This window comes from Enterobacter sp. FB (assembly GCF_000805795.1).
Lineage (GTDB): Bacteria > Pseudomonadota > Gammaproteobacteria > Enterobacterales > Enterobacteriaceae > Enterobacter > Enterobacter roggenkampii.
The window spans coordinates 458629-516299 of sequence record NZ_JSZC01000013.1 but is presented as its reverse complement, the minus strand read 5'-3'; the positions used below and the strand labels follow the sequence as shown (position 1 = coordinate 516299).

Sequence of the window (57671 nt, the reverse complement as noted above, 5' to 3'; positions counted from 1 at the left end):
TGTAAGACAGGTTCTGAGTAATGCCGGTATTGCCCTGATGCAGGAAGTGGGTCTGTTTTTTATGCGTCAGCGCTTCAGAAATGCGCGCTTCAAGCGCCTCCTGCTGGGCATCGTCTGCCAGCAGATCGCGCAGGTCCACGCCGCCGTCCCCGAACAGGCACAGGTGCAGCTTGCCGACGGAAGAGACGCGCAGGCGGTTGCAGCTGGCGCAGAAGTCTTTCTCGTAAGGCATGATAAGCCCAATTTCGCCTTCGTAATCAGGATGGCAGAAGACCTGCGCCGGGCCGTCGCTGCGCTGACGGATCTGGTGGATCCAGCCGCGTTTCAGCAGCGCGTCGCGCAGGACCATGCCGGAGATGTGATGACGGCGGAACAGCTCGCTGCCCTCGCCGGTTTCCATCAGCTCAATAAAGCGCAGCTGAATGGGGCGGGATTTGATCCAGGCGAGGAAGGTGTCCAGCTGATGGTGGTTGACGTCGCGCATCAGCACCGTATTGACTTTGACCTTCTCGAACCCGGCGCTGAACGCCGCGTCGATGCCGTCCATCACCTGGCGGAATTTATCCTGGCCGGTAATGGCGTGAAACTGGCGGGCGTCGAGACTGTCCACGCTGACGTTAATGGCGGTTAAGCCCGCATCGCGCCAGGTGGCCACGTCGCGCGCCATGCGGTAACCGTTGGTGGTCACGGCAATCTGGCGAATGCGGTCGTTTTCACGCACGGCGGCAATGATGTCCGGGAAATCACGGCGCAGAGAGGGTTCACCGCCGGTCAGACGCACTTTTTCAGTGCCGAGCTCAGAGAAGGCGCGCGTGACGCGGCGCACTTCATCCACGGAGAGAAAGCCGTTATTGGTGACGCTGCCCGGTTTGTAGCCGTCGGGCAGGCAGTAGGTGCAACGGAAGTTACACACATCGGTAATCGACAGACGTAAGTAATAAAACTTACGCGCGAAAGCATCAGTAAGTTGTGAAGCCATGTACACCTTTCCAGATACGGGAGGCACAGTCATTTCTTTCTGTACCCTGGTGGCAAATTCGCCACGGCCAGAGCGCCATATCTTCCGACACAGGCACAAGGGCTAGAGTGTATGTTTTCAGTGTTGAAAACGTGGTTAAGGCGATAGTAGCGCGGAAAGTCTGACAGCGCCATTATCGCTTTTCGCTATATAATTACGTATATAGCGAATCAATCCTGCATTTTCGCTACAGAATACCTAAAAACTGCACTTTCACATTGATATACGTCATTTTGCTTCGGGTGAGGCATCGTCTTTTAGGGGTAGTTAGGTTACTGTTACGCGATCGAACGTGATAAGGAATACGTATGCGCAATCGCACTTTTGCGGATCTTGACCGAGTGGTCGCTCTTGGCGGAGGCCACGGCCTGGGCCGCGTCATGTCCTCTTTGTCGTCACTCGGCTCAAGGCTGACAGGGATAGTGACCACCACCGATAACGGCGGCTCAACCGGGCGGATCAGACGTGCCGAAGGCGGCATTGCCTGGGGAGATATGCGCAACTGCCTGAACCAGTTAATTACCGAGCCGAGCGTCGCGTCGGCGATGTTTGAGTACCGTTTTGGCGGCAATGGCGAACTTTCCGGGCATAACCTCGGAAATCTGATGTTAAAGGCGCTGGATCACCTGAGCGTAAGGCCTCTCGAAGCCATCAATCTGATCCGTAACCTGCTCAAAGTGGACGCATTCCTGATCCCGATGTCTGAACAACCGGTCGATTTGATGGCCATCGACGCCGAAGGGCATGAAGTGTACGGCGAGGTGAACATTGACCAGCTTCTGCTGCCGCCCAAAGAGCTGATGACTTACCCGAGCGTGCCGGCGACGCGTGAAGCCGTAGAAGCAATTGGCGATGCGGATTTAATTCTGATCGGCCCGGGCAGCTTTTACACCAGCCTGATGCCGATCCTGCTGGTGAAAGAGCTGGCGCAGGCGCTGCGCCGCACCCCGGCGCCGATGGTCTACATCGGCAATTTAGGGCGTGAGCTGAGCCCGGCAGCGGCGAGCCTGTCGCTGGCGGATAAACTCAGTTTGATGGAGCACTACGTCGGTAAGAAGATCATTGACGGCGTGGTGGTGGGGCCAAAGGTGGATGTATCCGGTATCGGCGATCGTCTGGTGGTGCAGGAGCCGCTGGAAGCCAGCGATATTAAATATCGTCACGACCGCCACCTGCTGCGCGAGGCGCTGGAGAAAGCGATTCAGGTGTTGGGTTAACAAAAACCCCGGTGGCGCTGCGCTTACCGGGGTGACAAAAGACGCTAAACCTGTAAGCCCGGTAAGCGCAGCGCCACCGGGCAAAAAACTCACGATGCCGCGATAAACAGATCCCGCAGCTGATGAAGCTGGTCGCGGATCTGTGCCGCCTCTTCGAACTCCAGGTTCTGCGCGTGCTGCATCATCTGCCCTTCCAGCTCGTGGATCTTCTGCTGCAGCGCCTTCGGCGTCAGCACGACGGTATCTTCTTCCACCACTGAACGCGCCTTGCCGCGGCCTTTCGCTTTGGTTTTGGCAATGTTCTGGCCCAGCGCCAGAATATCCACCACCTTCTTGTTCAGCCCCTGCGGGGTAATGCCGTGTTCTTCGTTGTAGCGCTGCTGCTTCTCGCGGCGGCGCTCCGTCTCACCGATCGCTTTCGCCATCGACGGGGTAATTTTGTCACCGTACAGAATCGCTTTACCGTTGACGTTACGCGCGGCGCGGCCAATGGTCTGAATCAGCGAACGCTCGGAACGCAGGAAGCCCTCTTTATCCGCGTCCAGAATCGCCACCAGGGAGACTTCCGGCATATCCAGACCTTCCCGCAGCAGGTTAATCCCTACCAGCACGTCAAACTCGCCCAGGCGCAGGTCGCGGATAATCTCCATGCGCTCCACGGTATCGATATCCGAGTGCAGATAACGCACCTTCTCGCCGTGCTCTTCGAGATACTCGGTCAGGTCTTCCGCCATACGCTTGGTGAGCGTGGTCACCAGCACGCGCTCGTTAATGGCGGAACGGGTGCGGATCTCAGAGAGCAGGTCGTCTACCTGCGTCGCCACCGGACGCACCTCGATAATCGGGTCCAGCAGCCCGGTCGGACGTACTACCTGGTCAACCACCTCATCGCCCGATTTTTCCAGCTCGTAGTTGCCCGGCGTGGCAGAGACGTAGATGGTTTGCGGCGCCAGCGCCTCAAACTCTTCGAACTTCATCGGGCGGTTATCCAGCGCTGACGGCAGGCGGAATCCGTACTCCACCAGCGTCTCTTTACGCGCCCGGTCGCCGCGGTACATTCCGCCGATCTGCGGGATCGTGACGTGGGATTCGTCGATCACCAGCAAACCGTCGGCCGGAAGGTAATCAAACAACGTCGGCGGCGGCTCGCCCGGCCCGCGCCCGGAGAGGAAGCGGGAGTAGTTTTCGATGCCGGAGCAGTAGCCCAGCTCGTTCATCATCTCCAGGTCGAACTGGGTACGCTGGCTGAGGCGCTGCTCTTCCAGCAGCTTATTGTTCGCCAGCAGCACCTTACGGCGCTCGGCCAGCTCCACTTTGATCTCTTCCATCGCCTGCACGATACGCTCGCGCGGCGTCACGTAGTGCGTTTTCGGGTAGATGGTGAAGCGCTGGATCACTGACTCAACGTGTCCGGTCAGCGGGTCGAAGAGCGACAGGCGTTCGACCTCCTCGTCAAACAGCTCAACGCGCAGCGCCATATCGTCCGATTCCGCCGGGAAGATGTCGATCACTTCGCCGCGCACGCGGAACGTACCACGCTGGAAGGCCTGGTCGTTGCGGGTGTACTGCAGCTCCGCCAGACGACGCAAAATCGCGCGCTGGTCGATAATCATCCCCTGCGTCAGGTGCAGCATCATCTTGAGATAGAGATCCGGATCGCCCAGGCCGTAAATCGCCGAAACAGAGGCCACCACAACCACATCGCGACGCTCCAGCAGCGCCTTAGTGGCCGACAGTCGCATCTGCTCAATGTGTTCGTTCACCGACGCATCTTTCTCGATGAAGGTATCTGAGCTCGGCACATAGGCTTCAGGCTGGTAGTAATCGTAGTAGGAGACGAAATACTCAACGGCGTTTTCCGGGAAGAACTCTTTCATCTCGCCGTAAAGCTGCGCCGCCAGGGTTTTGTTGGGCGCCAGCACCATCGTAGGGCGCTGGAGATCCGCAATCACGTTGGCAATGGTAAAGGTTTTACCCGAGCCGGTAACCCCGAGCAGCGTCTGGTGCGCCAGCCCATCTTCCAGCCCCTCTTCCAGACGACGGATCGCTTCAGGCTGATCGCCAGACGGACGGAAAGCAGAATTCAATTTGAACGGTTTACTCATGGGCGACAACCTGATGACGTTATAAGCGGCAGGTGAATAATTTTACTCCTTGTTGCCAGGAATGCCAGTAAAAAACACTGGATGAAAAACCAGTAGCATGTCAGGATATTTAGCATAGCGCCTGAATGATTAGCGCGATAGCGGCCAAAATTTGGACAGTGGCAACATAAAACACCAGTCAGGTCAGGTTATCCCCAGAACTTTTTCTTTTTTAACATTTGTCAAGCCAGGTAATGATAGTTTTATGGCAACGGGTGACACTTTCATGACGGGAATTGATTTTATCTAACCAATTAAAAAATAAACGATATTTTCTAAAGCCGCGTTTCGCGTCAATTTGGGCGTAAGCCGCGTCTTCTCTCGCTTATCGCGTGTTTTCTAACTCTAATGCACATGGTTATCCACAGGAATAGTGGATAACTGCTTCCAGCCCATACAAACTGGCGCTCTGCAAATTCCCGGATTTTCCCACGAGGCGGCAGCAAAAAATTTTTATAGCTCTTTTTTGCTGATTAACAGTCGCGTCATTCATAACCAACTGACGAGATCTTGCTCACATTTCCATCATTTCTGGCTCTGCACCACAACTCAACACCGTCGGCACCGTCGATGTGCAATCCCCCTTTTTATCCCCCGCGCTTCTGTGACTTATTCCTAAAAAAGACGCTTTTTTAATCACTTTCCGCTTTATGGCAGGGGTTTTGCAGTTTAACAACGAGCCACACCTACACACATTTTTAAGGAGAGAAAGATGTTGAGCCTGCGTGCAGTGAATCAGTTTTACGGAAGTCAACATACGCTATGGAATGTGGATTTAGATTTTCCGCAAGGGATGTGTACAGGCGTCGTTGGCCTGCCGGGGATGGGGAAAACCACCCTCATGAATTGCATCGCCGGGAAAGTTCCCGTCGAAAGCGGCAGCATCATCTGGTATGAGGCGGGCGCGCCGCCGCGCGATTTGCTCAACCCGCCGCCAGAACAGCGTTCCGGGCCGGGGATAGGCTATGTCTCGCAGGACAGGCGGATCTTCTCCCAGCTCACGATTGAGGAGAACCTGCATATCGCCATGCGGGCGACGGGAAAACCGAACCCGGAGGCGAAAAATGACGTTTACGACCTGTTCCCGGCGCTCTATGCCTTGCGACGAACCCGCGCCAACACGCTCTCTCCGGACGACCAGTATCAGCTGGCGCTGGCTAATGCGCTGGTGAACCGCCCTCACCTGCTGATCCTGGATGAACCGCTGCACGGCGCGGGGCACAGCGTTGCCCAGAAGCTGGTACAGCTGCTGGGGCGCTTAAACCGGGAGTTAGGGATGACGGTGCTGTTAGCGGAGCAGCAGCTGTCGTTTATCCGCCGGGTGGCGGACCGTTTCTGTCTGCTCTATCGCGGGCGTAACGTGGCGCAGGGCCACGTTAACGAACTGGATGACGAGCTTATCGCTCACTGGATGTCGCGGGAAGCAAAACGCTGAGATCGAGATAACGTCCGATTTCGGCATTTTCCGCGCCGTCAGCCAGCCAGGGAATTTCCCCGAGGCACGGCGCGGGAAGAACGCGCCTGAGCGTCGCCAGATACGCCTGATGGCGTTTACCCGGCGCAACCACGTCGTTGGCTATCCAGCCCGCAAGACGCAGCCCTGCCTGCTGTACGGCCTGCGCGGTCAACATGGCGTGATTGATGCAGCCCAGCTTGACGCCGACGACAAGAATGACCGGAAGCTGCTCGGCCTGCACCCAGTCAGCAAACGTCTGCGTGTCTGAAAGCGGCGTAAACCAGCCGCCAGCCCCTTCCACCAGCACCCAGTCGGCCTGGCTTTCCAGCGTCCGCAGTCCGGCGGACAGCACGGCGAAATCAATCGGACGGCCTTCATCGGCGCTGATAATGTGTGGCGAGGTCGGTTCGGCAAAGGTGTACGGATTCACTGCAGAATAGGCGAGTTCACGCGTGCTGTTACGCTGGAGCGCCAGCGCGTCGGTGTTGCGTAACCCTTCCGCCGTCATCTCGCTGCCGGACGCCACGGGCTTATACCCGGCGGTGTTTTTCCCGAGCAGCCGTGCCGCCTGCAGCAATGCCGTGCTGGCAACCGTTTTGCCCACTTCTGTGTCCGTGCCGGTGACAAAATAACGTTCAGTCACGTTCGATAACCCCATGAAAAAGTTGATAGGAGAGCGGGAAATGCCCCCGCTGCTGCGGCCAGGCCAGCTCAAGGCGCTGCAGCTGACCCCGGGTAAGCGGTTTTTTCTCGCGTCCGGTATGCAGGTGCGTGGCGCCAATACCCTTCAGCGAACGCATGGCGCTGAACGCATCGCTAAAATTGAGCGTGATGGTCTGCACCGTGCTGCGATAGCGCCAGCCTGCCAGCGCCTGCGTCACCTGCTCATGCGATAAAAACCGGTTAGCGTGCGGCTGTTCATCCACCGCTTTCCAGGCCTGATTCAGCTCCGGCAGCGAACTTTCCAGCAGGGTGGTAAAGGCCACCTTCCCGCCCGGCCGCGCCACGCGATAAAGCTCGCGCAGGGCCTGCGGCAGGCTACTGCACCACTGAACCGCCAGATGGCTCCAGACCAGATCGAACTGCGCGTCCGCCAGCGGGATCGCCTCGATATCGGCCAGCAGATAACGATCTGCCGCCTGCCGCTGGCGTGCCTCTTCCAGCATCCGGGCTGAGAGATCGATAGCCGTCACCTGGCTTCCCGCCCCGCGCCAGTAGCGGCTGTTGCTGCCGGGACCACACCCGGCGTCCAGCACTTGCGCAAACGAGGTCTCGCCAAGCGCGGCCAGAAGCCCCTGCGCGCTCAGACGCTGCAGCTCATCATGCTGCGAATAGCTCTGCGCGGCGCGGCCAAATGCGGCCGCGATGGCCTGCTTATTCACCGGCATCATGGAGCGCCTCCAGCAACGTCTCAATATCCTGTGCTTCATGCGCCGCCGTCAGGGTTAAGCGCAGCCGCGCCGTGCCCGGTGGAACGGTTGGCGGGCGGATGGCGGTGACCCACATGCCGCGCTGGCGCAGCGCCTGTGCCAGTGCCAGCGCGCGGGCATTTTCACCGACAATCACCGGCTGGATAGCGCTCTGCGAGTCGGGACTGTGGAAAGGCAGCGCCGCGAGTCCCTGACGGAAGCGCGCAATATGCTCTGCCAGCCGCTGGCGACGCTCCTCCCCTTCTGCGCTGCGTATCACCGCCAGCGACGCCGACAGCGCTACGGCCTGCGCCGGGGGCATGCTGGTGCTGTAAATCAGGTGGCGGGCAAACTGCAGCAGATAGTCGGCGACGGATTCGCTGCACAGCACGGCGGCCCCGCTGACGCCAAAGCCTTTGCCGAAGGTGACAATCAACAGCTCCGGCTTCACGTTTTGCTGGTATGCGCTCCCGCGCCCTTCGTCGCCCATCACGCCAGTGCCGTGGGCATCGTCCACCAGCAGCCAGGCATGCTGCCGCTTTGCGGCCTCGTGCAGCGCGGCAAGCGGCGCGCTGTCGCCGTCCATGCTGAACACCCCTTCCGTGACCGCCAGCTGTTGTCCGTCGCAGGGTTTATCCAGCAGCGCAGCAAGCTGCCCCGCATCGTTATGGGCAAAACGCCGCAGCTGCGCCGGGCTTAAATTTGCCGCCTCCAGCAGGGAGGCGTGGCTCAGGCGGTCGGCGACAATGCGATCGTCCTTGCCCATCAGGGCCGTGATGACCGCCTGGTTGGCGGCAAACCCGGAGATAAACAGCAGCGCGCGCGGGTAGCCCAGCCAGTCGGCAAGCGCCTCTTCCAGCGCCTGATGCGCCGTGGTGTATCCGCTGACGTGTCCCGATCCGCCGCTGCCCACGCCAAACCGCTCCGCGCCCTGCTGCCAGGCGCGGATAATGGCCGGATGCTGGCTCAGCCCGAGATAGTCGTTGCTGGAGAAATTGCAGAACCGCTGGCCTTCACGGGTAAGAAAACGGCCCGCGCCGTTTTCCACCACCCTGCGAACGCGAAATGCCTCTGCCGCCCGACGCTCGTCGAGCGCAGAGTTGATCCGTGCCTGCCAGGTCATACGGCTGCCGCGTTGTAGAACTGGTCGGTGTCGGCGTTGAAAATCTGCTGCTCCAGCTGCTGCTGTTGCTCGTTATCGCCCGTCAGCACCTCGGTCTGGTGCGGGTTCAGCCCCAGCTTGCGGAACAGCTGAACGTCTTTGTCCTCTTCCGGGTTCGGCGTGGTCAGCAGCTTGCAGCCGTAGAAGATGGAGTTGGCTCCGGCCATAAAGCACATCGCCTGGGTCTGCTCGTTCATCTGCTCGCGGCCCGCTGAGAGGCGAACGTAAGACGTCGGCATCATGATGCGCGCCACCGCGATGGTGCGGATAAAATCAAACGCATCCACGTCCTCGTTATCCGCCAGCGGCGTGCCCTTGACCTTCACCAGCATGTTGATCGGCACGCTTTCCGGCGGGGTCGGCAGGTTCGCCAGCTGCAGCAACAGGCCCGCGCGGTCTTTCACCGTTTCGCCTAAGCCCACGATGCCGCCGGAGCAGACCTTGATCCCCGCGTCACGCACTTTATCCAGCGTATCCAGACGCTCCTGGTAGGTACGCGTGGTGATGATGTTGCCGTAAAATTCCGGCGAGGTGTCGAGGTTGTGGTTGTAGTAATCCAGCCCCGCCGCCGAGAGGCGCTGCGCCTGCTCTTCGTTGAGCGTGCCGAGGGTCATGCAGGCTTCGAGGCCCATCTCCTTCACGCCCTTCACCATCTGCTCCAGATACGGCATGTCGCGATCGTGCGGGTTCTTCCACGCCGCGCCCATGCAGAAGCGGGTTGATCCAGCGTTTTTCGCCTTGCGCGCGGAGTCGAGGACCTGCTCGACCTCCATCAGGCGCTCTGACTCCAGACCGGTTTTGTAGCGCGCGCTCTGCGGGCAGTATTTGCAGTCTTCGGGGCAGGCGCCGGTCTTGATCGACAGCAGCGTGCTGACCTGAACATGGCGGGGATCGAAGTGCTGGCGATGCACCTGTTGGGCTTCGAACATCAGCTCAAGGAAAGGTTTGTTGAATAATTCAGTAACTTGCGACATCGTCCAGCGTGCGTGGTGAGCCATCGGGCTTCTCCAAAGGGTTTTGTTAATTTTCGGTTCGGTTTATACTCGTAAACCTAAAACTTTTCAAAATGGTTTACAAGTCGATTATGACCCAGGACGATCTCGCCTTCGACAAGCAGCATATCTGGCACCCTTACACCTCCACCACCCGCCCCCTTCCCGTCTATCCGGTGGCCTCCGCCCACGGCTGCGAGCTGCACCTCGCCAGCGGCGAGCGGCTCGTTGACGGGATGTCCTCCTGGTGGGCGGCCATTCACGGGTACAACCACCCGCGCCTGAACGCGGCGATGAAGACGCAGATTGACCAGATGTCGCACGTGATGTTTGGCGGGATCACCCATCAGCCCGCGGTGGATTTATGCCGCCGTCTGGTGGCGATGACGCCTGACTCGCTGGAGTGCGTATTCCTGGCGGATTCCGGCTCCGTGGCGGTGGAAGTGGCGATGAAAATGGCGCTGCAGTACTGGCACGCCAAAGGCGAAGCGCGCCAGCGTTTCCTCACCTTCCGCAACGGCTATCACGGGGATACCTTCGGGGCGATGTCGGTCTGCGATCCGGACAACTCCATGCACAGCCTGTGGAAGGGGTATCTGCCGGAAAACCTGTTTGCCCCTGCCCCACAGAGCCGCTTCGACGGCGAGTGGAACGAGATGGACATGGTCGGCTTCGCGCGGCTGATGGCGGCGCATCGCCATGAGATCGCCGCCGTCATTCTTGAGCCGATCGTGCAGGGCGCGGGCGGAATGCGGATGTACCATCCGGAATGGCTGAGGCGTATTCGCAAGATGTGCGACCGCGAGGGCATTCTGCTGATTGCCGATGAGATCGCCACCGGCTTTGGCCGCACCGGCAAGCTGTTTGCCTGCGAACATGCGGGCATTGCGCCGGATATTCTGTGCCTCGGTAAAGCGTTGACCGGCGGCACCATGACGCTCTCCGCCACGCTCACGACCCGCCAGGTGGCCGACACCATCAGCGACGGTGAAGCCGGCTGCTTTATGCACGGCCCGACGTTTATGGGTAACCCGCTGGCCTGCGCCGTGGCGAGTGAAAGCCTTGCGATTCTGGAGAGCGGCGAGTGGCAGACGCAGGTTGCGGCGATAGAAGCGCAGCTGAAAGCGGAATTGAGCGCCGCCTCGGGCGCGAATTTCGTGGCGGACGTGCGCGTGCTGGGCGCCATCGGGGTGATTGAAACCACCCATCCGGTGAATATGGCGGCGCTGCAGCGCTTCTTCGTGGACCAGGGCGTGTGGGTCCGGCCTTTCGGCAAGCTTATCTATCTGATGCCGCCGTACAGCATCACGCCAGAGCAGCTTCGAAAATTAACCGACGCGGTTGTAACAGCCGTTAACATTCCCGCGCATTTCACGATTTAACCCAATGCATTACACTTGCTGAACGAGCGATCAACGAGGGTAAACCGTATGAAAATCATCAGTAAAGATCTGCGCGACGGCGAAAAGCTGCCGGAACGGCACGTTTTCAACGGCATGGGGTATCAGGGCGATAACATCTCCCCGCACCTGGCGTGGGACGAGGTTCCGGCAGGCACCAAAAGCTTTGTCGTGACATGCTATGACCCGGATGCGCCAACCGGTTCCGGATGGTGGCACTGGATCGTGGCGAACCTGCCTGCCGACACGCGCGTGCTGCCGCAGGGTTCCGGTTCAGACCTGGTTGCCCTGCCTGAAGGTGCCATTCAGACGCGTACTGACTTCGGTAAAGCGGGCTACGGCGGCGCGGCGCCACCAAAAGGGGAAACTCACCGCTATATCTTCACGGTGCACGCGCTGGACGTGGAGAGAATTGAGGTCGATGAAGGCGCGAGCGGCGCGATGGTCGGGTTTAACGTGCATTTCCATTCCCTGGGGAGCGCGTCGATTACGGCGATGTATTCGTAAAAAAAGCCGGGTGGCGGCTACGCCTTACCCGGCCTGGATTTCGTACTCGTAGGCCCGGTAAGCGCAGCGCCACCGGGCAAAAAAATCACAGCACCGAAGGTAGCAGCCCCACCAGCCGCCCCTCTTCCAGAAGCTGCATCGCCTTATCAATATCCGGGGCAAAGAAGCGGTCATCATCGTAATGCGTGACGTGCTCGCGCAGCGCATGACGCGCCTGCTCAAGCAGCGGGCTGGATTTGAGCCCTTCACGCAGATCGACACCCTGACTTGCCGCCAGCCATTCCACCGCCAGCACGCCGCGGGTGTTGGAGGCCATTTCCCAGAGACGACGCCCGGCAGCCGGTGCCATCGAAACGTGATCTTCCTGGTTTGCAGACGTTGGCAGGCTGTCCACGCTGTGCGGGTGCGACAGGGCTTTGTTCTCGCTTGCCAGCGCTGCGGCCGTCACCTGAGCGATCATAAAGCCCGAGTTGACCCCGCCGTTACGCACCAGGAACGGTGGCAGCTGGGACATGTGTTTATCCATCATCAGCGCGATGCGGCGCTCAGACAACGCGCCGACTTCGGCAATCGCCAGCGCGATATTATCCGCCGCCATTGCCACCGGCTCGGCGTGGAAGTTACCGCCGGAGACCACCTCGTTTTCCTGGGCGAACACCAGCGGGTTATCGGACACCGCGTTGGCCTCCACCAGCAGCACCTCCGCCGCCTGGCGCAGCTGCGTCAGGCATGCCCCCATCACCTGCGGCTGGCAGCGCAGGGAATACGGATCCTGCACCTTCTCACAGTTGTGGTGTGACTCCGCGATCTCGCTGGTGTCGGTAAGCACGTGACGGTACATCGCGGCGGCATCAATCTGTCCCCGCTGACCGCGCACCTCGTGGATGCGGGCATCAAACGGGCGACGCGAGCCCAGCACCGCTTCGGTGGTCAGCGCGCCGCACACCACCGCCGAGGCAAACAGATCTTCCGCTTCAAACAGGCCGCGCAGCGCGAAGGCGGTCGATGCCTGAGTGCCGTTCAGCAACGCCAGCCCCTCTTTCGCCGCCAGCGTGATCGGCGTTAAGCCGGCTTTTTTCAGCGCCTCTTTCGCAGGCAGCCACTCGCCCTGCCAGCGCGCTTTGCCTTCGCCCAGCAGCAGCAGCGACATGTGCGCCAGCGGTGCGAGATCGCCGGAGGCCCCGACGGAACCCTTCGCCGGGATCCACGGATAGACCTCCGCATTAACCAACGCCATCAGCGCCTGGATCACGCTCAGGCGGATGCCGGAGAAACCGCGCGCCAGGCTGTTGATTTTGAGCACCATCATCAGACGGACAATCTCATCGTCAAGCGGCTGGCCGACGCCCGCCGCGTGCGACAGCACCAGAGAACGCTGCAGGTTTTCCAGATCGTGCGTCGCGATGCGGGTCTGCGCCAGCAGCCCAAAGCCGGTATTAATCCCGTAAGCCGTGCGCCCTTCGGCAACGATGGCTTCAACGCAGGCCACGCTGTCGTTAATGGCGGCGTGGGCGCTTTCATCCAGCGAAAGGGTGACCGGCTGACGCCAGACGTTACGCAGCTGCTTGAGCGTCAGTGAGCCGGGAGTGAGGGTTAATGCGTTCATTCATGCTTTCCTTGTGTGGCAGGGATCATCGGCAGGTTAAGGCCCTGCTCTTTGGCACAGTCAATGGCAATCTCGTAACCCGCATCCGCGTGACGCATCACGCCGGTGGCCGGGTCGTTGTGGAGCACGCGAGCGATACGCGCGGCGGCTTCATCCGTTCCGTCACAGACAATAACCATCCCGGAATGCTGGGAGAAGCCCATCCCCACGCCGCCGCCGTGGTGCAGCGACACCCAGGTCGCGCCGCTGGCGGTATTCAGCAGGGCATTCAGCAACGGCCAGTCGGAGACCGCGTCCGAGCCGTCGCGCATGGCTTCGGTTTCGCGGTTCGGGCTGGCGACGGAGCCGGAGTCCAGGTGGTCTCGGCCGATGACGATCGGCGCGGAAACTTCACCGCTGCGCACCATTTCGTTAAAGGCGAGGCCCAGTTTTTGACGCCACTCCAGCCCTACCCAGCAGATACGCGCTGGCAGGCCCTGGAAGTTAATGCGCTCGCGGGCCATGTCCAGCCAGTGGTGCAGGTGTTCGTCATCGGCGACGATCTCCTTCACTTTGGCGTCGGTTTTGTAGATATCTTCCGGGTCACCGGACAGGGCAACCCAGCGGAACGGACCGATGCCGCGGCAGAACAGCGGACGGATATAGGCCGGAACGAAGCCGGGGAAATCGAAGGCGTTATTCACGCCCATCTCTTTCGCCATCTGGCGAATGTTGTTGCCGTAGTCAAAGGTCGGAATACCCATCTGGCTGAAGGTCAGCATGGCGGAGACGTGCTCGGCCATGGAGCGTTTCGCGGCAAGCACCGTGCCTTCCGGGTCGGTCTCCGCTTTTTGCTGATAGTCTTCCCACGACCAGCCTTTTGGCAGGTAACCGTGCAGCGGGTCATGGGCGCTGGTCTGGTCGGTGACCAGATCCGGACGCACGCCGCGGGCGACGAGTTCAGGAAGAATGTCCGCCGCGTTGCCGCACAGGGCAATCGACATCGCTTTGCCTTCGGACGTGTATTTTTTGATGCGCGCCAGCGCATCGTCCAGGCTGGTCGCCTGTTCATCGACGTAGCGGGTACGCAGACGGAAATCAATGCGGCTCTGCTGGCACTCAATGTTCAGCGAGCACGCGCCGGCCAGCGTGGCGGCCAGCGGCTGCGCGCCGCCCATCCCGCCAAGACCGGCGGTCAATACCCAGCGGCCTTTCAGCGAGCCGTTGTAGTGCTGGCGACCGGCCTCCACGAAGGTTTCGTAGGTGCCCTGCACGATCCCCTGGCTGCCGATGTAGATCCAGCTCCCGGCGGTCATCTGGCCATACATCGCCAGCCCTTTCGCGTCGAGTTCGTTGAAGTGTTCCCAGGTGGCCCAGTGCGGCACGAGGTTAGAGTTGGCGATCAGCACGCGCGGGGCATTTTTGTGGGTTTTAAACACGCCAACCGGCTTGCCGGACTGCACCAGCAGGGTTTCGTCGTTTTCGAGTTCGGTCAGTGCCTTAACAATGGCGTCATAGCATTCCCAGTTGCGCGCGGCGCGGCCAATGCCGCCGTAGACCACCAGCTCGTGGGGGTTTTCCGCCACCTCAGGATCAAGGTTGTTCATCAACATGCGCAGCGGGGCTTCGGTGAGCCAGCTTTTGGCGGTAAGGGTGGTGCCGCGCGCGGCGCGGACGTCCTGCTGGCGGTATTTACCTGACGACATTGTGTGCTCCAATACGGGACAGATGATGCATTTAGATATACTTGTATAGACAAGCACACACAAGGTCGGATTTAACAAAAAAGATACAATTTTGTTATATTGCGTTAGCGATCACGCTTATAAAACTTATGACATAAAGTGGCCCTGCAGCCGGTAACGGTTCCCCGGGAAAAGCAGCCGGGCATGTGACACGATGTGCGACGAGGACCAGGTTCGACGGCGGATCAGCAGGCACGGGTCGTGCTCTTTAATGCGCAGCCGTTCGCACTCCTGCGGCGTGGCGCGCACGGCTTCCACAATGTGCTCCCCTTCCGTCAGCGGTGCGACGAGCGAGAGATAGGCATGCGGCGTGGTCTGGGTGTAATCCTGGTTCAGATAGTCCGGTATCCGTTCAGCGTTCACGCAGCGATCCTCAATCTGCACCGGAACGTCGTTTTCGAAATGCACCATCACAGAGTGGAAGATCCGGCTGCCTTCTTTAACATTCAGCTCTACCGCCTGCTCGGCGCTGGCCTGGGTCTCTTCGAGCACCAGCACCTCACAGCGGTGCTGATGATTACGCGCGGCAATCTCGTCCGCAATGCTGCGGATTTCAAACAGGGCGGACTGCCCTTTCGGCTCCGCCACAAACGTCCCGACGCCCTGCAGGCGTACCAGAAGCCCTTCGTCGGTCAGCTCGCGCAGCGCCCGGTTGATGGTCATCCGGCTAAAACCAAACTGCGCCACCAGATCGGCCTCCGAGGGAATACGGTCGTGCGGCCGCCAGACGCCGGTGGCGATTTTTTCGCTGATCGCCTGCTTCACCTTTTCGTAGAAAGGCGCGGGAGGGCTCGACGGCGGCAGGGGTGAGCGTGAAAACATCGTGACTCCTTGAATAGTGTTATGCCCACCAGTGAGCAATTTGCCAGGCCAGACGGGCGGCAAGCTTTGCGCCCTGCCCGTCCCGATCGAACTGCGGGTTAAACTCTACCAGATCGGCGGCCTGTAGCTTACCGCTACGGCAGATTTGTTCGATAACGGGGAGGAGATCCAGTGCCGGTATGCCTAACGCAGCCGGAGCGGAAACGGCAGGCATTTCGCTGGCGGGCAGGACGTCCAGATCGATTGTCAGGTAGACGCGATCGGCCTGGGCCAGCACCTTTTCCAGCGCGGATAGCGCATCGCGCCTGAAATGGAGATCCTCCACCAGCGTGACGTTCAGGCGTTCAGCCTCATCCCACAGCGCCTGCGTGTTCGCCGCCCGGCTCACGCCAAAGCAGGCGTACTGAAATGCCCGCCCGCGCTCATCGCAGTAGTGCGCCAGCTGGCGAAACGGCGTGCCGGACGTCGCCCGGTCGGCCTTGCGCAGATCGAGATGGGCATCAAGGTTGATAATGACCACCCGCTCGTTCGGGAAGGCGTCCAGCACGCCGCGACCGTGCGCCCACGCGGTTTCGTGTCCGCCGCCAAAGACCAGCGTGCGCATCCCGGAGCGCTGGCAGGCTGTCACGGCATCGCTTAACGCCTGCTGTGCCGCTTCCAGCTCGTCACCTTCAACGTAAACCGACCCCATATCCGCCAGCCGCTCGTGTCCCAGATGGCTTGCCATATTTGCCAGCGCCTTGCGCAGCACATCAGGCGCCTGCACGGCGCCGGGCCTGCCCTGATTGCGTTTTACCCCTGCATCACATTCAAAGCCTATCAGCGCAATGCCGGATGCCAGCGGCGTGAACGCCCCCTGCTGCCGTATCGTCTGGAAAATGCGCGTTGCGTTGCTGGCCTCGGCGCTGTCGTCGCGCCCCTGCCAGACCGTTTCGGCGACGGGCCGCCATAACCTCATACTGCCTCCCCACGGAAAATACGTTGATACAGCGGATTGCGTCCCGGCTCGTAGACCATCTCTACCGGATGGTGTGCATCCCAGACGATGAAATCGGCGACAAACCCGGCCCGCAGCTGTCCGTGGGTTTCCCCGCGGCCCAGCGCCTGCGCGGCATGCCGCGTGACGCCAGCCCAGGCTTCCTCGGGCGTCAGGCCAAACTGGACGCAGGCCATGTTCATCGCCAGGTGCAGGCTGGCAAACGGGCTGGTGCCGGGGTTATAGTCGGTGGCGACCGCCATTGGCACGCCCTGTTTTCTGAGCTGTTCCACCGGCGGACGCTGGCGCTCCTGCAGAAAATAGAACGCGCCGGGCAGCAGAACCGCCACCGTGCCGCTTTGCGCCATCGCCTGAACGCCTGCGTCGTCAAGATATTCGATATGATCGGCAGAGCGTCCTTTATACCGGCTGACCAATGCCGCACCGCCCTGATTCGACAGCTGCTCGACGTGCCCTTTCACCGGAATACCGAGCGCGGTTGCCGCCTTGAAGAGGCGCTCGGTTTGCGACGGGGTAAAGCCGACGTTTTCACAGAACACGTCGACAGCTTCAAACAACTCTTTTTGCCACAGCGTGGGCAATATTTGCTCGCAGACCAGCGTGAGGTAGGCATCCGGATCCTGTCGGTATTCCGGCGGAACCGCATGGGCCGCCAGCAGCGTTGGGCTGATATCGATCGGATTATTGAGGCTCAGCTGGCGTGCGACCTGCAGCATTTTCTCTTCGGCCTCGGCGTTGAGGCCGTATCCCGATTTGATTTCAACCGTGGTGACGCCTTCATTCATCAGACGCTGAAGCCGCTGCTGTGCCAGATTAAGCAGGGTTTCGGGTGAACTGCTGCGCGTCGCCGTCACGGTCGCGTTAATCCCGCCCCCCTGGGCACTGATGGTTTGATAAGAGACACCGTTGAGACGCTGCTCCCACTCCGCCGCGCGATCGCCGCCAAACACCAGGTGGGTATGGCAATCAATCAGGCCCGGGGTGACCAGACGACCCTGAAGATCGACACAGTGAGTGTGTCCGGCCGGAATGTCAGATTCAGGTATCACGGCCAGGATAGTTTGACCCCGTATAACCAGGGCGTGTTGATCTTTCAGTCCATAGGGCGCACGGACGTCCGGCGCCATCGTAGCCAGTCGCGCATTTCGCCATATCACATCGTCAGGATGAATCTGCTGCATGGGCTTTCCACTTGTCATGGGTTGTATAGACATTTATTTTCATCTGTTGTCTGCTGTCAACCGACTTTGCGGAAAATGTTATTTATTTGTGATCACTTACCCGCCGCTCCAGGGCTAAAAATGCAACTTTTACCCTTTTTATCTTCCCGTTTCGCTCAACTTAGTATAAAAAAGCAGGCTATTTCGTCTATCCCGTAAAGACTTGCATACCCAGGAGCTTCACCTTGAACATTTCCAGGATTTCCCGTCTGGCGTTAGCGCTCGCCTTTGTCGTGACCTTATCCGCATGCAGTTCAACCCCACCGGATCAGCGCCCTTCTGAGCAGGTCGCGCCCGGTACCGCCTCCCGCCCGATTTTGTCCGCTGATGAAGCGAAGAACTTCGACCGTGCGCACTACTTCTCGTCGATGGCTCCTAACGCTGCGCCGTGGACCCCGTCTTCGATTAACCTGCCGAAACAGCCTGACTTCGTGGTTGGCCCGGCAGGTGCGCAGGGCGTAACGCATACCTCTATTCAGGCTGCGGTAGATGCTGCCATCACGAAACACAGCGCGTCTCGCCAGTACATCGCGATCCTGCCAGGCGAATATGAAGGCACCGTGTATGTTCCGGCGGCACCGGGCAGCATTACGCTTTACGGTCTGGGCGAAAAAGCAATCGACGTAAAAATTGGCCTGGCGATTGATTCTGAAATCGACAGCAACACCTGGCGTCACCTGGTGAACCCGGCCGGTAAATATATGCCAGGCAAACCGGCGTGGTATATGTTTGATAACTGCCAGAGCAAGCGTTCCGCCACCGTTGGCGTGATGTGCTCAGCGGTGTTCTGGTCTCAGAATAACGGTCTGCAGCTGCAGAACCTGACCATCCAGAATACCCTGGGCGACAGCGTTGACGCCGGTAACCACCAGGCCGTCGCGCTGCGCAGCGATGGCGATAAGGTGCAGATTAACAACGTCAACATTCTGGGTCGTCAGAACACCTTCTTCGTGACCAACAGCGGCGTGCAGAACACCCTGCAGAATAACCGTCTGACCCGTACGCTGGTAACCAACAGCTACGTTGAAGGTGACGTGGATCTGGTGTCCGGCCGCGGCGCGGTGGTATTTGATAACACCGATTTCCGCGTGGTGAACTCACGCACTCAGCAGGAAGGTTACGTGTTTGCTCCGGCAACCCCGTCGAACCTCTTCTTCGGCTTCCTGGCCGTGAACAGCCGCTTTAACGCTGCCGGTGACGGCGTGGCGCAGCTGGGACGCTCCCTGGACGTGGACGCGGCGACCAACGGTCAGGTGGTGATCCGCGACAGCGTGATCAACGAAGGCTTCAACATGGCGAAGCCGTGGGCGGATGCGGCGATCTCTAAACGTCCGTTCTCCGGCAATACCGGTGCGGTGGACGATAAAGGGAACGTGCAGCGCAACCTGAACGACGCTAACTTCAACCGCATGTGGGAGTACAACAACCGCGGTCTGGGTAGCAAAGTGGTTGCTGAGCCGAAGCAGTAAGCTGTCCTTTTGCCGGGTGGCGGCTTTGCCTTACCCGGCCTACAGGTTATGTAAGCCCGGTAAACGCACTGCCACCGGGCATAAAAAAACCTCGCATTCGCGAGGTTTTTTGTTTTAAGCCGCTTAGTGAGCGTTAACCACCACCCACATCGGCCCCTGGCCTACGGCGTAGCGCCCTTTCTCTTCCAGCAGCCCCTGCTCGCCTTTAATTTCATACAGCGCGATGTGGTGGGATTTCTGCCCCGCCGCAATCAGGTATTTGCCGCTGTGATCGATATTAAAGCCGCGCGGCTGCGTTTCCGTCGGCTGGAAGCCTTCAATCGCCAGCACGCTGCCGTCTTCAGAAACGCTAAACACGGTGATCAGGCTGGAGGTGCGGTCGCAGGCGTACAGATGACGGCCATTTGGCGTAATGTGAATATCCGCCGCCCAGCGGGTGTCGGAGAAATCAGACGGCATCATGTCCAGCGTCTGCACGCACTCAATCTGACCGTTTGGATCTTTCAGCTCCCATACGTCCACGGAGCTGTTCAGTTCGTTGACCACGTAGGCGTACTGCTGGTTCGGATGGAAGACCATATGACGCGGGCCTGCACCTTCTACCGTCGTGACTTCAGCCGGATTCTGCGCCACCAGATGACCATCGTCGCTCAGGGTGAACAGGCAGATACGATCCTGCTTCAGGGCAGGCACCCACAGCGTGCGGTTATCCGGAGAGATATTCGCCGAGTGGCAGCCTTCCAGCCCTTCCACCACATCCACGGTTTCGACCGGAATGCCATCTTCCAGACGCGTTACGCTGACGCAGCCCGCATTATACGAGCCGCTGAAGACAAAGTTGCCTTTACGATCGGTTGAGATATGGGTTGGACTGCCCGGCAACGGCGCTTCGGCAGTGTACGTCAGCGCGCCGTCGTCCGGAGAGATGCGATAGGCCAGCACGCGAAACTCCGGGCGCACACCCACGTACAAGAAACGTTTATCCGGGCTGATGACCATCGGCTGTACCTGGCCTGGCACATCAACAACCTGAACCAGCGTGAGTGTCCCTTCGGTATTTAAGCGCCAGACGTGGATCTGCTGGCTTTCAGGACTGGCGGTATAAACGGTTTGTTTCATGAATATTCACTCCTCACTGCGCATGAAAGTAATTAACTTTTGACGGTGAATGCTGAATTGTCGACAGGAATTTTGAAGCATTCGCCTCTCGGTGTACCATCCCATCAAAACGTAAATTCAATATTAACCCGGGAAAACAGATGACCTCGCGTGTGATTGCTCTGGATTTAGACGGTACCTTACTGACGCCGCAAAAAACCCTTCTCCCCTCTTCTCTGGAAGCGCTTAAACGCGCGCAGGAAGCGGGATATCAACTCCTTATCGTAACGGGTCGACATCACGTAGCCATTCACCCTTTTTATCAGGCACTGACGTTAGATACACCTGCAATTTGTTGTAATGGCACTTATTTGTATGATTATCAGGCAAAAAAGGTTTTAGCCTCCGACCCGCTGCCGGTTCCCCAGGCGCTGCAACTGATTGATCTGCTGGATGAGCATGCCATTCACGGCCTGATGTATGTGGATAACGCAATGGTCTACGAGCGCCCTACCGGCCACGTGGTGCGCACCAGCAACTGGGCGTTGTCCCTGCCTGAAGCGCAGCGTCCGGTCTTTACCCAGGTATCCTCCCTGCGTCAGGCAGCCCAGGACGTTGAGGCTATCTGGAAATTCGCCCTGACGGATGAAGACACGACCAAACTGAATACCTTCGCGAAGCACGTCGAGGAAACGCTGGGGCTGGAGTGCGAGTGGTCCTGGCACGATCAGGTAGATATTGCCCGCAAAGGCAACAGCAAAGGCAAGCGTCTGACGCAGTATGTGGAATCACAGGGCTGGTCAATGCAGGACGCGATCGCCTTCGGCGACAACTACAACGACATCAGCATGCTGGAAGCCGTCGGTACGGGCGTGGCGATGGGCAATGCCGACGACGCGGTAAAAGCGCGCGCTAACGTGGTGATTGGCGACAACACCACCGACAGCATCGCGCAGTATATTTATACCCACCTGCTGTAATCAGGCGGTGATCGAGACGCTCTTAATTTGCGCGTAAAGCCACAGGCCGGGTTTGATCCCTAACTCATCCCTGGCCCACGGGCTGATGCGCGCCCAGAGCGTCCGGCTTCCCACCTCGAGCTTCACTTCCACCTGGCCGTTATCATCAAAACACTCCGCGACTTTGGCGCGCAGAATATTTCGAATACTGGTTTGCAGCGGCGGCTGCAGCACCAGCGAGACGTCAGATGCCTGAATACGAATACGCAGCGCGGACTGCAACGGCTTGTCGATCTTATTGACCCACAGGTGCTGATCGCCGAGCGCCAGCGCCGTCATCGCGTAGTGCGGATGGTGTTCCAGCACGCTCACCTTCAGAATGCTGCTCTGCTGTTCCCGGGGTAACCACGGGTGCATTACGCTGCTGCCCCAGACCTCTTCCAGGTTGCCGAAGGCCTTGACGCTGCCCTCTTCCAGCACCAGCACTTTGTCGGCCAGATGGAGGATCTCATCCAGCGAATGGCTGACGTAGAGCATCGGAATATTAATTTCTCGCGTCAGGCGCTGCAGGTAGGGCAGGAGCTCACGTTTGCGCGGAATATCCAGCGAGGCCAGCGGTTCGTCGAGCAGCAGCAGTTCGGGCGCGGTCAGCAACGCGCGGCCAATGGCCACGCGCTGTTTTTCTCCGCCGGAAAGCGACGAGGGCAGCCTGTCGAGCAGTGGCTCAATGCCTAAAAGCGTCACCAGCTTATCAAACTGTCCGGCCATGCTTTTCGCCATGCCGTAACGCAGGTTGCCGCGCACGCTGTAGTGCGGGAATAAGCGCGCGTCCTGGAAAACATAGCCAATGCGGCGTTTATCCGGCGTGAGATAAACCTTGTTTTCCACGTCGTTTAAGACGCGGTTATTCAATACAATCCGTCCTGACTGCGGGCGCGTCAGGCCGCTGATGGCATTTATCAGCGACGTTTTCCCCGCCCCCGAGACGCCGAAGATGGCAGTGATACCGCTTGCAGGCAGCGTCTCGTTAAGCGTCAGGGTATGGTTTCCCAGCGTCTGGGAGAAATTCAGTTCCAGCATGCTTATTTCCCCATCCGCTCGCGGCTCAGCCGCGCCAGCCATTCCGACACCAGCAGCGATACCAGGGCTAATACGATTGAAATGATACACAGCCGCGCCGCCGCGGCCTCTCCGCCCGGCGTTTGAATCAGGGTATACATGGCCGACGGAATCGTTCGCGTCTCGCCGGGGATGTTCGAGACGAAGGTGATGGTCGCGCCAAACTCGCCCAGCGAGCGGGCGAAGGCCAGTACCGTCCCGACAATAATGCCGGGTAACGTCAGGGGAAGCGTGATGGTGAAAAAAACGCGCCAGCGCCCGGCACCCAGCGTACGGGCCGCCTGTTCGAGCTTCATGTCCACGCCTTCCAGCGCGAGGCGGATCGCCCTCACCATCAGCGGGAATGACATTACCGCCGCCGCCAGTACCGCACCGCGCCAGCTAAACGCAAACGTCAGCCCAAACCAGTCGTAAAGTTTTTCGCCAATAAAACCGCGTCGCCCCATGGAAATTAACAGCAGATAACCGACCACCACGGGCGGCAACACGAGCGGAAGATGAAGCACGCTGTCGAGCAGCGCTTTGCCGGGAAACCGACAGCGAACCAGTAGCCAGGCAAAGAAGATCCCAAAGGGCAAACTCAGCGCAACCGCCAGGGAAGAGACTTTAAGGCTCAGCAGAACAGCCTGCCATTCAGGATCGGTCAATATCATCAGTGAGTCGTAAATCCGTAACGTTTAAAGATCGCGGACGCTTCCGGCCCCTTCAGATAATCGCGGAAGGCCGTCACGGTCGCATTTTTATGTCCATCAACAATCGCAACAGGATATTCCACTTTCTTGTGGGAGTCTTCCGGGAACGTTGCCACCACTTTCACACCCTTACTGGCAACGGCATCAGAGCCATACACAATGCCCAGCGGGGCTTCGTTGCGTTCCACCAGCGCCAGCGCGCCGCGGACATCTTCCGCCGGGGCCAGCTTCGGTGACAATGTCTCCCATGCGCCCAATTTTTGCAGCGCTTCTTTGGCGTAGATCCCGGCCGGAACGTGCTCCGGATCGCCCACCGCCAGACGCCCGCCGTTCAGCAGGCTTATCCAGTGGGTCTCTTTGTTGATGGTGAAGTCAGCCTGGGCGCTGGCTTTTGGCGCCACGACAACCAGGCTATTCCCCAGCAGCGTTTCGCGGGTTGCCGCATCAATCGCTTTTTTCTCCGCCGCGTAATCCATCCACTTCTGGTCAGCCGAGATGAACAGATCCGCCGGCGCGCCCGCTTCTATCTGGCGCGCGAGCGTCGAGGAAGAGGCAAACGAGGAGACCACCTCGACGTTGTTCTCTTTTTTATACGCTGCCGCGATATCCTGCAGCGCGTTAGTCAATGAGGCCGCCGCAAAGACCGTGATTTTACCCTCGTCCGCCAGCGCGTGGCCGGTCAGTGAAAGCGTCAGCGTTGCGCCTGCGAAAAGGCGTACCCAGGTACGTGCCATTTTTAACTCCTGTGAGTAGCGTTATATACATATCAATATAACGGTAACGTCAGGGAGATCCCAGCGTTTAATCGTACCGCTGAAGAGGTAAACCGGCGTGGTGCGTTAAAGAGTATCGGCGAAAATGGGAAAATCTTGAGAGCAAAACGCCCGGACTTGCCGGGCGTTTTGAGGGAATCAATGCTGCTTTTTAGCCTGGTCTCTGTGACCAATGTTCGAAAAGACGTTGAACACTTCACCCAGGCCGTAGATGGCACCGAGGATGATGGCCATCACTACTGGTACCATGATCACGGCGAATACCAGACTTTTCAACAACTCTAACATGGTTTTCTCCAGATATTGTGAACAGCTTATTCTACCCTTTCAACTGAGAAAAACATCCCCTTTTGTGCGGTACCCTTTGCGCCCTGCACCATTTGGGTCACAATACCCTTTTTGCCAGGACACTGTTATGCAGGCCGAAATTCTTCTCACACTCCGACTTCAGCAAAAGCTTTTCGCCGATCCGCGACGTATCGCCCTGCTTAAACAAATAGAACAAACGGGCTCGATTAGCCAGGGGGCGAAAAACGCGGGCATCAGCTACAAAAGTGCCTGGGACGCCATCAACGACATGAACACCCTGAGCGAACAGCCGCTGGTGGACAGAGCCACGGGCGGCAAAGGCGGCGGCGGTGCAATCGTGACGCGCTATGGTCAGCGTCTTATTCAGCTTTACGATCTGCTGGCCCAGATTCAGCAAAAAGCGTTCGATGTGTTAAGCGATGACGATAACGTTCCGCTGGACAGTCTGCTGGCCGCCATTTCCCGCTTCTCGCTACAAACCAGCGCCCGCAACCAGTGGTTTGGTACGGTGACGGCGCGCGACAATGTGCAGATACAGCAGCATATTGAGATCCTGCTTGCCGATGGCACCACCCGTCTGAAGGCCGCCATAACGGCGCAAAGCGCGGAACGTCTTGAACTGGATGAAGGGAAAGAGGTGCTGGTGCTCCTGAAAGCGCCGTGGGTCAGTATTACACGCGATCCCGACGCGGCAAAGACAGCAGATAACCAGCTGCAGGGCACCATCAGCCATATCGAACGCGGCCAGACGCAGTGCGAAGTGCTGATGACCCTGGCAGATGGGCAGCCGCTTTGCGCGACCATACCGCTCAGCGAGTCGGACAACGTAGAAGAAGGTGCTGCCGTCACCGCGTATTTCAACGCGGACCGGGTGATTATCGCCACTTTGTGCTGAGCACATTGACAATCGTACCGACAGTGCGTATCCCTGATATCTGGTGCCGCAAAAACAGGGATAAACCATGTCATCATTGCATATTTCGCAAGGCACGTTTCGTCTTAGCGATACCCGAACGCTGACAATTGCTGATTTGACGCTACGCGCGGGTGAAAGCTGGGCGTTTGTCGGCACAAACGGCAGCGGTAAATCCGCGCTGGCACGCGCGCTGGCCGGAGAGCTCAACCTCCTCAAGGGCGAATACCAGAGCGACTTTACGCGCCTGACGCGCCTGTCGTTTGAACAGCTGCAAAAGCTGGTCAGCGACGAGTGGCAGCGCAACAACACCGATTTGCTCAGCCCTGGCGAAGACGATACCGGCCGTACGACGGCGGAAATTATTCAGGATGAAGTGAAGGATCCCGCCCGCTGCCAGCGCCTGGCAGAACTGTTCGGTATCACCCCTCTGCTGAACCGGCGCTTTAAATACCTTTCGACCGGCGAGACGCGAAAAACGCTGCTTTGTCAGGCGCTGATGAGCGAACCTGAACTGCTTATTCTGGACGAACCGTTCGACGGTCTTGACGTGCAGTCCCGGGCGCAGCTGGCGTCTCTGCTGGCGTCGCTTAATCAGCAGGGATATACCCTCGTGCTGGTACTTAACCGTTTTGATGAAATTCCGGAATTTATCCAGCACGCGGGCGTCCTGGCCGACTGTAACCTGACCGAGACCGGCGAAAAAACCGCGCTGCTTAAGCAGGCGCTGATTGCCCAGCTCGCGCACAGCGAACAGCTCGACGGTATTACCCTTCCGGAACCCGACGCCCCGTCGGCGCGCCACGCGCTTGATCCCCACCAGCCGCGCATCGTGCTGCGCGATGGGGTGGTCTCTTATGACGATCGCGCTATCCTTAATCACCTCAACTGGACGGTCAATCCAGGCGAGCACTGGCAGATTGTCGGCCCCAACGGCGCGGGAAAATCCACGCTGCTGAGCCTGATCACCGGCGATCATCCGCAGGGCTACAGCAACGACCTCACGCTGTTCGGTCGGCGTCGCGGCAGCGGCGAAACCATCTGGGATATCAAAAAACATATCGGCTACGTCAGCAGCAGCTTGCATCTGTATTACCGGGTCAGTACCACGGTACGCAACGTGATCCTCTCCGGGTATTTTGACTCCATCGGCATTTATCAGGCGGTGTCGGACAAACAGTACAAGCTGGCCCAGCAGTGGCTGGACATTCTGGGCATGGACAACCGGGTGGCTGACGCGCCGTTTCATAGTCTTTCGTGGGGGCAGCAGCGTCTGGCGCTGATCGTTCGCGCGCTGGTGAAACACCCTACGCTGCTGATCCTCGACGAACCGCTGCAGGGACTCGACCCGTTGAACCGCCAGCTTATCCGCCGCTTTGTGGACGTGCTGATTAGCGAAGGTGAAACGCAGCTGCTGTTCGTTTCACATCATGCCGAAGATGCCCCCTCCTGCATCACCCATCGCCTGGAGTTTGTTCCGGACGGTGAGCACTATTACTATCGGCAAAGCAAAATCGATTAATCCCCGGAGGGCACCGCCCTCCGTTTTTCAGATAACCTGCACTAATACATTGCTATCCCGTTGATCTACAATGCCTCACGGTAGCTGAAAATCGGATTTTAAAAACAGTGTAAACGATTCCACTATTTTATCCCATGTCACACTTTTCGCGTCTCTGTTATGCTATGGTTATTACATACCATAAGCCCAATGGAGCGAAATATGCGAGTTCTGGTAACAGGTGGTAGCGGTTACATCGGTAGTCATACCTGCGTGCAGCTGCTGCAAAACGGCCATGACGTCATCATTCTCGACAACCTGTGCAACAGTAAGCGCAGCGTGCTGCCTGTGATTGAACGTCTTGGCGGTAAACACCCGACGTTCGTGGAAGGCGACATCCGTAACGAAGCGCTGATGACCGAGATCCTTCACGACCACGCCATTGAAGCGGTGATCCACTTCGCGGGTCTGAAAGCGGTCGGTGAATCCGTTGCTAAGCCGCTTGAGTATTACGATAACAACGTCAACGGCACCCTGCGTCTCATCTCCGCCATGCGTGCGGCCAACGTCAAAAACTTCATCTTTAGCTCTTCCGCCACCGTCTACGGCGATCAGCCTAAAATCCCTTACGTTGAAAGCTTCCCGACCGGGACGCCGCAGAGCCCGTACGGCAAAAGCAAGCTGATGGTGGAGCAGATCCTGACCGATCTGCAAAAAGCCCAGCCGGAGTGGAGCATCGCGCTGCTGCGCTACTTCAACCCGGTCGGTGCGCATCCGTCTGGCGATATGGGGGAAGATCCGCAGGGCATTCCGAACAACCTGATGCCGTATATCGCCCAGGTGGCCGTAGGCCGCCGCGAGTCGCTGGCGATTTTTGGCAATGACTACCCGACCGAAGACGGCACCGGCGTGCGCGACTATATCCACGTGATGGATCTGGCCGACGGCCACGTTGCGGCCATGCAGCAGCTGGCGGATAAACCGGGCGTGCATATTTACAACCTCGGCGCTGGCGTCGGCAGCAGCGTGCTGGACGTGGTTAACGCCTTCAGCAAAGCCTGCGGCAAGCCGGTGAACTACCACTTCGCACCGCGTCGTGAGGGCGATCTGCCTGCTTACTGGGCCGATGCCACCAAAGCCGACAAAGAGCTTAACTGGCGTGTCACGCGCACGCTTGATGAAATGGCACAGGATACCTGGCACTGGCAGTCACGCCACCCGCAAGGCTATCCGGACTAAGGATCCGTCATGACGCAATTTAATCCCGTCGATCATCCGCATCGTCGTTTTAACCCGTTAAGCGGGCAATGGATTTTAGTTTCTCCGCATCGCGCCAAGCGCCCCTGGCAGGGGGCGCAGGAGACGCCTGCAAAACAGACCCTGCCGCAGCACGACCCGGACTGCTTCCTCTGTCCGGGCAATACGCGCGTCACCGGGGATAAAAACCCGGACTACAAAGGCACCTTCGTGTTTACCAACGATTTTGCCGCCCTGATGACCGACACGCCGGACGCGCCGGAAAGCCACGATCCGCTGATGCGCTGTGAAAGCGCGCGCGGTACCAGCCGCGTGATCTGCTTCTCTCCCGATCACAGCAAAACGCTGCCGGAGCTGAGCGTTGAGGCACTGAAAGAGGTGGTCAACACCTGGCAGGCGCAAACCGCCGAGCTGGGTCAGACTTACCCGTGGGTGCAGGTGTTTGAAAATAAAGGTGCGGCCATGGGCTGCTCTAACCCGCACCCGCACGGCCAGGTCTGGGCGAACAGCTTCCTGCCTAACGAAGCCGAGCGTGAAGACCGCCTGCAAAAAGCGTATTACGCGGAAAACGGCTCGCCGATGCTGGTGGATTACGCGCAGCGTGAGCTGGCCGACGGCAGCCGTACCGTGGTGGAGACCGAACACTGGCTGGCCGTCGTGCCTTACTGGGCCGCCTGGCCGTTTGAGACGCTGCTGCTACCGAAAGCGCACGTGCAGCGCATCACCGAACTCAGCGACGCGCAGCGCGACGACCTTGCCCTGGCGCTGAAAAAGCTGACCAGCCGTTACGACAACCTGTTCCAGTGCTCCTTCCCGTACTCCATGGGCTGGCACGGCGCACCGTTTAACGGGGAAGAGAATCAGCACTGGCAGCTGCACGCCCATTTCTATCCGCCGCTGCTGCGCTCTGCGACGGTGCGTAAATTTATGGTGGGCTACGAAATGCTGGCAGAAACCCAGCGTGATCTGACGGCGGAACAGGCGGCTGAACGTCTGCGTGCCGTTAGCGACGTCCACTATCGCGAATCAGGAGTCTAAAAGATGAGTCTGAAAGATAAAACACAATCCCTGTTTGCTGAGAAATTTGGCTACCCTGCCACCCACGTAATTCAGGCACCTGGCCGCGTCAACCTGATTGGTGAACACACCGACTACAACGACGGCTTTGTGCTGCCGTGCGCTATCGATTACCAGACGGTCATCAGCTGCGCGAAGCGCGACGATCGCCAGGTTCGCGTGATTGCGGCGGATTACGGTAATGAAACGGACGCGTTTTCCCTCGATGCCCCGATTGTGACGCACGACAGCCAGCAGTGGTCTAACTACGTGCGCGGCGTGGTGAAGCATCTGCAGAAGCGTAATAAAAACTTCGGCGGCGCCGATTTGGTCATCAGCGGCAACGTGCCGCAGGGGGCGGGCTTAAGCTCCTCTGCGTCTCTGGAGGTCGCCGTGGGCACCGTGTTCCAGCAGCTCTATCATTTGTCGCTGGATGGCGCGCAAATCGCCCTGAACGGCCAGGAAGCGGAAAACCAGTTCGTGGGCTGCAACTGCGGCATCATGGACCAGCTGATCTCCGCGCTGGGCAAAAAAGAGCACGCGTTGCTGATCGACTGCCGCTCGCTGGGCACCAAAGCCGTTCCCCTGCCAAAAGGCGCGGCTGTCGTGATCGTCAACAGCAACTTTAAGCGCACGCTGGTGGGCAGCGAGTACAACACCCGCCGCGAGCAGTGCGAAACCGGCGCCCGCTTCTTCCAGCAGCCCGCCCTGCGCGACGTCACGCTCAATGAATTTAACAAAGTGGCGCACGAGCTGGATCCGATCGTCGCCAAACGCGTTCGTCACGTGCTGACGGAAAATGCCCGTACCGTTGAAGCCGCGTCCGCGCTGGCGAAAGGTGACCTGAAACGCATGGGTGAACTGATGGCGGAATCTCACGCCTCCATGCGCGATGATTTTGAAATCACCGTGCCGCAGATCGACACCCTGGTGGAGATCGTCAAAGCGGTCATTGGCGACAAAGGCGGCGTGCGCATGACGGGCGGTGGTTTTGGCGGCTGCATCGTTGCGCTGGTGCCTGAGGATTTGGTCCCTGCTGTACAGGACGCCGTGGCGAAGCAGTACGAAGCAAAAACAGGTATCAAAGAAACCTTCTATGTTTGCAAAGCATCACAAGGAGCCGGACAGTGCTAAACGAAACACCTACCCTCGCACCGGATGGTCTGCCGTATCGCCTGTTAACCCTGCGCAATCGCGCGGGGATGGTGGTTACGCTAATGGACTGGGGTGCAACCCTTCTTTCAGCACGCGTACCGATGCCGGACGGCAGCGTGCGCGAAACCCTGCTCGGCTGCGCCTCACCCGAGCAGTATGTTAATCAGTCTGCCTATCTGGGCGCATCCGTAGGGCGCTATGCGAACCGCATCGCGAAGAGCCGTTTTGAACTCGACGGCGTGCAGTACACCCTGCTGCCAAGCCAGGGTGAGAACCAGCTGCACGGCGGCCCGGACGGGTTTGATAAACGCCGCTGGAAGATTGTTCGTCAAAACGACGGCGAAGTGCTGTTCTCGCTGGATTCGCAGGACGGCGATCAGGGCTTCCCGGGTAACCTTATCGCCTCCGCGCGCTTTACATTGACCGACGACAACCGTATCGCCATTGAATACCGTGCGACGGTCGACAAGCCGTGTCCGGTCAACCTGACCAATCACGCGTACTTTAATCTGGACGGTAACCAGTGCGACGTGCGGAACCACAAGCTTCAGATCCTGGCGGATGCGTATCTGCCGGTTGATGAGATGGGCATTCCGTACCAGGGCCTCAAAGACGTGAGCGGCACCAGCTTTGACTTCCGCAGCGCGAAATCCATCGCCCAGGATTTCCTGAGCGATGACGACCAGCGCAAGGTGAAAGGCTACGACCACGCGTTCCTGCTGCAGGCTAAAGGCGATGTGAAACAACCTGCCGCACAGGTCTGGTCCACCGATGAGAAGCTGCAGATGACGGTTTATACCACCGCTCCTGCCCTGCAGTTCTACTCAGGTAACTATCTCGGCGGCACGACGGCGCGCGAACACGAAGAGTACAGCGACTGGCAAGGCCTGGCGCTGGAGAGCGAGTACCTGCCGGACAGCCCGAATCATCCGGAATGGCCGCAGCCGGACTGCGTGCTGCGCCCGGGTGAAGAGTACGTTAGCGTGACGGAATATCATTTTATTCCACATTAATATTCAGCCCTCCCTCTGGAGGGCTTTTTTCTGTGCGCCTTGCTGAAAATAGCGCCGATCGCAGACAAAATCATAACCCTGGATTCACAAGCATCTTACACTCAGAGACTATTTTCGCTATGGTTAGGGTTAAGCGTTGCTGCTGGCACGGCCACGGCAATATAATGAGAATTGTTATCATTCTAAAAATGCTTGAGGAGTAAGAGATGGCTATTACTAAGCTGGTTCTGGTGCGTCACGGCGAAAGCCAGTGGAACAACGAAAACCGCTTTACCGGTTGGTACGACGTTGACCTGTCCGAGAAAGGCGTAAGCGAAGCAAAAGCAGCAGGTAAACTGCTGAAGGAAGAGGGCTTCAGCTTTGATTTTGCTTACACCTCTGTGCTGAAACGTGCCATCCATACCCTGTGGAACGTGCTGGACGAACTGGACCAGGCCTGGCTGCCGGTTGAGAAATCCTGGAAACTGAACGAGCGTCACTACGGTGCGCTGCAGGGCCTGAACAAAGCGGAAACCGCTGAGAAATACGGTGACGAGCAGGTTAAACAGTGGCGTCGCGGCTTCGCGGTCACCCCACCAGAGCTGACCAAAGATGACGAGCGCTACCCGGGCCACGACCCGCGTTACGCGAAACTGACCGACGCTGAGCTGCCAACCACCGAGAGCCTGGCGCTGACCATCGACCGCGTTGTGCCTTACTGGAACGAAACCATTCTGCCACGTCTGAAAAGCGGCGAGCGCGTGATTATCGCCGCTCACGGTAACTCCCTGCGTGCGCTGGTGAAATACCTGGACAACATGGGTGAAGACGAAATTCTCGAACTGAACATCCCAACTGGCGTACCGCTGGTGTATGAGTTCGACGAAAACTTCAAGCCAATCAAACACTACTACCTGGGTAACGCGGACGAAATCGCAGCGAAAGCGGCGGCCGTTGCGAACCAGGGTAAAGCGAAGTAATTTTCGCTGACCATAAAAAAAGCGCGGAACCGTCCGCGCTTTTTTATTTGAGCCGTCAGAATTAACCGCGACGCGCTTTCACCGCATTCGCCAGCTGGCGCAGGATGGCGTCGGTATCGTCCCAGCCGATGCAGGCATCGGTCACGCTCTTGCCGTACACCAGCGGCTCGCTGCCTTCCAGGTTCTGGTTACCTTCAACCAGATGACTTTCGATCATCACCCCAATTACCGCCTTCTCACCGCCGGCAATCTGCTGACAGACATCTGCGCCCACTTCCATCTGCTTTTTAAACTGCTTGCTTGAGTTGGCGTGGCTGAAATCGATCATCACCTGCGGTGGCAGCCCGGCTTTTTCCAGCCCGACTTTGACTTCGGCCACATGCTTCGCGCTGTAGTTCGGCTCTTTGCCGCCGCGCAGAATGATATGGCAGTCACCGTTACCGCTGGTGTTAACGATGGCGGAGTGTCCCCATTTGGTCACGGACAGGAAGCAGTGCGGTGCGCCCGCTGCGTTGATGGCGTCGATAGCCACCTTAATGGTGCCGTCAGTGCCGTTTTTGAAGCCCACCGGACAAGAGAGACCGGACGCCAGCTCGCGGTGAACCTGAGATTCAGTAGTGCGGGCACCAATTGCCCCCCAGCTCATCAGGTCTGCCAGATACTGGGGCGTAATCATGTCCAGGAACTCACCGGCCGCAGGCAGTCCGCTGTCGTTAATCTCCAGCAGCAGCTTGCGCGCAATGCGCAGGCCGTCGTTGATTTGGAAGCTGTTATCCATGTGCGGATCGTTAATCAGCCCTTTCCAGCCAACGGTGGTGCGCGGTTTTTCAAAATAGACGCGCATCACGATTTCCAGCTCATCCTTCAGCTCTTCACGCAGGGTGAGCAGACGGGCTGCGTATTCTTTCGCGGCAGCAGGATCGTGGATAGAGCATGGGCCAATCACCACCAGAAGACGATCGTCATTACCTTTCAGGATCTTATGGATCGCTTTACGAGCATGAGAAACCGTGTTTGCGGCATTTTCAGTGGCGGGGAATTTCTCAAGGAGTGCTACAGGAGGTAATAACTCATTGATCTCTTTAATACGTAAATCGTCATTCTGATAATTCATCTTCGTTCCAGCTCTGCCATATCTTTAGTAATGAAAGCAATCCTTTCAATCTATCTTGTCGCTCAGGAAGTGTAAACACGGTTTTACACTTCACGCAGATAATTCCTGGAATTCGCCTAAAAATCGCCACAAAATAGCGAAAAACGAGATCTAACCTAAGCTTTTTAACTGTAACAACCATTTTTACACGCTTAAACGCGATTCCCGACTGACGTAAGTCCGTATGGCGGAATCTTTCGCCTCTGAAAAAGATGCACTGTTGGAAAATGTTATCCAGCGTAACGACAAGAACAGGAGCACCATGATGAAAATGACAAAACTGGCAACCCTCTTCCTGACCGCCACCCTCACCCTGGCCAGCGGTAGCGTTCTTGCGGCCGAAACGGGCTCATCGGGTAACGGTGATGCAAACGCGGCTGCGTCAGCAGGCCAGGTCGCCCCTGATGCCAAACAGAACGTCGCCCCGAACAATGTCGATAATAGTCAGATCAATAATGGAAACACCAACACCGGCGGCACCATGCTGCACCCCAACGGTACCGACTCCGGCACCATGAATCATGACAGCATGAGCAAAGATGAAGTTCATAAGAACTCCATGTGTAAAGATGGCAAATGTCCCGACCCGAATGACAAAGTGGGGGATGATGCCAATACCAAAACAGATGGTACGACTCAGTAACCGGCTGTGAAATTAATGATAAAAGGAGAGCTAAGGCTCTCCTTTCTTTTTGAGTAACCTATTAAAAACGCTACACTAAAAACGATAACGAATCAGGAAAGATAACATGGCACACACACATTCCCACGCCGCCGGCGACGACAACGCTAAACGATTGCTGCTGGCCTTCGGCGTCACCGCAACCTTCATGATTATTGAGGTCATCGGCGGTCTGGTCTCCGGCTCTCTGGCGCTACTGGCTGACGCCGGGCATATGCTTACCGATGCAGCGGCGCTACTTTTCGCCCTTCTGGCCGTACAGTTTGCCCGTCGTCCCCCCAATACACGCCATACCTTCGGCTGGCTGAGGCTGACGACCCTTGCCGCCTTTGTTAACGCGATTGCCCTGGTGGTCATTACCATTCTTATCGTCTGGGAGGCCATTCAGCGGTTCAGACATCCTCAGCCGATTGCCGGGGCGACAATGATGGTGATTGCCGTGGCAGGGCTGGTGGCGAATATCCTGGCCTTCTGGATTTTGCACCGCGGCAGCGAGGAAAAGAACCTCAACGTGCGCGCGGCGGCTCTGCATGTGCTGGGGGATTTGCTCGGTTCAGTCGGGGCGATTGTCGCCGCGCTGGTGATCCTCTATACCGGCTGGACGCCTGTCGATCCGATTTTGTCCGTGCTGGTGTCGTGTCTGGTCTTGCGCAGCGCCTGGCGGCTGCTGAAGGAGAGCGTGAATGAACTGCTTGAAGGGGCTCCGGCATCCATGGACATCGACGAGCTGAAGCGCAACCTGCGCCGTACTGTTCCGGAAGTCCGCAATGTCCACCACGTGCACGTCTGGCTGGTGGGGGAGAAACCGGTCATGACGCTCCATGTCCAGGTGATCCCGCCTCACGACCACGATGCGCTGCTCGATCGCATCCAGCACTTCCTGGAACATCACTACGACATTAGCCATGCCACCGTTCAGATGGAGTATCAGCCCTGTAGCGGACCGGACTGCCACCTTAACGAGGCGCAGTCCGGTCATTCACATCATCATGACCACTAGCTGGAAAGCGCGCGAGAGCCTCGCTCACGCGCGCTGTTAATCCACATCCGGCTACCGTTCAGCGCGATGAAGGTCAGCAACAGATATTCCAGCGACATGGCATAGACGCCCTGCAGGGCGAAGATCGCCACGCTGATAACGTTGATGATGACCCACAGCAGCCAGTTCTCAACGTATTTACGGGTCATCAGAATCATCGCCGCAATCGACAGCACCATCATGCAGGAATCCCAGAACGGGAAAGCATCCGGCTGGAGTTCTGGCATCGTCACGTTCAGGCCGATGCCGGACATGACCGAAACGGCAATGCGGGTCAGGAACGCAAACACCGGATTGATGAAGACGGTCATTAAGCCAATGGCCACCACGCAGGCAACAAACCAGGCGATGGCTTTCGGCAGGGGCAGCCAGCGAATCTGCAGTTCGGCCTCCTGCTGGCTGTTCTGACGCGTCCAGGCATACCAGCCGTAAATATTGGCGGCAAAGAAGAACAGCTGCAAAAGCAGGCTGGCGTACAGCTGGATCTGGAAGAAGATAATCGCAAACAGCGTGACGTTAATCAGCCCGAACGCATAATTGCTGATCTTCTCAAGGCTTGCCAGCCAGATACACAATAATCCCGCCAGCGTACCAACGGCCTCAATCCATGACAGGTCATAGCCACCTGCACCAATCGGTATATGAACCAGAATGTTCTGTGTGCTAAAAAAATCCATCTTTTCCCCGGGGCGTAGTGAATTAAGTACGTAGTGTAGCCGCAAAATCCAGCATGCGGTTAAGCGGAATTAACGCGCCTTCACGCAGGCCAGCATCCACGTGGATTTCATGCGCCGCACCACCGGTTTCTAACCCTTCGGCAATCGCTTTCAGGCCGTTCATCGCCATCCACGGGCAATGCGCACAGCTGCGGCACGTTGCCCCCTCGCCTGCGGTAGGCGCTTCGAGAAGCTCTTTCTCCGGCACGGCCTGCTGCATCTTGTAGAAGATACCGCGATCGGTCGCCACGATAAGCTGCTTGTGAGGCAACGTTCTGGCCGCGTTAATAAGCTGGCTGGTTGAACCCACCGCATCCGCCATGCCGACAATCGACTGCGGAGATTCAGGGTGCACAAGAATGGCGGCGTCAGGATAAAGCGCCTTCATGCGCGCCAGCGCCTGCGTCTTGAACTCGTCATGAACGATACAGGCGCCCTGCCAGCAGAGTACGTCAGCCCCCGTCTGCTTCTGAACATAATTGCCGAGATGGCGATCAGGCGCCCAGATAATTTTCTCCCCCAGACTATCCAGATGTTCAATCAGCTCAACGGCGATGCTTGACGTGACCACCCAGTCTGCCCGCGCTTTCACTGCTGCCGAGGTGTTCGCGTAAACCACCACGGTCCGGTCAGGGTGGGCATCACAGAAGGCCGTGAATTCGTCAATCGGACAGCCAAGATCCAGGGAACACTCCGCGTTAAGCGTGGGCATCAGAATGGTTTTTTCCGGGCTCAGGATCTTTGCCGTTTCGCCCATAAAACGCACGCCGGCAACCAGCAGCGTGGAAGCGGGATGCCGTGCACCGAAGCGCGCCATCTCCAGTGAGTCAGAAATGCAGCCCCCGGTCTCTTCCGCCAGCTGCTGAATTTCCGGGTCAGTGTAGTAATGGGCCACCATCACCGCGTCGCGCTCTTTAAGAAGACGTATAATCTTCTCGCGGTAGAACTGCTTTTCGTCCTGGCTCAGCGGGACAGGCTTAGGCGGAAACGGATAGATTGCGGCTTCAGGATCAAACATCACACTCATTATGGCTTCTCGTTTTACGGGCTTAACAATATTGCCTTTCATTTGCCTGACATAGCAAAACGCGTGGCAATTGTGTTTTGTATACTAAACAAGATAGCGAATCTGGCGTGAAAAGTCACCGGGAATAGATGGGCGGAGCATTTGTTGTACCGCAGATAGCAAAAAGGCGCCTTTAGGGCGCCTTTCTACACTGGTGGGTCGTGCAGGATTCGAACCTGCGACCAATTGATTAAAAGTCAACTGCTCTACCAACTGAGCTAACAACCCCTTGCGGGATTTTTTTCTTCGAAGTGGTGGGTCGTGCAGGATTCGAACCTGCGACCAATTGATTAAAAGTCAACTGCTCTACCAACTGAGCTAACGACCCATTCGGGTGCTGACTTCGAAGATTTTTACTCGGTACCACTTTAAAGTGGTGGGTCGTGCAGGATTCGAACCTGCGACCAATTGATTAAAAGTCAACTGCTCTACCAACTGAGCTAACGACCCGAGTGGTGGGTGATGACGGGCTCGAACCGCCGACCCCCTCCGTGTAAAGGAGATGCTCTACCAACTGAGCTAATCACCCACTCTGTACTGCCGGAACTGCGTTAAGTGGTGGGTCGTGCAGGATTCGAACCTGCGACCAATTGATTAAAAGTCAACTGCTCTACCAACTGAGCTAACGACCCACTTTTATGCTGCTTTCACGTTGTTTGATATCCCGTGGCAACGGCGGCATATATTACTGATTTAAGAATTCTGCGCAACAAAAATTTCGATGAAGATCACTTAACTGCTTAGTAATCATGCTGCACGACCAGAAATAACGCGATTTCTGGTCATGCGATAATCATCCCATCGAATTCAGACGTTTTTGCGCCTGCTTAGCACCTTCGGTACCCGGGAATTTTGCGACCACCTGCTGATAAACCGCTTTGGCTTTCGCCGTGTCGCCTTTGTCCTGCATGATCACGCCAACCTTATACATCGCATCTGGCGCTTTCGGCGATTTTGGGTAATTTTTCACCACTGAGGCAAAATAAAACGCCGCATCGTCCTTTTTACCCTTGTTGTAATTCAACTGACCGAGCCAGTAATTGGCATTTGGCTGATAAGTGGAATCAGGGTATTTCTTAACAAAGCTCTGAAACGCAGCAATCGCGTCATCCTGACGAGATTGATCCTGCACCAGGGCAATGGCCGCATTGTAATCCGTATTCGCGTCACCGCTCTGTACAGGCGCGCCTGTTGAGGCAGACGTATCAGCAGATGGCGCTGGCGTAGACGTCGCCGCACCGCTCTGATCGCCTGCGGCTGGTTGCGCTGCTGCACCACCACCGCTGCTCAGGCTATCTATCTGCAACAAGATTTGCTTCTGACGTTCCACAACCTGATTAAGCTGATACTGGCTTTCCTGAATCTGACCGCGGAGAGAGTCAATATCATTCTGGTTATCGGAAAGTTGTTGCTGGAGTTGGGTTAAAAGCTGGCTGTGAGCGTTAGAAATACGCTCGAGTTGAGTGACCCGGTCTTCTACCGAGCCTGAGCCGACACTACTGATTGGTGCCTGAGCAAAAGCGGCCCAGGGGGCCGCTATTCCAACCAGTAACGACAGACTCAACAGATGATGTCTGAAGTTACTGCTCATGCAATTCTCTTAGTAAACCAGTACGGCACGACGGTTTTTGGAGTAAGCCGCTTCGTCGTGACCCAGTACTGCAGGTTTTTCTTTACCGTAAGAAACGATGGAGATCTGGTCAGCAGAAACGCCTTTACCCTGCAGGTACATTTTAACAGCGTTAGCACGACGTTCACCCAGGGAGATGTTGTACTCTGGAGTACCACGTTCGTCCGCGTGACCTTCTACGGTGACTTTGTAAGATGGGTTGCTACGCAGGAAGTTAGCGTGCGCATCCAGCATCGCAGCGAAGTCAGAACGGATGTCGTATTTATCCAGATCGAAGTAAACGATGTTGTTCTGCTGCAGCTGCTGCATCTGAAGACGCGCCTGCTCTTCAGAAGACATGTTGCCATTGCCGTTCGCGTCCATACCGGTGCCGGCACCCATCATGCCTTCGCCGCTCTGGTCATTGCTGGCGTTCTTGTTTGAAGAACACGCTGCGATTGCCATTACAGGCAGAGCGATCATCAGCCCCTTCAGCACTTTGTTCAGTTGCATTTCTATGATTCCTTTAGTAATCAATTAATTATTATTTACAGATACGGCGACCAGGCAGGTGATTTTACCTGTCCATCAGTTGCCGGAATACGCGCTTTGAAACGCCCATCTGTAGAAACCAGATTCAGCACAGATCCCATCCCCTGAGAAGAGCTGTAGATTACCATAGTGCCGTTAGGTGCCAGACTTGGCGTTTCATCCAGGAACGTTGACGACAGAACTTGCACGCCACCCGCTACCAGATCTTGTTTGGCAATGTGCTGCTGCCCGCCGTTGGAGCTGACCATTACCATAAATTTACCGTCGCTGCTCACGTCTGCGTTCTGGTTCTGAGAACCTTCCCAGGTAATACGCTGCGGAGCGCCGCCGTTGATGTTCACTTTATAGATTTGTGGACGGCCGGCCTGGTCAGAGGTAAACGCCAGGTTTTGACTGTCCGGGAACCATGATGGTTCGGTGTTGTTGCTGCGACCATCGGTCACCTGACGGATCTGGCCGGAGCCAATGTCCATCACGTACAGGTTAAGGCTACCGGTTTTAGACAGCGCAAACGCCAGTTTAGAGCCGTCTGGAGAGAACGAAGGCGCACCGTTGTGACGTGGGAAAGACGCCACCTGACGAACCGCACCGTTTGCCAGCGTCTGGATAACCAGCGCAGAACGGCCGCTTTCGAAGGTGACATACGCCAGCTTAGAACCGTCCGGAGACCAGGCTGGAGACATCAGTGGCTGCGAGGAGCGTTTCACCAGGAACTGGTTGTAGCCATCGTAGTCAGATACGCGCAGTTCGTACGGGAATTGACCACCGTTGGTCTGCACCACGTACGCGATACGGGTACGGAACGCGCCTTTAATGCCGGTCAGTTTTTCAAATACCGCATCGCTGGCAGCGTGTGCCGCGTAGCGCAGGTACTGCTTAGTGACCTTGTAAGAGTTCTGGGCCAGAACGGTACCTGGTGCACCGCCGGTATCCACCAGCTGCCAGGCCACGTTGTAAGAACCGTCCGGATTAGGGGTAACCTGACCCACAACCACGGCATCAATACCCAGTGCAGACCATGCTGCAGGCTGAACTTCCTGCGCGCTACCCGGCTGCTGAGGCAGACGAGAACGATCTAACGGGTTGAATTTACCGCTGTTACGCAGGTCAGCCGCCACGATGCCACCGGCATCTTCAGGTGCAGCGCCAGGACCGGCCCACTGGAACGGAACAACACCGATTGGGCGTGCCGAGTCCACTCCCTGGGTGATCTCGATACGTACTTCTGCGTGCAGTACTGCTGCCCACAGCATTAAAAAACTAAATGCTACACGTAATGCCTGCTTCATCATATCTCCCTTATCCGGGTAACCTTACCCACGATAATTTAGCAGAATGTTAACAAACTCAAATAGACAAAACTACCCGAACCCTGTGACTAAACCTGGTCTATTTTTCCCCGTTTGCACGGGGAAAATGTAACTTAAGGTTTGAAGTCCAGCGGCGCATTTTTGAAGACTTCGTAGACTGCCTGCGAAGGCGGTTTAGGCATCTTCGCCTGACGCGCTGCAGCCAGGGCCGCAGTACATAAAGCCGGGTCGCCACCTTCAGACTTAATATCCAGCAGCATGCCATCCGGAGCCAGTTTTATACGCAACGTACACGTTTTACCGGTATAGGAAGACGCATCATAGAATCGGCTTTCAATAGCGGATTTAATCTGCGCGGCATAACCGTTGATTTCAGCCCCTGTCGCACCGTTACTCTTAGTGTTACCACTTCCGGTCGGCGCTGCGTTGTTTCCTTTCGCCCCACCGCCCGTTTTCGGCGCATTCTTACCGGAGCTCAAATCGCCCAGCAGATCGTCAACCCCTGCGGCAGCAGCGGCTTTTTCAGCGGCGGCAGCCTTTTTAGCAGCCGCTTTTTCAGCTGCAGCTTTCTTATCGGCAGCGGCCTTCTCAGCTGCAGCTTTTTTGTCAGCAGCGGCTTTTTCGGCAGCTGCGGCTTTTTCTGCCGCGGCTTTTTCTGCTGCTGCTTTCTCTGCAGCAGCCGCTTTCTTCGCGGCCTCGGCAGCAGCTTTCTTCTCTGCTTCCTGAGCGGCCTTCTTCGCGGCTTCCGCTTCTGCTTTCTTCTGAGCATCAGCTGCGGCTTTCTTCGCGGCTTCGGCTTCCGCTTTCTTCTGAGCATCAGCGGCCGCTTTCTTCGCCGCTTCGGCTTCCGCTTTCTTCTGGGCGTCGGCAGCCGCTTTCTTCGCCGCTTCTGCCGTTAATTTCGCCTGGGCATCAGCCTGTGCTTTCGCGTCCGCTGCGGCTTTTGCTGCCGCCTCTTCCGCCTGCTTTTGCTGTTCCTGTGCTTTTTTCGCGGCCTCTTCGGCTTGTTTCTGCTGCTCTGCCTGCGCTTTCGCGGCTTCCTGCGCCTGCAAACGTTCTTTCTCAAGCTGCTTCAGACGCTCCTGCTCTGCGGCCTGCTTTTCACGCAGTTCTTCCGCTTGCTGTTGCGCCTGTTTTTCACGCTGCTCTTCAGCCCGTTTTGCACTCGCCTTCTGCTGCTGTTGGCGATTATAGTTCTGTACTACCGCACCGGGATCCACCATGACGGCGTCAATGGAAGATCCTCCACCGCCGCCAGCTGATGCATCAATATGCTCGTCGAACGAACTCCAGATCAGCGCTGCAAAGAGAATAACGTGCAGCACTGCGGAGACGATTATCGCTCGCTTAAGCTTGTCGTTCTGTTCGGTTGCCTTTGACACTATCGGTTCCCAAAAACTACGCGGATGATCAAATAGGTTGGGTCATTAAGCCAACTGACTTAACACCCGCACTATGTAGCAAGTTCAGCGCTTTAATAATTTCATCGTAGGGTACGTCTTTCGCGCCACCGATTAAGAAGACCGTTTTCGGATTTGACTCCAGGCGACGCTGCGCTTCGGCAATAACCTGCTCAGGTGGCAGCTGATCCATACGATCTTTTTCTACCACGACGCTGTATTGCCCTACGCCGGAAACCTCAATGATAACCGGAGGATCGTCATTGGTGCTCACCGCCTGTGATTCTGTCGCATCCGGCAGATCCACTTCCACGCTCTGGGTAATGATTGGCGCTGTTGCCATGAAGATCAGCAGCAGTACCAGCAGGACGTCCAGCAGTGGAACGATATTGATTTCGGACTTGAGCTCGCGACGACCTCGTCCACGCGATCTGGCCATGGTTTACCCCTTGTTGCTCTCGGTGCTGGTAAACGCCTGACGGTGCAGAATCGCAGTGAACTCTTCCATAAAGTTGTCGTAGTTCAGTTCCAGTTTGTTCACGCGCTGGTTCAGACGGTTGTAAGCCATAACCGCAGGAATTGCCGCAAACAGACCGATAGCGGTCGCAATCAGTGCTTCAGCGATACCCGGTGCAACCATCTGCAACGTGGCCTGCTTCACCGCGCCCAGCGCGATAAAGGCGTGCATGATCCCCCACACGGTACCAAACAGACCGATATACGGGCTGATGGAACCGACAGTACCGAGGAAAGGAATATGCGTTTCAAGGTTTTCCAGCTCGCGGTTCATCGAAATGCGCATCGCGCGCGAGGCACCTTCCACCACCGCTTCAGGCGCATGATTGTTTGCACGATGCAGACGGGCGAACTCTTTGAAGCCGCTATAGAAAATTTGCTCGGAGCCGGTCAGGTTTTCACGACGTCCCTGGCTCTCCTGGTACAGACGAGAAAGCTCAATGCCCGACCAGAACTTATCTTCAAACGCTTCAGCCTCACGGCCAGCGGCATTGAGGATACGCGTTCTCTGGATGATGATGGCCCAGGATGCGATTGAAAAACCAATCAAAATCAACATGATAAGTTTAACCAGAAGGCTTGCCTTCAGGAACAAATCAAGGATATTCATGTCAGTCACTGCTTAAACTCCGCGACAATAGACTTAGGAAGCGCACGAGGCTTCATTATGGTTGGATCAACACAAACAATCAGCACTTCAGCTGAGTTCAGTACGGTATTCTCTGCGTTGACTATCCGCTGCGTGAAAACCAGTGAGGTCCCGCGCATTGATGTAATTTCAGTTTGGACTTCGAGCATATCGTCGAGTCTGGCAGGCGCAAAATACTCAAGCGTCATCTTGCGTACCACGAAGGCAACTCGCTCAGCCAACAGCACCTGTTGACTAAAGTGATGATGGCGCAGCATCTCTGTGCGTGCCCGTTCATAAAAAGCAACGTAGCTGGCGTGGTAAACCACACCACCGGCATCGGTATCTTCGTAATAGACACGAACCGGCCATCGAAACAGCGTTGTATTCACTTTACATCCCAGTAATGCAACAAAAGTTAGAGCTTTTAAACTTCGCTACTATACGCGCGGGAAAGATGGTTTGGAATGGGGGAAAGTAAACGGAGAGTAAATTTTTATGGGCTCGGGTAAGCCCATAACGTTAACGGACATTTCTTATTCAGAAGAAGAAGAAAATCAAACCGGCGAGTAGCACCAGATCGGCGATCGGCGGGCAAAAAATTCCCTGCCAGTGAACGGCTTTCGGACGAAAGCCCACGCCGTGGATCACACCTGCGCACACCGCCCACATGATGAGGAAGCCGTGCCAGATTTCAAGCTCGCTGGTTTTCGCTGCAAAGCGCGAAGGGTCCCAGAAGATACAGCCTGCCAGCAGTAATGCCATCACTAAAGAAAGCGCCCGTAACGGGCGCTTATCCATTACCGCGTAAAGTTTCGCGATAATATTCATCAGTGTTTTTCTTCACCCGCTTTGGTCGCTTCAACGTGCTCAAGCGCCAGGGCAGTGATGACACCAAATGCACAGGCAAGAAGCGTCCCTAAAATCCATGCGAAATACCACATATTCAGCTCCTTACTTAATACATAGAGTGGGTATTGCTTTCGATATGTTCTTTCGTGATGCGACCGAACATTTTCCAGTAACACCAGATGGTGTAGGCCAGAACAATCGGAACGAACACGCAAGCAACATACGTCATCAGGTTCAGCGTCATATGGCTGGACGTTGCATCCCACATGGTCAGGCTAGCATTCAGCATGGTGCTGGATGGCATGACGAATGGGAACATCGCAATACCCGCCGTCAGGATGATGCATGCCAGAGTCAGTGAAGAGAACACGAACGCCAGCGCGCCTTTTTCCAGACGAGACGTCAACATGGTCAGCAGCGGCAGCAGCACGCCCAGCGCCGGTATCGCCCACAGCACAGGGGTAGTGTTGAAGTTCACCAGCCATGCTCCCGCCTGACGCGCCACTTCTTTGGTCAGCGGGTTAGACGGTGCGGTGTGGTTAATGGCAGACGTCACCACGTAGCCATCAATGCCGTACACTACCCACACACCGGCCAGCGCGAAGCAGACCAGCGTAACCAGCGCAGCAACCTGAGCCGTCGCGCGGGAGCGCAGATGCAGCTCGCCTACGGTACGCATCTGCAGGTAGGTTGCGCCCTGAGTGATGATCATTGCCACGCTGACGACACCGGCCAGCAGACCAAACGGATTCAGCAGCTGGAAGAAGTTACCGGTGTAGTAAAGACGCATGTATTCGTCCAGGTGGAACGGTACGCCCTGCAGCAGGTTACCGAACGCCACGCCGATCACCAGCGGTGGAACGAAGCTACCGATGAAGATGCCCCAGTCCCACATGTTGCGCCAGCGGGTATCTTCAATCTTCGAACGGTAGTCGAAACCGACCGGACGGAAGAATAAAGAGGCCAGCACCAGAATCATCGCCACATAGAAACCGGAGAACGCAGCCGCGTAGACCATCGGCCAGGCAGCGAACAGCGCGCCGCCTGCGGTGATCAGCCACACCTGGTTACCGTCCCAGTGCGGGGCGATGGAGTTGATCATGATTCGACGCTCGGTGTCATTACGACCGAGGAAACGGGTGAGCATCCCCACCCCCATGTCGAAACCATCCGTGACGGCGAAACCGATCAGCAGAACGCCAACCAGCAGCCACCAGATAAAACGCAATACTTCATAATCGATCATTTGATGACTCCTGTCTTAGCGTGCCGGCTGAGTAGTCGCAGTGGACTGCTCGTAGTGATAGCGACCGGTTTTCAGGCTGCTTGGGCCAAGGCGCGCGAACTTGAACATCAGGAACAGTTCAGCCACCAGGAACAGGGTGTACAGACCACAAATCAGCAGCATGGAGAAGATCAGGTCGCCTGCGGTCAGGGACGAGTTCGCTACCGCCGTTGGCAGCACCTCACCGATCGCCCATGGCTGACGGCCATATTCCGCCACAAACCAGCCGGACTCAATCGCGATCCACGGCAGTGGAATACCGTACAGCGCGGTGCGCAGCAGCCATTTTTTCTCGCCGATGCGGTTGCGAATCACGGTCCAGAAGGACGCCGCAATGATCAGCAGCATGATGATGCCGCAGCCCACCATGATACGGAATGCGAAGTACAGTGGCGCAACGCGTGGAATTGAGTCTTTGGTTGCCATCTGGATCTGCGCTTCCGTCGCATCAGAAACGTTCGGGGTATAACGCTTCAGCAGCAGACCGTAACCCAGATCTTTCTTCACGTCGTTAAACTGATCGCGAACGGCCTGGTCGGTAGAACCGGCACGCAGCTGTTCCAGCAGCGAGTAGGCTTTCATACCGTTACGGATACGCTCTTCGTGCTGCACCATCAGCTCTTTCAGACCCGTCACCTGCTTATCAACAGAACGGGTGGCGATGATACCCAGCGCGTAAGGGATTTGAATAGCGAAGCGGTTTTCCTGCGCGTCCTGATCGGGAATACCGAACAGCGTAAAGGCAGCAGGTGCCGGCTGGGTTTCCCATTCGGCTTCGATAGCGGCCAGTTTGGTTTTCTGCACGTCGCCCATTTCGTAACCGGATTCATCACCCAGAACAATAACGGAGAGAATCGCAGCCATACCGAAACTTGCAGCGATAGCAAAGGAGCGCTTGGCGAACGCGAAGTCACGACCGCGCAGCATGTAGTAAGAACTGATACCCAGTACAAACATCGCGCCGCACACATAGCCAGAAGCGACGGTGTGAACGAATTTAACCTGAGCAACCGGGTTCAGGACCAGCTCGGCAAAGCTGACCATCTCCATACGCATGGTTTCGAAGTTGAAATCAGACGCGATAGGGTTCTGCATCCAGCCGTTCGCGACCAGGATCCACAGCGCGGACAGGTTCGAACCTAATGCCACCAGCCAGGTCACCGCCATATGCTGGACTTTACCCAGACGGTCCCAACCGAAGAAGAACAGACCTACAAAGGTGGATTCAAGGAAGAATGCCATCAGACCTTCAATGGCCAGCGGCGCACCGAAGATATCCCCTACATAGTGGGAATAGTAAGACCAGTTAGTCCCGAACTGGAACTCCATGGTCAGACCGGTTGCCACGCCCAGTGCGAAGTTGATACCAAACAACTTGCCCCAGAACTTGGTCATATCTTTATAAATCTGTTTGCCGGAGAGAACGTATACCGTTTCCATGATGGCCAGCAGGAACGCCATACCGAGCGTCAGTGGCACAAACAGGAAGTGGTACATCGCGGTCAAGGCAAACTGTAAGCGCGACAGTTCGACTATATCTAACATCATGACTCCTTGCTCATCGCATGAAGACTCCGAGAGTGAACCCCGTTAGAAAGAGATCCACACGCATGCCCCAATACAAATTATTCGCATCCTTGTCGTCGTTATTACCCTGAAGGAGGATAAAAACGATGACGTGAGGTTACAAATACGTTAATAAAAAACTCAAATTGATACCGCAAATATAATACGCTGCAAAACCCTTACAATAAACAGGTTTTTATTGAATCACATTTACGTTTTTCGACGGTGATCAATTTATAGCAAAATTACCACTTTTCGGCCATTTTGATCGGGAACAATTTAGCGCTTTTCAGCACCTTTTTCCAAGGATTAAACTTTGATTTAAATCAAAAACAAACCTTGATGTTAACTATGTTTAATCGTGGTGAGAATGGTAAAAACCATGTTAATGATATGTGCATGTAAAGATGTGATTGGTTATCGAAGACGAAAAAAAATATAAACAGAAGTGATTTTAATTAACGCGAAACAAAAGCCTCATTTCGATGCGCAGCAAACAATAAAGCATAGTCGGGCCGGGTTATTTTTCCACGGCATTTATGCAACCCTTCGTAATTACATTTATTTTACTTTTGTCACCCCATAACTTAACACCGCGGCGTGACTATTTAATGAAAAAGGCCGCAAACAGGGCAGCCTTTTAATGATATCAGCGATTCTCAGGCAAGAAGAAGGCTAAAGGTTCGCGACTGTCCCGGTCTGAACGCCCCGACAATCCCTTCGTCTTCACCGTGGTCCATCAGCCGTTCATTCATGTCCGTTTCGCAGCACCGCTTCACCGCCGGATTGACGGATAGCGTCGCGTCACTTGCACTGGACTGTGAAGGGTTGAACAGACGAAGAATGAGCTCATCACGATCTTCCGCTTTTTTGATCGCACTGAGTACGCATCCCGTTGGCGAAAGCGCTAACAGGCTGTAACTTTCCGGCGCGGTCAACGACGCGCGATTCAGCTTCATTGCATCCCAGGGGATCTTGTTATAACACTGCACCGGCGTTAACCACGATTGAGCCTGCTGCGCGACACCCGCGTTTTCCGGCGTGCCGCTGAAGCTGAAGAGGCTAAAGCGACAGCTTAGCGGACCACGCACCTGAGCGTCCGGGACCGGCATTTTGATACCGGATGGTCTGCCGGGGCGCAGGAGTAGATCTTCTTTGCCGAGTACCCCCACGCCGCGCAGCAAGGTCAGAGCAAATGCTTTTTGTTCATCGCCCACGACTTCAAATTCACGCAGCCCCTCGGTAAATAGCGCAAGCCCGTTTCGTTTTTCCTGCAGGACGGCGTAGTTGAGTAAATTCCAGACGGGAACCGGCGCTTCTTTCCACCCCTCCTCCTGCCAGTTTTGCATCGCCGCGTCCTGCACCGGACGAGAGATCGTGCCAAACTGCGTATCCGCTAACACCTCCCGGGTCGCAAACGGCGTTGGGATGAGCACGCGAACGCGGTGGTCGTCGGCCTGATTATCCAGGCGCACCCCCACGTCAATGCGTCTGCTGTTGCGGCTTAGCGTAATTTCAAATTCAGCGCCGAGGTAGCCGTTTCGCTGGCGCGCCGCGCGTTCCGCCAGGTTCGCCGGAACGGCGATTCGATGGCGGATAACTGCCCTGCTCTGCCAGCCTTCATGCGTAACCTCAAATTCATGCTCGCCCTGCGCGGAAGTGAGTCTCCACTCTTCCCGCGAAGGCGAGTAGTCGTACTCATCGCCATCATCCGAGCTCTCTTCGATTTCCAGCACGCGGTCATAAATAAGCCCGGTTTCTTTGTCGCGCAGGCGCAGCGAACCGTCGTCATTTACGTCAATCTGCCAGAAGGCGTTTTCAAGTAGGGAGGCGGTATTTTCCCCCGGAGAGAGCACCTTCCCGGCCACGTTAGGTTCGATAAACAGCGTACGGTAGCCCATCGACGGCAATATCTGGCTGAGCTGAATATCAAACTCCATAAACGGTTCGTAATTGCCGTAGTGAACAATTTGTCGGTCAATGAGGCCCGGGTCGAGCTCTCGCGCACTGCGGATGAAATACGGGATCTCGTTGCCTTTGTCATCCCGCAGACGGAACTGGCTGGCGCGCAGTCGAATCGTGGTGTTCATCACCTCCTCACGCGGCCAGGGCATCAGGTTAAACATCACCAGCTTATCGGCATCGCTTTGCGGCATGTTGTCGACAATCTTGCGCATATAGAAACGCGCCAGGTTGTCTGCCATGTCCTCAGCCAGCTCGAAGCGGGAAACAATCTCGCGATGCACCTTGTCGCTGCAGCAGCAGCCGATGCTGTCGTGAGCGTGGTTTTTGAGGATCTCTTTCCACATCTTCTCCAGCAGGCCGTGGTGGTAGTCGAAGCCCAGCGTCCAGGCAAGCGTCGCCAGCGGCTCGAGGATATTGACAATTTTGTTCTCAATACGCGCATGGGCAATTTTGATATCCATGCGCGTGGAGCCGATGGTCCGGTGCACGCGCATGTATTTCCCGTCGATAAACTCGCCTTTTAAGGTCGCCAGGTCATCGCGGTGCGCGTCGATGCGATCAAAGACCTCCTCAAACCGGCTCATCACAAATTGACGCTGCGGATAGATTTCACGCAGCTTCTCCATCACCGCGAAAATGTTCTGCTGCAGCGGCATCTGGTCGTGTCCGTTGGGCAGCAAAATCGCTTTGGTGACGGACGCCTTTTCCAGAACCTCGAAATAGCTGTCGAGCCGTTTTCGCAGCCCCGCTTCGTCCTCCGGTAAGTACTTACCAATCGCGTAGCCCAGCGGCAGCACCTGTGCCGTCACTTCACTGCCGTCCTGGCTCTGCCAGAGAAATTCGGTTTTATCGGTCCCGTGGCGTTCAGAACAACCGCGCCAGAACATCGTGCGGGTAATGCCAAACCCGTTATAGATATGCGGAAGCTGGCCGGACATGCCAAACGAATCCGGCAGATAGCCGATCTTCATCGGCTCGCCGAAGACCATACAATCCCGGATGCCGTACATCAGGTTGCGGACAATCGACTCGCCGCTCACGATCGTGGTATCGGTCTGGGTATACCAGGGGCCGATAATCAGCTTTCCACGCTCGACAAGCGCCTTCACGCGAGAGCGGTTTTCGGGCACAACGGCAAAATAATCCTCCAGAACAGCCGTCTGTCCATCGAGAACATAGTATTTGTACTCATCATCCTGCTCCAGCCGGGTCAGGATCTCTTCCATATTATTGACCAGAAGAATACGCGACTCTTCGGTGGTGAAGTACCACTCACGGTCCCAGTGCATATGCGGCGTGATATGAACGCGAGATACAGCTTTCATCTTCGTTTCCTGTTTGTGCGTTTTTACGATAAGGCGTCTTCAGTGACGTAGCTGCCCTTTTTTACCGCCTGGCGTCGCCAGAGCAGCAGAACCAGGGTGGAGATAGCGGTACCCACCAGCGCCGCGCCAAACCAGCCCGCCGCCGCAACCACACCGCCCAACCCGGCATCGTGAAGTAAAAAGAGAGAGAAAATCCCGGCCCCCGGCGTAGACAACCCGATCCCCATCGCACCGACAGCCGCGCCTGTCACCATGGATCCGAGTACAAATGAGCCAATGACGCGAAGCGGATCTTCAATCGCCATCGGAATCGCCCCTTCGGTAATGCCCGCGAGGCCGAGCAGCCAGGTCGATTTACCGGTTTCAATTTCAAACGACTTAAACAGCTTCGGTGCCAGCATCGTTGACGCCGTGACGGTGAAGGCTGAGACCATTTTGACGGAGGCAAAGATGGCATAGGGACCGTATACCCCGTTCGCCATCGCCCCCAGGCAAAACGCGTAAGAGGCTTTGTTGACCGGGCCCCCCAAATCGAATGAGCACATAAACCCGAGGATTGCCCCCAGAAGCAGCGCATTCGCGCCGGAGAGACCGTTAAGCCAGACGGTGAGCGTGTTATTGAGCCAGGCCACCGGTTCGCCAATCACAAACAGCATCAGGCTGCCCGCGCCCAGCACGCCAATCACCGGATAGAGATAAAAAGTCAGAAAGCCGTTGTAGCGGCGACTGAGCCGGATGTGGTTTTTCACCCAGCGCATCAGATAGCCCGCGATCAGCCCACCGACGATAGCGCCGAGAAAACCGGAGCCGATCATGTTGGCAGCCAGACCGGCCGCAAAGCCCGGCGTCAGCGCGGGTTTATCCGCCAGCGAGTAGGCGGTGTAGGCCGAGAGAACAGGCACCATCAAAATGCCGAGCATGCCGCCGCCAAGCTTGCGGTACATCCACAGCCACGAGTTTTCCTGGTCAAACAGGTGCTGCAGGCCAAGGATTTGCGCCAGCAGTACCGATACGGCCAGCACCGTACCGCCGGCAACGATCAGCGGCACCGCAAAAGAGATGCCGCTGAGAAGCGCCTGCTTGAGTTCAGTTTTAACGCGCTTTTTCGTTTCGGTATCGACCTGCGCATGGCGCGCATCGGTAGAAGGCTTTAGCGCCAGCGCGCGCTCAATCAACGCTTCAGCATGACGCAGGGGTTCCGCAACGGGAACGGAAATGGCGGGGATCCCCTGAAAGCGCTCGCTCTCTTTGATCGCCACTTCAGCGGCAAAAATACACGCTTTCGCCTCCAGCAACTGCTGGGCAGTAATTCGCCCTTCGATGCCGTTCGCCCCCTGCTTTTCGACCACCACGTTGACGCCGAGCTTACGTCCCGCTTTCTCCAGGTACTCTGCGGCCATATAGGTATGCGCGATCCCGGCCGGACAGGCGGTGACACAGACGATGGTTGGTGCATTCACCGGCGTATCAGCCTCGTCTTCCTTCGAGACACCGTTCAGCGCATCAAGCAGATCCTCCGCCGTCGCTGCAGCCATAACGCGTTCCCGGAGGACATCATCGGCCAGGCGAGACGTCAGCGCCGTCAGCACCTGGATATGCGTGGATCCCGCTTCAGCTGGCGGGATGGCAAGCAGGACGATCAGCTCTACGCGTTCAGGGCCGTCCACCCCCTCCCACTCCAGCGGTTCGCGCAGCGTAGCAACCGCAAAAGCCGCTTCGTTCACCGCGTTCGATTTACCATGCGGGACAGCCAGCCCTTCACCCAGGGCGGTTGGCCCCTGCGATTCGCGACGGTAGACCTCCGCCAAAAATGCCTCGCCATCGGTAACTTTGCCCAGCGCCACCAGCCGCATTGTAAGCTGGCGAATGGCCTCATCACGGCTGGCATAGTGTGCCTGCACGCAGACAGCACTGGTGTGGGTCAGAGTCGTCAGGTTCATAAGATCCTCACACATACGTTGTTATTGTCTGGCGGCAATTGTGGCAGGTCATACAATACATTTATGTGATCATTTTCACTAACAATGCAAATTTGTATTTGAGTTGTATTATTTACAAATTTTAAGTGGGAGGCATAATTCCATGAAAAGGTATTAGAAAGGCAGATTCGATGGGTAACAAACCGATGTACCGGCAAATAGCCGATGCGCTTCGCGAAAAAATCAGTGCGGGAGAGTTAAAGCCTGGCGATGCGTTACCGACGGAATCCAGCCTTCAGGAGGCATTCAACGTGAGTCGCGTCACGGTGAGACAGGCGCTGAAGCTGCTTACGGAAGAGCAGATCGTCGAGAGCATTCAGGGCAGCGGCACCTACGTAAAAGAAGAGCGCGTCAATTACGACATTTACCAGCTCACCGGGTTTTACGAAAAACTGGCGGACCGGAACGTGGATACCCACAGTGAGGTGAGCATTTTCGAAGTGCTGAAAGCCGATGCAAAACTTGCCGAAAAGCTGAATCTCTCTCATGACGATAAAGTCTGGCACGTCAAACGCGTCCGCTTTATCAAACAAAAACCGGTAAATCTGGAAGAAACGTGGATGCCGCTGGCCCTGTTCCCCGACCTCACCTGGGAAGTGATGGAGAATTCGAAATACCACTACGTTGAGCAGATCAAAAAGCTGGTTATCGATCGCAGCGAGCAGGAGCTGGTGCCGATCATGCCGTCAGAGGAGGCGATCGCCGCGCTGTCGCTCGATCCGGCAAAGCCGATCCTGGAAAAAGTCTCCCGCGGGTTTCTGAAGGACGGGCGGGTATTTGAATACAGCCGCAACGTGTTCAATACCGATGATTACAAGTTCACGCTAGTCGCCAGACGCAGGCAATAAAAAAGGCCGCTTTACAGCGGCCAACCATGTCGAAACGGACATTTTTATACTGCAACGCCCCCCTTTCGGGGAGCAGAGAGGACTTACTTAATGATGGATTTCAGTGCTTCGCCGATATCCGCCAGGCTGCGAACGGTCTTCACGCCTGCGGCTTCCAGCGCTGCGAATTTCTCATCAGCCGTACCTTTACCACCGGCGATGATCGCGCCTGCGTGACCCATACGCTTGCCTTTCGGCGCAGTCACACCCGCGATGTAACCCACAACTGGCTTGGTCACGTGTTCTTTGATGTAAGCAGCCGCTTCTTCTTCCGCGCTACCACCGATCTCACCGATCATCACGATCGCTTCGGTCTGTGGATCTTCCTGGAACAGCTTCAGGATGTCGATGAAGTTAGAACCCGGGATCGGGTCACCGCCGATGCCCACGCAGGTGGACTGGCCGAAACCGTAGTCGGTGGTCTGCTTAACCGCTTCATAGGTCAGGGTACCGGAACGGGACACGATGCCCACTTTACCCGGCTTGTGAATGTGGCCCGGCATGATGCCGATTTTGCATTCGCCCGGGGTGATCACGCCCGGGCAGTTCGGGCCGATCATACGTACGCCAGCTTCATCCAGCTTCACCTTCACGGTCAGCATATCCAGCGTCGGGATACCTTCGGTGATGGTGATGATCAGTTTGATGCCTGCGTCGATCGCTTCCAGAATAGAGTCTTTGCAGAACGGCGCCGGAACGTAGATCACGGTCGCGGTTGCGCCCGTCGCTTCTACGGCTTCACGCACGGTGTTGAACACCGGCAGGCCCAGGTGGGTGGTGCCGCCTTTACCTGGCGTTACGCCGCCAACCATCTGCGTGCCGTAGGCAATCGCCTGTTCGGAGTGGAAAGTCCCCTGGCTACCGGTGAAGCCCTGGCAGATAACCTTGGTATCTTTATTAATTAAAACTGACATTATTTCCCCTCCACTGCGGCAACAACCTGCTGAGCTGCATCCGTCAGACTTTTCGCTGCAATAATATTCAGGCCGCTGTCAGCCAGTTTTTTCGCGCCGAGTTCAGCGTTGTTACCTTCCAGACGCACAACCACCGGAACGTTAACACCCACTTCTTCTACCGCACCGATGATACCGTCGGCGATCAGGTCGCAACGGACGATGCCGCCGAAGATGTTAACCAGAACGGCCTTCACGTTGTCGTCGGAGAGAATGATTTTGAACGCTTCGGTTACGCGCTCTTTGGTTGCGCCACCGCCCACGTCGAGGAAGTTCGCTGGCTCGCCGCCGTGCAGCTTAACGATGTCCATGGTGCCCATCGCCAGGCCCGCACCGTTAACCATGCAGCCGATGTTACCGTCCAGCGCCACGTAGTTCAGTTCCCACTGTGCCGCCTGCGCTTCACGCGGGTCTTCCTGAGACTGGTCGCGCATTTCGCGCAGATCCGGCTGGCGGAACAGCGCGTTGCCGTCAGCGCCCAGCTTGCCGTCGAGGCAGATCAGATCGCCCTGGGTCGTGATCACCAGCGGGTTGATCTCGATCAGCGCCAGATCGCGCTCCAGGAAAATGGTCGCCAGACCCATGAAAATCTTGGTGAACTGCTGAACCAGCTTGCCTTCCAGACCCAGTTTGAACGCCAGCTCGCGACCCTGGTAAGGCATTGGGCCAGCCAGCGGATCGATAGCCACTTTGTGGATCAGGTGCGGGGTCTCTTCCGCCACTTTTTCGATTTCCACGCCGCCTTCGGTAGATGCCATGAACACCACGCGACGGGAGCTACGGTCAACCACCGCGCCCAGGTACAGCTCTTTCGCGATGTCGGTTGCCGCTTCAACCAGGATCTGGTTAACCGGCTGGCCGTTCGCATCTGTCTGGTACGTTACCAGACGCTTGCCGAGCCAATGTTCAGCAAACGCACGAATCTCTTCTTTGCTCTTAACAACCTTCACACCGCCCGCTTTACCACGGCCACCAGCGTGAACCTGACACTTAACTACCCACGGGCCGGAACCGATTTTAGATGCGGCTTCTTCTGCTTCACGCGGGTAGTACAGGCATAACCCACCGGAGCCGGTAAGCCATACCGGGCAAACAGCTGTTTAGCCTGATATTCATGTAAGTTCATGTGTTCTATCCATCCTTCAGGGTAATCGTTATCTTAAACCTGTAGACCGGCGCAGCGTGTGCCGGTCTACGGGCAGGTGATGCTAAATCGTGACTAGACGTCCAGCAGCAGACGCGTTGGATCTTCGAGCAGCTCTTTAATGGCTACCAGGAAGCCCACGGACTCGCGGCCGTCGATCAGGCGGTGGTCGTAAGAGAGCGCCAGGTACATCATCGGCAGGATCTCAACTTTACCGTCTACCGCCATAGGACGATCTTTGATGGCATGCATACCCAGGATCGCGCTCTGCGGCGGGTTAATGATCGGGGTAGACATCAGCGAGCCGAAGACGCCGCCGTTGGTAATGGTGAAGTTACCGCCGGTCAGGTCGTCTACGGTCAGCTTGCCGTCGCGGCCTTTCACCGCCAGCTCTTTAATGTTTTTCTCGATGTCGGCCATACCCAGGGTATCCACATCACGCAGAACCGGGGTCACCAGGCCACGTGGGGTAGAAACCGCCATGCTGACGTCGAAGTAGTTGTGGTAAACCACGTCATCGCCATCAATGGACGCGTTCACTTCCGGGTAGCGTTTCAGCGCTTCAACCACCGCCTTCACGTAGAAGGACATAAAGCCCAGACGGATACCGTGACGTTTTTCAAACGCGTCACCGTAATGCTTACGCAGGTCCATGATTGGCTTCATGTTCACTTCGTTGAAGGTAGTCAGCATCGCGGTAGAGTTTTTCGCTTCCAGCAGACGCTCGGCCACGCGCTTGCGCAGGCGGGTCATCGGCACGCGTTTTTCGCTGCGTGCGCCCAGAGCAGGCTGTGCTGCCGGTGCTGACGCAGGGGCTTTCGCTTCGGCCTGAGCAGGCGCTTTCGCCAGATGCTTGTCGATGTCTTCGCGGGTCAGACGACCACCCACGCCGGTGCCTTTAATGGCTGCCGGGTCAAGGCTGTGTTCCGCCAGCAGGCGACGGATCGCCGGGCTGAGAGCGTCGTTAGACTGCTCTTCCAGAGACGCCTGCTGGCGCTGCGCTGGCGTAGAGGCTTTCTCTTCAGATTTCGCGCTGGACTCTTTGCCCGCGCTGTTGCCTTCACGCAGGCGACCCAGGATCTGACGAGAGGTGACGGTGGTGCCTTCATCTTCCAGCACCGCGTCCAGAACGCCATCCGCCGAAGCCGGTACTTCCAGTACCACTTTGTCAGTTTCGATTTCTACCAGCACTTCATCGCGCTTAACGGCATCGCCTGGTTTTTTGTGCCAGGTAGCGACGGTCGCATCTGCTACAGATTCAGGCAGGTCGGGAACAAGAATATCTACGCTACTCATTATGTATCCTTTAATTAATCGACGTTCAGCGCGTCATTGACCAGATCTTGTTGCTGCTTCTGGTGAACGGACATATACCCTACCGCCGGAGAGGCGGAGGCCGGGCGACCTGCATAGCGCAGGGCTGACCCAAATGGAATCACTTCACGGAAATGATGCTGGCTGCAGTACCATGCGCCCTGGTTGAGCGGCTCTTCCTGGCACCAGACAAAATCATGAACGTGAGCGTACGGTTTCAGCGCTTCCTGCACCGCCTGGTGCGGGAACGGATAAAGCTGTTCGATACGCACGATGGCGACATCTTTCTGATCGTTCTTACGGCGCTGTTCCAGCAGGTCGTAATAAACCTTACCAGAACACATCACCACACGCTTCACGGCCTGTGGATCCAGCTCGTCAATTTCACCGATGGCTGGCAGGAAGGTACCGTTCGCCAGCTCTTCCAGGCTGGACACCGCCAGCGGGTGACGCAGCAGGGATTTCGGCGACATGACCACCAGCGGACGACGCATACCGCGCAGCGCCTGACGACGCAGCATGTGGTAAACCTGCGCCGGGGTCGACGGCACGCAAACCTGCATGTTCTGCTCGGCGCAGAGCTGCAGATAACGTTCCAGACGCGCGGAGGAGTGCTCCGGACCCTGGCCTTCATAGCCGTGCGGCAGCAGCATCACCAGGCCACACATACGGCCCCATTTCTGTTCGCCGGAGGAAATGAACTGGTCGATCACCACCTGCGCACCGTTGGCGAAGTCGCCGAACTGCGCTTCCCAGATGGTCAGGGTGCGCGGTTCTGCCGTGGCGTAACCGTATTCGAAAGCCAGTACCGCTTCTTCAGACAGCACGGAGTCCCAGACCTTGAACTGGCCCTGACCGTTGTGCACGTGCTGCAGCGGGGTGTAAGTTGAACCGTTAGACTGGTTGTGAACCACCGCGTGACGGTGGAAGAAGGTGCCACGGCCCGCATCTTCACCGGACAGACGAACAGGAATGCCTTCGTCAACCAGCGTCGCGTAAGCCAGCGTTTCCGCGCCGCCCCAGTCGAACAGCTTCTCGCCTGCCGCCATGGCCTGACGGTCAGCATAAATTTTCGCCACGCGAGACTGCATCTCGATAGCGTCCGGCACGGTGCTGATGCGTTTAGCCAGCTCCTGCAGGCGCTTCATCTCCACCTTGTTCGGATAGCTCTCATCCCACTCGTGGTTGAGGTACGGCGACCAGGTAAAGGAGTGCATGTTCATCGGGCGCAGCTCTTTCACTACGCATTCACCCGCGTCCAGCGCGTCGCGGTAGAGGTTGACCATTTCGGTCGCATCTTCCAGCGTCGCCACTTTGTCGCTTTCCAGCTTGTCAGCATAGATTTTGCGCGGCGTCGGGTGTTTTTTGATTTTCTGGTACATCAGCGGCTGGGTTGCACTTGGCTCATCCGCTTCGTTGTGGCCGTGACGGCGGTAGCAGAAGAGGTCAATGAACACATCGCGTTTGAAGGTGTTACGGAAGTCCAGCGCCAGGCGGGTCACGAAAGCCACGGCTTCCGGGTCATCCGCGTTAACGTGGAAGATCGGCGCCTGAACCATCTTACCGATGTCGGTGCAGTACGGGGTAGAACGTGCGTCCAGCGGGTTAGAGGTGGTGAAGCCCACCTGGTTGTTGATCACGATGCGAACGGTACCGCCCACTTCGTAACCACGCGCTTTGGACATGTTCAGGGTTTCCTGCACCACGCCCTGCCCTGTCACCGCCGCATCACCGTGGATGGTGATTGGCAGAACTTTGTTGCTGCTCGGCTCGTCCAGACGAT

At 57.0% G+C, this 57671-nt stretch carries 51 protein-coding genes, 5 tRNA genes, 1 pseudogene and 1 riboswitch (2 of these 58 only partly in view); of the genes and pseudogenes, 16 read left to right on the top strand and 41 right to left on the bottom strand.

Annotated elements, in window-relative coordinates:
• Window positions 1–979: the 5' portion of a GTP 3',8-cyclase MoaA gene (gene moaA, locus PI91_RS09315; RefSeq protein ID WP_008501140.1), read on the bottom strand. 11 nt of this gene lie to the left of the window's left edge; only the first 979 of its 990 coding nucleotides appear in the window; its start codon is at window positions 977–979; its stop codon lies beyond the left edge, outside the window.
• Window positions 967–1101: riboswitch (molybdenum cofactor riboswitch) on the bottom strand. It overlaps the preceding gene by 13 nt.
• Before the next feature lie 225 nt (window positions 1102–1326).
• On the opposite strand from moaA, the gene yvcK reads away from it, so the two are divergent.
• Window positions 1327–2235 carry a uridine diphosphate-N-acetylglucosamine-binding protein YvcK gene (gene yvcK / locus PI91_RS09310; RefSeq protein WP_039266006.1) on the top strand — a complete coding sequence of 303 codons (909 nt, stop codon included), beginning with the start codon at window positions 1327–1329 and terminating at the stop codon, window positions 2233–2235.
• Window positions 2236–2324: 89 nt separating this feature from the next.
• Here yvcK and uvrB read toward each other — a convergent pair whose 3' ends face one another.
• On the bottom strand, window positions 2325–4340 hold the full coding sequence (uvrB, locus tag PI91_RS09305) for an excinuclease ABC subunit UvrB (RefSeq protein ID WP_039266005.1): 2016 nt from the start codon (window positions 4338–4340) through the stop codon (window positions 2325–2327).
• A 751-nt stretch (window positions 4341–5091) separates the two neighbouring features.
• Here uvrB and PI91_RS09300 point away from each other — a divergent pair.
• Window positions 5092–5814, top strand: coding sequence for an ABC transporter ATP-binding protein (locus PI91_RS09300; RefSeq protein WP_008501137.1), 723 nt, complete (start codon window positions 5092–5094; stop codon window positions 5812–5814).
• Here PI91_RS09300 and bioD read toward each other — a convergent pair.
• The 4 genes from bioD to bioB are packed head-to-tail and all read right to left on the bottom strand — an operon-like array spanning window position 5777 to window position 9404.
• A complete protein-coding gene (bioD, locus tag PI91_RS09295; RefSeq protein ID WP_198527861.1) occupies window positions 5777–6478 on the bottom strand; it encodes a dethiobiotin synthase in 702 nt (233 codons plus the stop codon). The genes PI91_RS09300 and bioD overlap by 38 nt on opposite strands.
• A complete protein-coding gene (gene bioC / locus PI91_RS09290) occupies window positions 6471–7226 on the bottom strand; it encodes a malonyl-ACP O-methyltransferase BioC (protein WP_039266002.1) in 756 nt (251 codons plus the stop codon). The genes bioD and bioC overlap by 8 nt, the downstream gene beginning before the upstream one ends.
• Window positions 7210–8367 (bottom strand): 8-amino-7-oxononanoate synthase, encoded by a 1158-nt coding sequence (bioF, locus tag PI91_RS09285; protein WP_039266001.1) that lies wholly within the window; start codon window positions 8365–8367, stop codon window positions 7210–7212. Before bioF ends, bioC begins: the two co-directional genes overlap by 17 nt.
• Window positions 8364–9404: a biotin synthase BioB gene (gene bioB, locus PI91_RS09280; RefSeq protein WP_008501133.1), complete on the bottom strand. Its 1041-nt coding sequence runs from the start codon at window positions 9402–9404 to the stop codon at window positions 8364–8366. The genes bioF and bioB overlap by 4 nt, the downstream gene beginning before the upstream one ends.
• Window positions 9405–9472: 68 nt before the next feature.
• On the opposite strand from bioB, the gene bioA reads away from it, so the two are divergent.
• Both bioA and PI91_RS09270 read left to right on the top strand, forming a co-directional pair.
• Entirely contained in the window at window positions 9473–10780 is a 1308-nt protein-coding gene (gene bioA / locus PI91_RS09275) for an adenosylmethionine--8-amino-7-oxononanoate transaminase (protein ID WP_069598011.1), read from the top strand.
• A 48-nt stretch (window positions 10781–10828) separates the two neighbouring features.
• On the top strand, window positions 10829–11305 hold the full coding sequence (locus PI91_RS09270; protein ID WP_021240999.1) for a kinase inhibitor: 477 nt from the start codon (window positions 10829–10831) through the stop codon (window positions 11303–11305).
• Window positions 11306–11390: 85 nt separating this feature from the next.
• Here the strand turns inward: PI91_RS09270 and hutH are convergent, their stop codons facing one another.
• From hutH to hutI, 5 genes are all read right to left on the bottom strand, one after another.
• The gene (hutH, locus tag PI91_RS09265) at window positions 11391–12911 is read right to left on the bottom strand and encodes a histidine ammonia-lyase (protein WP_039265998.1); all 1521 of its coding nucleotides are present in this window, start codon (window positions 12909–12911) and stop codon (window positions 11391–11393) included.
• Entirely contained in the window at window positions 12908–14596 is a 1689-nt protein-coding gene (hutU, locus tag PI91_RS09260) for a urocanate hydratase (protein WP_039265996.1), read from the bottom strand. Before hutU ends, hutH begins: the two co-directional genes overlap by 4 nt.
• A 126-nt stretch (window positions 14597–14722) precedes the next feature.
• Window positions 14723–15457, bottom strand: coding sequence for a histidine utilization repressor (locus PI91_RS09255; RefSeq protein ID WP_023326935.1), 735 nt, complete (start codon window positions 15455–15457; stop codon window positions 14723–14725).
• A gap of 19 nt (window positions 15458–15476) precedes the next feature.
• Window positions 15477–16415 (bottom strand): formimidoylglutamase, encoded by a 939-nt coding sequence (gene hutG / locus PI91_RS09250; RefSeq protein ID WP_039265995.1) that lies wholly within the window; start codon window positions 16413–16415, stop codon window positions 15477–15479.
• Window positions 16412–17635 (bottom strand): imidazolonepropionase, encoded by a 1224-nt coding sequence (hutI, locus tag PI91_RS09245; protein WP_039265994.1) that lies wholly within the window; start codon window positions 17633–17635, stop codon window positions 16412–16414. The genes hutG and hutI overlap by 4 nt, the downstream gene beginning before the upstream one ends.
• Window positions 17636–17859: 224 nt before the next feature.
• On the opposite strand from hutI, the gene PI91_RS09240 reads away from it, so the two are divergent.
• Window positions 17860–19143 carry a putative acyl-CoA thioester hydrolase gene (locus PI91_RS09240; protein ID WP_039265993.1) on the top strand — a complete coding sequence of 428 codons (1284 nt, stop codon included), beginning with the start codon at window positions 17860–17862 and terminating at the stop codon, window positions 19141–19143.
• 123 nt (window positions 19144–19266) lie between these two features.
• On the opposite strand, the gene pgl is transcribed toward PI91_RS09240, so the two are convergent.
• Window positions 19267–20262 carry a 6-phosphogluconolactonase gene (pgl, locus tag PI91_RS09235; RefSeq protein ID WP_023292974.1) on the bottom strand — a complete coding sequence of 332 codons (996 nt, stop codon included), beginning with the start codon at window positions 20260–20262 and terminating at the stop codon, window positions 19267–19269.
• A gap of 140 nt (window positions 20263–20402) precedes the next feature.
• On the opposite strand from pgl, the gene PI91_RS09230 reads away from it, so the two are divergent.
• Complete coding sequence (locus PI91_RS09230; protein ID WP_039265992.1) at window positions 20403–21221, top strand: pyridoxal phosphatase; 819 nt, start codon at window positions 20403–20405, stop codon at window positions 21219–21221.
• Here the strand turns inward: PI91_RS09230 and modC are convergent, their stop codons facing one another.
• The 4 genes from modC to PI91_RS09210 form a co-directional block, all read right to left on the bottom strand.
• On the bottom strand, window positions 21222–22280 hold the full coding sequence (gene modC, locus PI91_RS09225) for a molybdenum ABC transporter ATP-binding protein ModC (RefSeq protein ID WP_039265991.1): 1059 nt from the start codon (window positions 22278–22280) through the stop codon (window positions 21222–21224).
• Window positions 22281–22282: 2 nt separating this feature from the next.
• Entirely contained in the window at window positions 22283–22972 is a 690-nt protein-coding gene (gene modB / locus PI91_RS09220; protein ID WP_032663931.1) for a molybdate ABC transporter permease subunit, read from the bottom strand.
• Window positions 22972–23745 (bottom strand): molybdate ABC transporter substrate-binding protein, encoded by a 774-nt coding sequence (gene modA, locus PI91_RS09215; RefSeq protein ID WP_023292996.1) that lies wholly within the window; start codon window positions 23743–23745, stop codon window positions 22972–22974. Before modA ends, modB begins: the two co-directional genes overlap by 1 nt.
• Window positions 23746–23922: 177 nt before the next feature.
• Window positions 23923–24072, bottom strand: coding sequence for an AcrZ family multidrug efflux pump-associated protein (locus PI91_RS09210; protein WP_008501118.1), 150 nt, complete (start codon window positions 24070–24072; stop codon window positions 23923–23925).
• Between the two features lie 127 nt (window positions 24073–24199).
• On the opposite strand from PI91_RS09210, the gene modE reads away from it, so the two are divergent.
• The 7 genes from modE to gpmA all read left to right on the top strand — a co-directional run bounded on the left by modE (window position 24200) and on the right by gpmA (window position 31947).
• The gene (gene modE, locus PI91_RS09205) at window positions 24200–24988 is read left to right on the top strand and encodes a molybdenum-dependent transcriptional regulator (protein WP_039265989.1); all 789 of its coding nucleotides are present in this window, start codon (window positions 24200–24202) and stop codon (window positions 24986–24988) included.
• 67 nt (window positions 24989–25055) lie between these two features.
• Complete coding sequence (gene modF, locus PI91_RS09200) at window positions 25056–26528, top strand: molybdate ABC transporter ATP-binding protein ModF (protein WP_039265988.1); 1473 nt, start codon at window positions 25056–25058, stop codon at window positions 26526–26528.
• 201 nt (window positions 26529–26729) lie between these two features.
• Window positions 26730–27746, top strand: a complete 1017-nt coding sequence (gene galE, locus PI91_RS09195) for a UDP-glucose 4-epimerase GalE (RefSeq protein WP_008501115.1) — start codon at window positions 26730–26732, stop codon at window positions 27744–27746.
• Window positions 27747–27755: 9 nt separating this feature from the next.
• The gene (galT, locus tag PI91_RS09190; protein ID WP_039265985.1) at window positions 27756–28802 is read left to right on the top strand and encodes a galactose-1-phosphate uridylyltransferase; all 1047 of its coding nucleotides are present in this window, start codon (window positions 27756–27758) and stop codon (window positions 28800–28802) included.
• Between the two features lie 3 nt (window positions 28803–28805).
• A complete protein-coding gene (gene galK / locus PI91_RS09185; protein WP_008501113.1) occupies window positions 28806–29954 on the top strand; it encodes a galactokinase in 1149 nt (382 codons plus the stop codon).
• The gene (galM, locus tag PI91_RS09180) at window positions 29948–30988 is read left to right on the top strand and encodes a galactose-1-epimerase (RefSeq protein ID WP_039265984.1); all 1041 of its coding nucleotides are present in this window, start codon (window positions 29948–29950) and stop codon (window positions 30986–30988) included. Before galK ends, galM begins: the two co-directional genes overlap by 7 nt.
• A gap of 206 nt (window positions 30989–31194) precedes the next feature.
• On the top strand, window positions 31195–31947 hold the full coding sequence (gene gpmA, locus PI91_RS09175) for a 2,3-diphosphoglycerate-dependent phosphoglycerate mutase (protein WP_008501111.1): 753 nt from the start codon (window positions 31195–31197) through the stop codon (window positions 31945–31947).
• A gap of 61 nt (window positions 31948–32008) precedes the next feature.
• On the opposite strand, the gene aroG is transcribed toward gpmA, so the two are convergent.
• The gene (aroG, locus tag PI91_RS09170) at window positions 32009–33061 is read right to left on the bottom strand and encodes a 3-deoxy-7-phosphoheptulonate synthase AroG (protein WP_008501110.1); all 1053 of its coding nucleotides are present in this window, start codon (window positions 33059–33061) and stop codon (window positions 32009–32011) included.
• Window positions 33062–33365: 304 nt separating this feature from the next.
• Between aroG and PI91_RS09165 the strand changes: the two genes are divergently transcribed.
• Entirely contained in the window at window positions 33366–33743 is a 378-nt protein-coding gene (locus PI91_RS09165) for a YbgS-like family protein (RefSeq protein WP_008501109.1), read from the top strand.
• Between the two features lie 106 nt (window positions 33744–33849).
• On the top strand, window positions 33850–34782 hold the full coding sequence (gene zitB, locus PI91_RS09160) for a CDF family zinc transporter ZitB (RefSeq protein ID WP_008501107.1): 933 nt from the start codon (window positions 33850–33852) through the stop codon (window positions 34780–34782).
• Here the strand turns inward: zitB and pnuC are convergent.
• The 20 genes from pnuC to mngA form a co-directional block, all read right to left on the bottom strand.
• Complete coding sequence (pnuC, locus tag PI91_RS09155; RefSeq protein ID WP_039265982.1) at window positions 34779–35498, bottom strand: nicotinamide riboside transporter PnuC; 720 nt, start codon at window positions 35496–35498, stop codon at window positions 34779–34781. The two genes, zitB and pnuC, sit on opposite strands and share 4 nt — an antisense overlap.
• Before the next feature lie 22 nt (window positions 35499–35520).
• A complete protein-coding gene (gene nadA, locus PI91_RS09150) occupies window positions 35521–36564 on the bottom strand; it encodes a quinolinate synthase NadA (protein WP_039265980.1) in 1044 nt (347 codons plus the stop codon).
• Between the two features lie 191 nt (window positions 36565–36755).
• A tRNA-Lys gene (locus tag PI91_RS09145) sits at window positions 36756–36831 on the bottom strand.
• Window positions 36832–36855: 24 nt separating this feature from the next.
• Window positions 36856–36931 (bottom strand) — tRNA-Lys (locus PI91_RS09140).
• Between the two features lie 46 nt (window positions 36932–36977).
• A tRNA-Lys gene (locus PI91_RS09135) sits at window positions 36978–37053 on the bottom strand.
• A gap of 3 nt (window positions 37054–37056) precedes the next feature.
• A tRNA-Val gene (locus PI91_RS09130) sits at window positions 37057–37132 on the bottom strand.
• Between the two features lie 27 nt (window positions 37133–37159).
• Window positions 37160–37235: transfer RNA gene (locus PI91_RS09125), tRNA-Lys, on the bottom strand.
• A 161-nt stretch (window positions 37236–37396) separates the two neighbouring features.
• Window positions 37397–38194: a cell division protein CpoB gene (cpoB, locus tag PI91_RS09120; RefSeq protein WP_021241013.1), complete on the bottom strand. Its 798-nt coding sequence runs from the start codon at window positions 38192–38194 to the stop codon at window positions 37397–37399.
• Between the two features lie 9 nt (window positions 38195–38203).
• Complete coding sequence (pal, locus tag PI91_RS09115) at window positions 38204–38725, bottom strand: peptidoglycan-associated lipoprotein Pal (RefSeq protein WP_003858578.1); 522 nt, start codon at window positions 38723–38725, stop codon at window positions 38204–38206.
• 35 nt (window positions 38726–38760) lie between these two features.
• Window positions 38761–40053 (bottom strand): Tol-Pal system beta propeller repeat protein TolB, encoded by a 1293-nt coding sequence (gene tolB, locus PI91_RS09110; RefSeq protein WP_013097529.1) that lies wholly within the window; start codon window positions 40051–40053, stop codon window positions 38761–38763.
• A 134-nt stretch (window positions 40054–40187) separates the two neighbouring features.
• The gene (gene tolA / locus PI91_RS09105; protein ID WP_039265979.1) at window positions 40188–41456 is read right to left on the bottom strand and encodes a cell envelope integrity protein TolA; all 1269 of its coding nucleotides are present in this window, start codon (window positions 41454–41456) and stop codon (window positions 40188–40190) included.
• A gap of 28 nt (window positions 41457–41484) precedes the next feature.
• A complete protein-coding gene (tolR, locus tag PI91_RS09100) occupies window positions 41485–41913 on the bottom strand; it encodes a colicin uptake protein TolR (protein ID WP_003858589.1) in 429 nt (142 codons plus the stop codon).
• 3 nt (window positions 41914–41916) lie between these two features.
• Window positions 41917–42609: a Tol-Pal system protein TolQ gene (gene tolQ / locus PI91_RS09095; RefSeq protein ID WP_008501101.1), complete on the bottom strand. Its 693-nt coding sequence runs from the start codon at window positions 42607–42609 to the stop codon at window positions 41917–41919.
• Complete coding sequence (gene ybgC / locus PI91_RS09090; protein ID WP_003858593.1) at window positions 42606–43010, bottom strand: tol-pal system-associated acyl-CoA thioesterase; 405 nt, start codon at window positions 43008–43010, stop codon at window positions 42606–42608. The genes tolQ and ybgC overlap by 4 nt, the downstream gene beginning before the upstream one ends.
• 148 nt (window positions 43011–43158) lie before the next feature.
• Complete coding sequence (gene ybgE, locus PI91_RS09085) at window positions 43159–43449, bottom strand: cyd operon protein YbgE (protein ID WP_023618885.1); 291 nt, start codon at window positions 43447–43449, stop codon at window positions 43159–43161.
• On the bottom strand, window positions 43449–43562 hold the full coding sequence (gene cydX / locus PI91_RS09080) for a cytochrome bd-I oxidase subunit CydX (protein WP_003858598.1): 114 nt from the start codon (window positions 43560–43562) through the stop codon (window positions 43449–43451). The genes ybgE and cydX overlap by 1 nt, the downstream gene beginning before the upstream one ends.
• Window positions 43563–43576: 14 nt before the next feature.
• The gene (gene cydB, locus PI91_RS09075; protein WP_008501099.1) at window positions 43577–44716 is read right to left on the bottom strand and encodes a cytochrome d ubiquinol oxidase subunit II; all 1140 of its coding nucleotides are present in this window, start codon (window positions 44714–44716) and stop codon (window positions 43577–43579) included.
• A 15-nt stretch (window positions 44717–44731) separates the two neighbouring features.
• Window positions 44732–46300 (bottom strand): cytochrome ubiquinol oxidase subunit I, encoded by a 1569-nt coding sequence (gene cydA, locus PI91_RS09070; protein ID WP_039265978.1) that lies wholly within the window; start codon window positions 46298–46300, stop codon window positions 44732–44734.
• 680 nt (window positions 46301–46980) lie between these two features.
• The gene (gene mngB, locus PI91_RS09065) at window positions 46981–49611 is read right to left on the bottom strand and encodes a mannosylglycerate hydrolase (RefSeq protein ID WP_039265976.1); all 2631 of its coding nucleotides are present in this window, start codon (window positions 49609–49611) and stop codon (window positions 46981–46983) included.
• 23 nt (window positions 49612–49634) lie between these two features.
• Complete coding sequence (gene mngA, locus PI91_RS09060) at window positions 49635–51551, bottom strand: PTS 2-O-a-mannosyl-D-glycerate transporter subunit IIABC (protein WP_039265975.1); 1917 nt, start codon at window positions 51549–51551, stop codon at window positions 49635–49637.
• A 170-nt stretch (window positions 51552–51721) separates the two neighbouring features.
• Between mngA and PI91_RS09055 the strand changes: the two genes are divergently transcribed.
• Window positions 51722–52438 (top strand): GntR family transcriptional regulator, encoded by a 717-nt coding sequence (locus tag PI91_RS09055; RefSeq protein WP_021241016.1) that lies wholly within the window; start codon window positions 51722–51724, stop codon window positions 52436–52438.
• 83 nt (window positions 52439–52521) lie between these two features.
• On the opposite strand, the gene sucD is transcribed toward PI91_RS09055, so the two are convergent.
• From sucD to sucA, 4 genes and pseudogenes are all read right to left on the bottom strand, one after another.
• The gene (gene sucD, locus PI91_RS09050; RefSeq protein ID WP_008501094.1) at window positions 52522–53391 is read right to left on the bottom strand and encodes a succinate--CoA ligase subunit alpha; all 870 of its coding nucleotides are present in this window, start codon (window positions 53389–53391) and stop codon (window positions 52522–52524) included.
• Window positions 53391–54556: pseudogene (gene sucC / locus PI91_RS09045) on the bottom strand (ADP-forming succinate--CoA ligase subunit beta). The gene sucD and the pseudogene sucC overlap by 1 nt, the downstream one beginning before the upstream one ends.
• Before the next feature lie 93 nt (window positions 54557–54649).
• Entirely contained in the window at window positions 54650–55870 is a 1221-nt protein-coding gene (gene odhB, locus PI91_RS09040; RefSeq protein ID WP_039265974.1) for a 2-oxoglutarate dehydrogenase complex dihydrolipoyllysine-residue succinyltransferase, read from the bottom strand.
• Between the two features lie 14 nt (window positions 55871–55884).
• Window positions 55885–57671: the 3' portion of a 2-oxoglutarate dehydrogenase E1 component gene (gene sucA, locus PI91_RS09035; RefSeq protein ID WP_008501092.1), read on the bottom strand. Its footprint extends 1021 nt past the window's final position; the window shows 1787 of its 2808 coding nt (coding positions 1022–2808); the start codon falls outside the window, past its right edge; it ends in the stop codon at window positions 55885–55887.

Coding starts and splice junctions, on each gene's coding strand:
- modC (WP_039265991.1), bottom strand. CDS start 22,280: ATGCTGGAACTGAATTTCTCCCAGACGCTGGGAAACCATACCCTGACG.
- modA (WP_023292996.1), bottom strand. CDS start 23,745: ATGGCACGTACCTGGGTACGCCTTTTCGCAGGCGCAACGCTGACGCTT.
- PI91_RS09210 (WP_008501118.1), bottom strand. CDS start 24,072: ATGTTAGAGTTGTTGAAAAGTCTGGTATTCGCCGTGATCATGGTACCA.
- PI91_RS09230 (WP_039265992.1), top strand. CDS start 20,403: ATGACCTCGCGTGTGATTGCTCTGGATTTAGACGGTACCTTACTGACG.
- bioA (WP_069598011.1), top strand. CDS start 9,473: ATGGTTTACAAGTCGATTATGACCCAGGACGATCTCGCCTTCGACAAG.
- gpmA (WP_008501111.1), top strand. CDS start 31,195: ATGGCTATTACTAAGCTGGTTCTGGTGCGTCACGGCGAAAGCCAGTGG.
- PI91_RS09270 (WP_021240999.1), top strand. CDS start 10,829: ATGAAAATCATCAGTAAAGATCTGCGCGACGGCGAAAAGCTGCCGGAA.
- sucD (WP_008501094.1), bottom strand. CDS start 53,391: ATGTCAGTTTTAATTAATAAAGATACCAAGGTTATCTGCCAGGGCTTC.
- PI91_RS09255 (WP_023326935.1), bottom strand. CDS start 15,457: ATGTTTTCACGCTCACCCCTGCCGCCGTCGAGCCCTCCCGCGCCTTTC.
- hutU (WP_039265996.1), bottom strand. CDS start 14,596: ATGTCGTCAGGTAAATACCGCCAGCAGGACGTCCGCGCCGCGCGCGGC.
- mngA (WP_039265975.1), bottom strand. CDS start 51,551: ATGAACCTGACGACTCTGACCCACACCAGTGCTGTCTGCGTGCAGGCA.
- PI91_RS09165 (WP_008501109.1), top strand. CDS start 33,366: ATGAAAATGACAAAACTGGCAACCCTCTTCCTGACCGCCACCCTCACC.
- yvcK (WP_039266006.1), top strand. CDS start 1,327: ATGCGCAATCGCACTTTTGCGGATCTTGACCGAGTGGTCGCTCTTGGC.
- odhB (WP_039265974.1), bottom strand. CDS start 55,870: ATGAGTAGCGTAGATATTCTTGTTCCCGACCTGCCTGAATCTGTAGCA.
- PI91_RS09055 (WP_021241016.1), top strand. CDS start 51,722: ATGGGTAACAAACCGATGTACCGGCAAATAGCCGATGCGCTTCGCGAA.
- mngB (WP_039265976.1), bottom strand. CDS start 49,611: ATGAAAGCTGTATCTCGCGTTCATATCACGCCGCATATGCACTGGGAC.
- galK (WP_008501113.1), top strand. CDS start 28,806: ATGAGTCTGAAAGATAAAACACAATCCCTGTTTGCTGAGAAATTTGGC.
- tolR (WP_003858589.1), bottom strand. CDS start 41,913: ATGGCCAGATCGCGTGGACGAGGTCGTCGCGAGCTCAAGTCCGAAATC.
- pgl (WP_023292974.1), bottom strand. CDS start 20,262: ATGAAACAAACCGTTTATACCGCCAGTCCTGAAAGCCAGCAGATCCAC.
- ybgE (WP_023618885.1), bottom strand. CDS start 43,449: ATGAATATTATCGCGAAACTTTACGCGGTAATGGATAAGCGCCCGTTA.
- aroG (WP_008501110.1), bottom strand. CDS start 33,061: ATGAATTATCAGAATGACGATTTACGTATTAAAGAGATCAATGAGTTA.
- cpoB (WP_021241013.1), bottom strand. CDS start 38,194: ATGAGCAGTAACTTCAGACATCATCTGTTGAGTCTGTCGTTACTGGTT.
- hutG (WP_039265995.1), bottom strand. CDS start 16,415: ATGAGGTTATGGCGGCCCGTCGCCGAAACGGTCTGGCAGGGGCGCGAC.
- nadA (WP_039265980.1), bottom strand. CDS start 36,564: ATGAGTGTGATGTTTGATCCTGAAGCCGCAATCTATCCGTTTCCGCCT.
- uvrB (WP_039266005.1), bottom strand. CDS start 4,340: ATGAGTAAACCGTTCAAATTGAATTCTGCTTTCCGTCCGTCTGGCGAT.
- tolB (WP_013097529.1), bottom strand. CDS start 40,053: ATGAAGCAGGCATTACGTGTAGCATTTAGTTTTTTAATGCTGTGGGCA.
- bioF (WP_039266001.1), bottom strand. CDS start 8,367: ATGACCTGGCAGGCACGGATCAACTCTGCGCTCGACGAGCGTCGGGCG.
- hutH (WP_039265998.1), bottom strand. CDS start 12,911: ATGAACGCATTAACCCTCACTCCCGGCTCACTGACGCTCAAGCAGCTG.
- pal (WP_003858578.1), bottom strand. CDS start 38,725: ATGCAACTGAACAAAGTGCTGAAGGGGCTGATGATCGCTCTGCCTGTA.
- modB (WP_032663931.1), bottom strand. CDS start 22,972: ATGATATTGACCGATCCTGAATGGCAGGCTGTTCTGCTGAGCCTTAAA.
- zitB (WP_008501107.1), top strand. CDS start 33,850: ATGGCACACACACATTCCCACGCCGCCGGCGACGACAACGCTAAACGA.
- galT (WP_039265985.1), top strand. CDS start 27,756: ATGACGCAATTTAATCCCGTCGATCATCCGCATCGTCGTTTTAACCCG.
- bioC (WP_039266002.1), bottom strand. CDS start 7,226: ATGATGCCGGTGAATAAGCAGGCCATCGCGGCCGCATTTGGCCGCGCC.
- PI91_RS09300 (WP_008501137.1), top strand. CDS start 5,092: ATGTTGAGCCTGCGTGCAGTGAATCAGTTTTACGGAAGTCAACATACG.
- cydB (WP_008501099.1), bottom strand. CDS start 44,716: ATGATCGATTATGAAGTATTGCGTTTTATCTGGTGGCTGCTGGTTGGC.
- cydX (WP_003858598.1), bottom strand. CDS start 43,562: ATGTGGTATTTCGCATGGATTTTAGGGACGCTTCTTGCCTGTGCATTT.
- modE (WP_039265989.1), top strand. CDS start 24,200: ATGCAGGCCGAAATTCTTCTCACACTCCGACTTCAGCAAAAGCTTTTC.
- modF (WP_039265988.1), top strand. CDS start 25,056: ATGTCATCATTGCATATTTCGCAAGGCACGTTTCGTCTTAGCGATACC.
- galE (WP_008501115.1), top strand. CDS start 26,730: ATGCGAGTTCTGGTAACAGGTGGTAGCGGTTACATCGGTAGTCATACC.
- bioB (WP_008501133.1), bottom strand. CDS start 9,404: ATGGCTCACCACGCACGCTGGACGATGTCGCAAGTTACTGAATTATTC.
- pnuC (WP_039265982.1), bottom strand. CDS start 35,498: ATGGATTTTTTTAGCACACAGAACATTCTGGTTCATATACCGATTGGT.
- hutI (WP_039265994.1), bottom strand. CDS start 17,635: ATGCAGCAGATTCATCCTGACGATGTGATATGGCGAAATGCGCGACTG.
- cydA (WP_039265978.1), bottom strand. CDS start 46,300: ATGTTAGATATAGTCGAACTGTCGCGCTTACAGTTTGCCTTGACCGCG.